This window comes from Staphylococcus sp. 11007852 (genome assembly GCF_011394325.1).
Classification (GTDB): domain Bacteria; phylum Bacillota; class Bacilli; order Staphylococcales; family Staphylococcaceae; genus Staphylococcus; species Staphylococcus agnetis.
In genome coordinates this window covers 115,343-173,013 of sequence record NZ_JAANBJ010000039.1, presented here as the reverse complement: position 1 = coordinate 173,013, position 57,671 = coordinate 115,343, and the positions used below count along the sequence as shown (strand labels likewise).

Sequence of the window (57,671 nt, the reverse complement as noted above, 5' to 3'; positions counted from 1 at the left end):
TTAGGGACGTCACCGATTGCACATGCTGCAGCTAAAACAGATCATCCTGTGCGTCAAGCGTTTTGGGCAGTAAGTGAGATTATTGTTGATACACTCATCATTTGTTCGACAACTGCATTTGTCGTCTTAATGTCTGGTGTTTATACAGCAAGTGATGCCAATAAGAAATCTGCTGCACTTACATCACGCGCTTATGAGGATACCTTTGGCCTTTTTGGTAGTGCAACCATTTCTATTTCCATGGTTTTCTTCGTATTTTCAACAATCATTGTTGTGATGTACTACGGTTCACGTATGGCAGAATTTTTATTTGGCATGTGGGCAGGCACACTGATGAAAATCATCTATACCGTTTCAATAATCATCGGTTCGATTGGTGTGAACGAAATTCTTTGGAATTTACTAGATTTATCTTTAGCAATTGTACTGATTCCAAATATCATCGCCGTCATTCTCCTTGCACCACAAGTTAAAAAACTAACAAACGATTTCTTTACAAACTATAAAGGGAAACGTGATTAACTTCATACAATAATCAAAGCTAGGAGTTAGCTCCTAGCTTTTTTGTTTTGTCATTCATTCCACTATTATATTGAGCGCATGAATTGATAAGTAATATCAAACCATTACAAAAATATATAGGTAAATTATTATTAAAATAAAATATAGGACTTGGGACCGGTTTCAATACAATCTATAAATTATATATTATTGTCAAGGAGGTAAAAAAATGAAAAAGTTACTATTAGGTATACCATTTATTTTGATTTTAATCATTTTGGCATATTTATTCGTAAGCATGTACGTCCTCAATAAAGAAGAAGTGTACTACGGTCAAGTAAGTAATGACAATGGTTTAGTTAAAACCTTAGTATCTAACGATAGTGATAATACCAAAGAAAACTTTCAATTAACTAAAGATGACAATTTAAATGTACAAAAAAACGATTTCGTCAAAATTGTATTCACGGATAATGGCGGTGTCATTAAAGAACAATCTAAAATCAAAAAATCTGAAGTTCCTAAAGATTTACTAAAACACTTTCAATAATCTAAGTGTATTAAAACTGTACTGAAAATAAATAACATTAATAAAATTATATATAAGGTGTTAATCAATATGAACAACTTAAATAAATTCATTCTTTCTGGTGTCGTGGTACTTGGATCAACTCTTGGTATGGGCCATATGGCAGACTTCAATACACACGCCGATGCACACGCTGCACAAAAACCATATTATACTTATAAAGGTTATACATCAGCGAGCAGTAAATTTGTCCTCGACAAACACTTCGTAAATAGCCTTAAATACGACAATTTAGTTATGAACGGTTATAAAATCACAAAGACAAAGCAAATCACTCAAAAAGAAATGAAGAAAGATGACCAAACTTTCTATAATGTAAGTAATAAAAAAGCAAACGCTGTGATGTTTGCGTTAAGTCCAAAGGCTGTTTCAACTAAAGCGTTAGTGAATGTTTATGGTCAGCCTAAACAAAAACCTGTTGAATCAGCACAAGGTTCAGTTTATAACTATCAAATTGGTAAGAAAACAATCGAATTTTTTGTAAAAGATGGTTATGTATACGCTGCACAAATCACAGCAATGAATTAATACGCATTATCAGAGGGCACAAATTTGAAAGCCCTCTTTTTTCATAAAATAAAATCATTTGGAGGTATTATGAATAAACATTTTGTAGTAACCGGCGGAACAAGTGGTCTTGGCTTGGAGATTGTTAGAAATTTATTACACAATAATGTAAAAGTAACCCTACTCGCTAGAGATATTAATAAATGTAAAACTTTATTTAATGAGGATGGACACTATAAAATATTTACAGAGAAACAATCAAGTAAATCTGGTGAACATAGCTCGATCTGTCTATAGATATTGAATTTATCAGAATATAAATTCTCTTTGACGCGGTGACGAAAGATTGTTTATAGCATAATTATTATGAAGTTATTAAAACTGTAAGTGATTAAATGACAAATGATTGCAATTGTTGACTACCAACCTTCCAATGATGAATGAAATAAATAGTAATCCTTTTTAGATTAATTTTGAAAGATTTAGTCATGCAAATTTTACAATGGATTTAGAACAAGAAAGAATTGAAAGCAATTTTTTCTATAAAAATGAGAATTTCTCATAGTGAATTAAAATATATAGCAGTAAGCTAAAAACTTATGAATGTGTATGTGATAATGAATAGTTTTTTCTGGCTTAGCAATAGAGCCCTTTATTTTAAATCGCTCTAATAAACATTTTAATAAACTCTTTATTTTTATATAATTTTTTAATTACGAGAACACATACCAAATTAATGTCGTTGTATGCTTTTGACTTTTTTAATATAATATTATACCATAATATTATAGATTCAGTAATGAAGTTGAAAGCTTACTTATTAAAGGGGACGTTTCTTGATGTTAAAGTTTAACAATGAGTTATTTAAACTCATAAAAAGATATGGGGAATGTAAAAACTTTAAACAAAATGAAATTGTTTATTTAAATAATGAAAAGAATTTTTTATATGCCTTTGAAAAAGGATTAACTTTTTTAAAGCACACAGACATCACAGGTAAAATCCTAATATCAAAAATATGTAAAAATGGAAGTATTTACATAGAAACGGTTGATGAGTACAGTCAATTTCAAATAAACTACCATCTATTTTTCAAAGAAAATACCACTTTATATCAAGTCTCAATTAATAAATTAAAGGAAAAAATTGATAACGATGACCTCAATACATTGATTTTAAAATATTCACATAATGAAATTAAAAAGAGAGAATTGATTTTGAGAGACTATACTTTTTACAATAAAAAGGGAATGATTCTTTCTAATCTAGTTCGATTAGCCAATTCTTTTGGAAAAATTCTCAACAATGGGACCATACTAATAGATATTAATTTAACACATGAAGATCTTTCGCAACTATGTGGTATGAGTAGAGAAAGAACAACCAAAACTTTATCTAAATTAAAAAGCGATAATGTTCTCGATTATGATAAAAAGAGCAAAAAGTTTATCCTATTAGATTTAGACTCAATTAAAAATCAAATTAACTGTGAAGAGTGCCCTTTAAATTTTTGTAATATTTGTTAATTTCCCTATAGACCTTAAGCGAATAGATAGATAAATTATGATTGAAAAAATTACTAAAAATAGTTGTTCCTCAACTGACAGTAAATACATAACAACCGCACTTATAATCAGTAATACTATATACCTAGTGAAGCGTTTGTTAATAATATTTTTAACAAAACTATAACTATAATAAAATGTACTTATAAAAGTGAATATATACAGTAAAACAATAAGCCTTAACGGAAGCTCAAATGAAAAGTGATTTGAAATTTTTAAGCCTATCCCTATTAATAAAATTATAGGGATGATACCTTTATAAATAAAATTCCCACTAGGAATTTCTACACTTTTTTTAAATTTCTCCATATCGAAATCTTTTTTGTTTTTTTCTTTCAAAAACTTCTCATTAATATGATTAATTTGCTTTATCCTACTATTAATATACATATAAAACGGAACGACTAAAAGTGTATTTATTACAGATATACATACAAATTCTGACCAGGAATTTTTAATAACAAAATACGTTAACCAATAATCAATATATTTGTTAACGCCAAAAACGTAATAACTCCCTAAAACTACCAATGCTACAATAAAAAATCGGTATTTTAATTTCATGATAACTCACCCTTAAGTTCATTTATTAAATCCATTAATTTTTCACTTTCGCATATATTTTGTATATTCGAGAAAAAATTATTATGCAAGTTCCAAAACTCTACAATATTTTTTATTCTAACAACTGCACTCATTTTATCTAAAATATCTTTATAAATGTTATTAGCCAATGTGTCATTTTTCTCAAATAGAGTAATGTTTTTCACTAATTGCTGCTTTTGACCGTAATATAAAAATCCACCATTATAATATATTAGTTTTTTTTCATTGGATATATTTAGAAAGATAATTTTCAAAAAAAGCACTTCTTCGGTCCCTTGTATTTCACACTCTCCATCCTGTGTAATAATCTTCTTTTTAGTTACAACATTTTGATAATTACTAAAATTGGTATCTTTATTGAATTTAATATCTCCAACGACATAAACACTCATATTATCTCTATCATAATATTTCTTTGATATTTCATGTAAATTATATAATGAAATTTGATTGATGTCTTTTTCATTACCTAGTATTCGGTCTCTTATGATATTAAGTTTAACGTCCTGAGATTGAATACTTTTATACCCTTTTATTTCGTTAATAACTACTTTCTTTTCATTTTCAAAAATCTTTTTTAAATAATCATGGTTGTTCAAATACTTTAAAAGTATATTTAAAGCATCCTCTGTCATACATGGAACACAGAAAAATGTAAAATAAGTACTCTTTCCACTAGTGGTAGCATTTAAGACAATACTTATATTTTTCATTTCTTCATAAAGATTATTTTCACCTATCCAAAATTTCATATGTTCCAAAAAGTGAGCATACCCTATTTTACTATCTATCCCTCCAAAATTAATTTTAACACTGATACAATTTATATATGAGTTTTTTATATGAAAACCTATACCGCTAAGTTCTCCAAATTGAATCTTCATAATATTGTTATCTAATTCATCTAGCATATGATCATCCTTCATCTAAAGTGATAAATTTCATATTTTTAACCATGCTATTAAATTCTAAATAGTTTAGTTTTTTTATGTCACAAAATGGGTGAGCAAACTTTTTATATTTTTGCCCTAACTTAAACAAATAGAAGTTATAACCATATTGTTTGTCTAATAAAAACCTTAATTCGGTGTCTAAAAAAGTTTTAATACTCTCAAATTCTTCAATACTTAACCACAAATTATTCATTATACTAATAACACAGTTTTTAATATCATTTTTTTCCTTAATATCAGAACTAAAGTGTATAAAAAACAGATTACATTCATTATCAAAATATGAACTAAAATGGTATAGTTGGTAAGCCTTTATTCTAAGTTCTTTAAATAATTTTGAATGCCCATAATGCGAAAGATATGCTTGTAATAAATTTCCGTAAAAACATATGTCCTCAATACAATTGGTTTTAATACTCCAACAGAGTGTGTAAAAAGGATGGTTATCTATTCCTACTTCTGAAATGTTATTTCTTAAGCTAAAGTTATTATTGAGATTATATTTCTTATGTATTACAGGATTATCTATTTTGATTAAATTGTTATAGTGAGTATACTTATATTCATAATTCTTCAAAAAGACATCATTGATATCTTTCTTTTGTAAATCTACTAAATAAAAATCTTCTGCTTTTCCATATCTATATCTTCCATATATATCCTCTAAACTAAGGATCTCTTTATATTCATTTCTATGAATGTTATGAGGACTTAATTGAAATTGATTTATCTTTTCTTTTAAACTCTTTTCTGCTTTTTCTTTAGCTGCATTTAAATCTTCATTTGTGAAATAACAATTATCATAATTATTATCTAAACTTAAAACATTGTGTAACCAGAAAAACTGATTATTATAACAAATTAGGTTAGTGTATCTTCTATATTTATAGGAATCTATTTTTCCAAATAGTTCATTAAACGTGTAGGATAACAATTGATAATAATTTAGTTTATTTAAGTCCATATCGGGTAAAATTTCTATTTCCATAGTGGAATTATATATAGAAGATTTAATGTTTTTAATATAGAAAGACAAAATAATCACTCCTATTAGACTTAACTTTACTTAATATAAAAATTACAATCACAAAAGGGAGTGTAATCCAAATACTATAAGTTAAGGCTAAATATACATATGGTATTAAAATGATTAGAGAAACATATTTTTTCGGATTTTTCCATATATCCTGTTTAGACGACCAATTTAAGATAGGAAACTTTTGATCAAATTTTAATCTAAAAAATGCACAAATAAACATGATTATATATATGTTTACAATTCTTGAATCTAGGTTGTGTTTAATTAACGATAAAATTACTAGACTTATTGTCAATATCGTCAACATTAAAAACATGCATATAAAAAATTTAATTAAAAATACCTTAATTTTATTTATAGGTAAATATACATATAGTCTTTGATAATTTTTGTCTGTTGAAAACAATAAGTAAACAGGACTCAATGCTAATATAATTATCATGATTAAAAAGTAATTAATATTTGGATCTATATTTTCAATAGAATTTATATTAAATGTTATTATGGCTATAAAAATAACTGCTATGAGACTATTAATCCAATTACTTTTATCTGAAATCCATTTTTCTATCTCAATTTTTAATAACGATACTTTTTCATTCTTTTTCAAAAATTTATTAACACTTTTGTTTTCAAGCAGTTTAATACCATCAAAATAAACATTTATTAAAACTATCATTATAATAATAAATATAAAGCTAAATAACATTGGGGACAATGACACTAATAATAAAAGGAATGTAAAAATTATTTTTTTCAACAAATCAGTTGTTTCAAAAAAAACAATTACGCAACTAAAAGTTAAAAGAATTGTCAATACGTATGAAACTATCAACATAATGGTGGTTGTCAAACTAATACCTAATTGTATATATAAAAATATGGGCAATATCCATAGAAAAATCATTCTCTTTAGACCCACCTCTAAAAAAATATATACAACCATTGATAGATACAATTTTTTTATATTTACTGGCAATGGTTTAAACATACTATGTACATTACTATTTCTAAAAGAACTCCAAAACGATAATGCTAAAACAAATGAGGTCAAAGAAATAATCAATTTAAAATGAGCATGTTTAATGATAGTAATTTCAATACCACTATTCAAAATTAAATACAACTCAAACATCAACAAAATCAATACACTTATTAGTAATTTACATATCGATTTCAAATTGTATTTGTTACTCTCAGCTAGAACTATATATTTTAGATATTTATGTAGTTTCATTCACACCCAAAACCTCTCTAATTTGACTAGCATTCTCAAATGTTAATTCTGTGGCTTTTCTATTATTAATAAGTACAATTTTATTAGTAAACCTTTCAATTACATCAAGAATATGAGTAGATAAGATTATTAAATACCCCTTATTTTTTAATAGTTGTATATCTTCTATAAACCTTTCAATGGCTTGAATATCTAATCCATTTAATGGTTCATCAAAAATCAAAATCCTAGTATTTATTAAATAAGAGCATATAATGTTTAGCTTCTTGAGATTTCCAAGTGAAAGATCATTAATTATCTTATTTTTATGATTTGAAAATTGGTATCTTTCCATATAATACTGTAATAGTTTATGATCTTTTTTCGTATTGTATACATCTAAAATTAAGTTTATATATTGCAAACAATTCATATATTTTATTCTTTCCGGATTATCTGCTATATAATACCTTTCCTTTTTACTACTTTGTATTGTTTTTGAATGGCTTTCTGCACTAAAGGAAGTATTGCCCATAACAATACTTCCTTTAAATGAGGATAAAACTCCACAAATTGTATTGATAAGTGTAGTCTTACCGCTTCCATTTTTACCAATCAAGGCATAAATTTCTCCACTCGAAAGTTGTAAATTTACATTTTCCAAAATAAATTCCTTGTCATACCAAACATATAAATCACTGATTTTTATCATTATATACACCTTGTATTAATCTTAATAAAAATACGATAAAGATAATTCCAAAAATACTGGCAAAAACCCAATCATTTTTCAATATGAACACTACCGTTGAAATCACAAAAATTATAACTATTATTAATCTCAAAAAATTTTTTGACATATTACCACTCCTAAATATTTTCCATCAAGGGTTCAAGTTTTTGTTCTATGACCCAGTCACAATTCTCTTTTCGATGATTTTTATTTGTATTTAATCCTTTCAAATAACATCCTGTACAGTAATCGCTGAATGGACATTCTTTTGAACATAAACTAGAACTTTGAGGAGACTGTAATTTCCATAATTTATTGACAATGTCACTAGAGAACACTTCTTCATAGCTAGAATCTTTTAAATTACCAATCTTAAATTCTTTCGGAAATAACGCACAAGGTCTTACATTACCGTTAGGATCCATAACTATTGATCGCCATCCAGCGCCGCAATTATTAGCTTTATTTTCATTAATCGGTATAAGTGGGATGATATCTTTATTTTCTTTTAAAACATTTACCTCGAATTCTTTGAAAGAAATATCATTTTGTTTATTTAATTTCACTTCATCAATTGATTTTCCTCGACCAAAATCATCAATCCAGTTGTAGGCAAATGCTTGTGCTCCTAATTCTCTAACTAACTTAGCCATCTCTTTTATTTCCCACATATTATCTTCGTAAATGGACATACCTACTCTTACAAAAATGCCTCTATCAACTAGTCTTTTAATATTTTTACAAGTTAACTGATGTGCTTTAGGATGTTGGCGGAATTCATTATGTACTTTTGGATCAACACTATCTAAAGATATACCAACTATAATCTTATCCTTATATTTTGTAAGCAAATCTAATACGTCTTCTCTTAAAATAGTAGCATTAGTTAATATACCTACTTTATGAAACTTATTTAATGCATACTCTATTATTTCTTTTGCATTTTGATGAACAAATGTTTCTCCTCCAGTAATTTCACATGTTAAAACACCTTTATTATACATTTCATCAGCTATTTTTTTAAATTCATTAAAACTTAGTGTATCTTTAACAGAAGGAGAGCTTTCTAAATAACAATGTTTACACTCTAAATTACATTTATGCGTTATTTCAAAAGTAGTATGCAGTGGTGTGATATACTCTTTAGAACCTGTTAAGTTAATCGGACCTGTATTATTATTTTGTGTGAGCTCAACTAATTTTTTACTGTACAAATCTTTAATTAAGTTACTGTACCAATTAATATGGTCCTTAAGTTCACAATCATATTTAATGCACATCTCTTGAATAATATCTATTATCTTTTTGCTACCATCAAAGTAGGTACATGCTTCAAACGCAGAAGAATTCAAATCTAAATATTCAAACTCTAATATATCAAATTTAGTATCTCTGAAGCTCATTTCTATTACTCCGCCTTCTGGGAGTTGATGTAATCTAACATTTTCATTAAACTTTATATACCTTTGCATATAGAGATCCCCTTTATAAATCGAGTGCAACGACAAGTCGTTACACCCATAGTAAATATTCAATTAAGAAGCTATACCGAATGTACCTGTGATACCCGCTACCTCAAAGTCAGGAATAGGACCATCAGCTAGACAAGCAGCACCAATCGCGCATGCCGAGCAACCTTTGTTGCTAACCATTACCCCTTGCTCCATAGCACTTCCTCCTCTCATGTATGACTTCCAATTCTAATTTTATACTATCTATTTATAATTTTATGTGACGTTAGTCACATAAAATTATTATTTTCCGAAATATCATAGCTCGAAATACTTTTTTAGATTTTAATACCATTGTATAGTAATGTATTTATTATCACTTATTACACCCTCATAGAAGTTCATTTATCATGGCATAATTAAACTTATTATAAGCGAATATAATAATTAGCAAGGGATATACAAATAGAATCACTTCCTCTAAGTAATCACTTTTTACGTAAAAATGTAGTGTGAAATCCTTGATCATATCACAACCACAGCAATACGTCTCTTAATTGTTACGCTATTTTACGTATTAGACTGAAAAGGTGATTATAAATCCATAAATCACTATATCCATACCAACAAACCCCTCACTAACGACATAGCGAGGGGTTTTGGTCGATAAACGCACCACATCTTTGAAAATTAAATTTTAATACTTAAGTGGGTAAGCATTTCAAAACCATTCCACCTTCTATTACTTCTCAACTTGAACACCTTGAGATTTCGGCACTAAAAATGCAACAAGTAAAAATGAAATGAATGCAAGGATGACGTTAAACCATAATCCAAACATCGCACCCACTTGCATGTTAAAAGCAGATGTTCCAATCGCAAAAATCGTTGTAGAAAGTGCAATACCGAATGCGTTACCAAGCGAAGATGACATTTTATATATTCCTGATGCCATGCCAATATGTTCTTCATCTGCATTAGCGATTGCAGTATCCATTGATGGTGTTGCGTATAATCCTAAACCTAAACCATAAATGAAATATCCAATCACGCAAGCGATGACATAAGCAGTCGTAGGTAAAAATGTTAATGAGATTAAAATGATACCGACCATATTAAGTATACTACCGATATACATTGGCTTTTGTGCACCAAGATGTTGTAAAATCTTTTCGCCTACACGAATGGTAATTAAGACCATCACTAAATAGGTAATTGAAAGGTATCCCGCTTGCGCTGACGTAAATCCTTTATCTTCTTGAACGAATGTATTACCAACAATTAATGTTCCAGCAACCGCATTCATTAAAAAATTTGACAATGTTGCGCCTGTATAGCCTTTGTCTTTAAATACTTCAAAATCTACTAATGGATTTTTACGTTTTTTCTCCATGATGACAAAAATCACAATTGAAATAATAAAAAGTGCGATTAAAGATAAAATGATAGGTGAACCTATACCATAATCTGAACTTTGCGTAATGATTAAATTTAAACTTAAAATAAAAATCAAAAACAGTACTAAACCTGCGAAATCAAATTTTTGACGTGCGACGCTTGCTTTACGTGGCACTTCAGGCGTCCCTTTAATTAAAATCATTGCTGCGATGGCAACCATAATTGAAAAAATAAAAATCCAGCGCCACCCTAAAAATGTATCAGTAATGCCTCCAAAAAATGAAGCCACACCACCGCCACCCCATGAGCCGATGGACCAATAACTGAGTGCTGCTTGACGATGACGTCCATGATAGTACCCTTTAATGATAGATAATGTTGCCGGCATGACAAATGCTGCTGACAACCCTTGAATACCACGCCCGATAATCATTGGCCAAATTTGTGGTGAAACGACAATAATGAGTGAGCCGATTACACTTAACAATAGCCCGACATAAGTCATTTTTACAGGGCCATATTTATCCGCAATGCCTCCAGCCCCGACTACAAACATACCTGAAAAGAGTGACGTCAGACTCACCGCCACATTAATTAAACCGAAATTTGCACCTAACTCCTTATGTAATGTCGGCACGACGTTGACTAAAGATAAGGCAAATAACCAAAACGTAATTACGCCTAGAACGATCCCTATAATAAGTCGTCCATTTCCTTCAAACTCCGTATTGTGTTCCATGATTTCATCATATCCCTTTAGTTAAGATTTGGAATGTGCCTAGAATAATCAACGCGTTATTCCAGTTCCATTCACTTCAACTACATAAATAAAATATACAAACTATATTAATCTACAAGCGCTATTTTTTCAATTTTATATACAAGCATCAGAGGCAATTCCGCACAATAGAAAGCGTTTACAAAAGCGCTAAATAGAAGAGGTGAACTTAAGTTAAAATATTAAAACTTAAGCTCCCCTTTTCACATTAAATCATCATCAATATTTTGAAAGATATGTTGTAAATAACGCGATATAATAATCGATGAAGTTTAAATAAGATGCTTTTTTCACACGTTCATCAACTTGATGTGCGCGCTCTCCAGGACCAAACATCATAAATGAGAAATGTTCATCTTTACCACGTAATAAGTTGGAAGCATCCGTAACACCAACCGTTGGCGATACGATAATATCATGCTCAAAATGTTGTTTTGCCGTTTCAACACCTAGACGTACAAGCGCATTATCTCCCGTTGTAATGACAGGATCTAAATCAAGATAGACATCTTGTTCAAGATTCGCCCCTTGTTGATTCATTAGCTCTATATAGTGGTTAAATAATGCTTTTACTTGTTCATTGTCATACTCAGGTACTGTGCGCACATTGAATTCTGCAGTCGCTCGTCCAGGTACAGAGTTAACTTGAGTGCCTCCATTAAATATTGTATTTGTAATAACTAAACCATAAAGGACGCGTGACACATCATCCATATCCATGTTTTCAGATAACATTGGTTTAATGTAATCCAAAAATGTTTCGAAATTTAAACGTTCGCAGTTCAACGCTTTCGAAATTTTATCAAATTCATCATCTATATGTTGCACAAATTGCATCAATGGTTTAATCGCATTTTGACCAATCACTGGCATCGAGCTGTGTGCAGCGCGACCTTTAGACGTGATACGGAAATCCATAGATCCTTTATGCGCATACACTAACATCTTTTCTGACGGTTCCGCAATAACAAGCGCATCGACATCATCCATTTCTCCATTTTCGTACAACTGCTTCGAACCAAGCTGTTCCATTTCTTCACCTGTTGTCGCCATAAATTTAATTCTACCGTGTTTTAAAGCACCACTTTCATGAATTTCAATCATTGCTATGGCTAAAGCGACAAGTCCAGATTTCATATCTCCAGCGCCACGTCCATATAAGTAACCATCCGCTTCCGTAAGTGTAAAAGGATCGTACGTCCATTCACTATGATTGCCTTCAGCTACAACATCCATATGACCAGATATACCAAGTACTGGGGAGCCTTCACCAATTTCAGCTATAAGGTTTGCGCGTTGCCCTTCAACCATATCAATACGCGCTGCAATACCGTGTTTTTGAAATAATGCTTTAAAATAGTGACATACCTTTAATTCATTATCATTAACCGTTTTAAAACCTACAACATCTTTTAAAATTTGAACCTTTTCTTCATTTGTAAAAACACCCATAACGTTCATCCTTTCAAAATTAGTCTTATGATTGTGATAACGAGCTTTGTTTTGTTTCACGGATAAAGAGTGATAAAACAAAGCCAATAACAATTAATACTGTCGTAAAAATAAATGCGGCATCGACTCCGCTAATCGTAGCTTCACGCATCATTTTAGCCGAATGACCATGTGCGTCCATAAAGTTTCGTGACACGATAGAAAGAACGGTAATGCTAATTGCAGTTCCCATCGCACCGGCAATAATACGAAGCGAATTCATAATCGCATTGCCATGTGACACTTCTTTATTTTCTAACGCATTTAACCCTGCCGTATTCAACGGCATCATTAATAGTGCCACAGAGAACATGCGAATCGCATAAATCATGACAACATACCAAAATGGCGTTTCTGCCGTTAAGAAAATATGCAATATTGTCATAATGATTAATAAAATAAAACCTGGAATCACAAGTACACGGACACCATAGCGATCATAAATTTTACCAGTATACGTCGACATACATGCGTTCACAACCGCACCTGGTAAAATGACCAATCCTGATAAAAATGCGGAAAGGCCAAGTCCAGTTTGAACATAAATTGGAATGAGTAAAGCGGGGCCCACGATACCGATATAAATCATCATTGACGCAAACGCAGATAGTGTAAATGTTTTATTTTTTAATACCGACATACTTAAAAGCGGTGCGTCGATACGACATTGACGTATCGTAAATATTGCCACAATACCAATCCCGACAATGAGACTGATGATAAATAATGGAGACAATGGACCAACATGACCTACAATACTGAACGCATAAAGGATCAATCCAAATCCAACTGTAGAATAAACAACTGACCGTTTATCTAATGAGGTCGGTTTAGATTGACCTAAATTTTCTACATAAAATACACCCGTGCCAAATGCAATGAGTGAAATGACAGCGACAACGATAAACGGCACATGCCAACTCGAAAAGTCAATGAGCACACCAGTTAACGTTGGGCCTATCGCTGGAGCTGACTGCGCGACAATACCTGTTAGCCCCATCGCGAATCCCCTCTTTTCAACAGGAAACACCATAAATACGATAAACTGCATTAGCGGTAATAAAATACCTGCACCGATAGCTTGAATGACACGCGCAATCATTAATACCGCGAAACTTGGTGCCATTGCCGCAATCACAGAGCCTAATAAAAACGCAGCCATCGAAAAAATATACAGCTGTCTCGTAGAATATTTATCAATTAAAAAAGCCGTCAATGGAATCATTATTCCATTCACTAGCATAAAACCGGTTATCAGCCATTGTGCAGTAGTTTCAGGTATCCCTAAATCAACAATCATCGCTGGTAACGCTGTATTTAAAATCGTTTGGTTCAACATCGCTACAAATGCACTTAATAGCATAATGGTAACAATTAAATTTCTTTTTGCTGTCGTCAAACCTTCTGACAAATCGCCAACCTCCATTCATTATTATTTTCACAAAATATATTTTAACGCTTTATAGTTAGCAAAGCAAACCATTTATATGTAAATCTAGTTCCACAGTATTTTATAAAAACTTTGGTAACTTTCTTCGCATAAGATTGACAACTTTTTAGTTTAAAATTACGCTAAATATACAACAACTCAGTCTATCTAAGGAGGAATTACTATGAAACAAATTGCGATTGCAGGCGCCGGTGCTATGGGTGGCCGTATAGGAAGTCAATTAAAAAAAGCAGGCTTTGATGTCACATTGATTGATTTTTGGGATGAACATATTAAAGCCATTAATGAACATGGGTTAGAAATTCAAACCGAAACTGATACCCATTACATGAAAATCGATGCATGTAAACCAGAACATACTGAAAAAGCGTATGATTTAATTGTTATTTTAACGAAAGCAATGCAATCTGAAACGATGGTTCAAACACTATTAGATCGCGGTGCTATTCATGAAAATACCGCTATTTTAACAATGATGAATGGACTTGGCCATGATGAACGTTTTGAAAAAATTGTTCCAAAATCTCAAATATTTTTAGCTGTAACCATGTGGACAGCAGGTTTACGCGGTCCAGGTCAAATTTTATTAGAAGGTACAGGGCGCATTGATTTACAACGTGCAGATGGTGAAGCTGACGCACGTACGCAAGTCATTGCAGATATGTTTAACCAAGCAAATTTAAATGCTTATGTAAGCGATAATGTACTACAAACTGTTTGGACGAAAGCAACGTTAAATAGTGTACTAAATCCTCTATGTACAATTTTAGACAAAACCATTTTTGAATTTGGCGAATATCCAGAAGCACGTCAACAAATCGAACCGATCATCGAAGAAATTGTAGCCGTTGCAAAAGCAAAAGGCATCGTATTAAATAAAGAAACACTCGTTCAAAAAATTGAAGGCGCTTATCCTAAAGAAACACAAGGTCTTCACTATCCATCTATGCACCAAGACTTATATCATGGGCGTTTAACAGAAGTCGATTATTTAAATGGCCAAATTAGTAAATATGGTCATGAGTTAGGCATACCAACTCCGAACAACGATATGTTAACGCATCTGATTCATCAATTAGAAATGACACATGTGAAATAACACGACTTTTGCATCTAATAATAAACATCCCCTACTACTTCAAAGTGTGAGGGGATGTTTGTTTATATATTTAGCGTTACTCTTTTTATGCGATACTTCTCAAGCTTACTTTTATGAGTTTATTTTTAATTCACACAGTGCTTACCATCATCCTCTAACACAAAGGCTCATGATCGCTGTACTTCATTCTGGAGGCACAGAATAATGCACTTTCATCTTAATTTTAGATATATGACACTTAATTTTTAAGAAAATTCCGTAAATTTATGTTGCTTTTTACACTAAAACTTCTTATAATATAGTTATAGAAAATATTTAGTGTTGCCACACTTAATTTATGACACAACATATATTTTCTTAGCATATGTTATCTCGTCCTAGCATGAGCAGTGTTACGTATAATTACAATGTAATTATGAGACCGGACGTACGCACACTTATACACAAGGACACACCTTGAAGGTAACTTAGCACTGCATGCGTTGTTAAAAATGTGGCGCCACGTTATCTTCTCACACATGACGCTAAGACCATTGACGCGACGCACCATTCATTTAATTTGAGAAGCTTAACCCATATGTTCGTCAATTTCTAAAGCGTGTATTTAAGGCCATCGTTCATACCTCGTTTAATGTATACAACTTATATTGACAGACCAACGTGCACCTTATCTCACCCAAAACGTTGTGCTGTCTCGTATGAAGAACACCTTATGTAAGATGACATCATGCCGAGTGACACACGAACGCCGAAACATCCTTTGTCTTAAAAACATCATGACTTATTTTATTCTCATTGCGCGCACTAGGTTAAGTCATCGATGATAGAAAGACACAGCGCTTTATGTACAAATGTTGAAGACCGTGTACCACTCGTTCCTCTAAACGTTGATGTGCCATACTTTTGATCACAGTATCACATTAACACATGCATATTGACCTTCACCCGTTAAGTCGCAAACTGCAGAATCACCACACCACACGTTTATTTTACACGCCTACGCTTATCAATCTAGTGAATTAAGCAATCCCAAGTTTAAAAAACTTAAAGCATCTGAAAATTACTCACCATAAGGTATTAAATGAAACATTAATATCCAATTCCTTGTAAAATCAACGTGAGATTCAACATCGTTTTGCTGCTTAACAGACCCCACCTCATTTGACGCAGTACTGTATGATAACAATATGCACCATAAAGTTGTATACGCCTGTATTATCTGACTACACATCATTTCTAACCCCCTTACTTGGCACATTGATTTGTGTCGAGAAGGGGGTTAAACAGTGGTATCAAATGGCATGTTTACACATATCCACTCATCCCTTGACGTAGGATTTTAAGTAGCCTTCAAAACACATGACAACATGCGTTTTGAAGGCTATTTTACAAAATTAAGATGTCATGTTTTACTCCAATTTATAAGTAATACGTATTTTAAATTTACTGAATCATACACGCTCTGCTGCATCACATTTATCTATAATTGATTCTACTGTAGATTGAATCACATGGATTGATGGTGCAACTATCTCTTTGGCGTTGAATAGAGTGACATCTGCATTGAGTCTTTGGCGTATGTATTGACTCCATGCAATGTTAATTTCTGTATTAAAGTTAATTTTGCTATGTCCTAGTAGGATTGCCTTTTTTAAATCCTCATCAGATAGTCCAGACGCCCCATGAAGCACAAGTGGGACAGCGACTTGTTCATTAATTTCAGTCATTTCTTTAAATCCTAGTTTAGGCTCACCTTGATAACGACCATGAACAGAACCCAATGCAGGAGCTAAGGCATCTAATTGCGTTTGTTGTACGAGTTGTTTACATTCGTCTAAATCCGCATATTGTACCTCATTGACTAAGCCATCTTCGTTACCCCCTATTCCTCCAATTTCACCTTCTACTAAAACATGATGTTGATGGGCATAATTGACGACTTTTTTCATATTTTCAATATTTTCTTCAAGAGGCAAGCGTGAGCCGTCATACATGACCGAATCATAGCCCGCATCAATGGCTTTGATACAACTTTCGACACTGTTACCATGATCTAAATGAATCACATACGGTATGGTGATGTTTAATGATTGAGCTTTTAAATGGATGAGTTTACATATAAATTCATAGCCTCCGAGATAATCAATAATTTTGTCGGTCGTACCTAGAATGATTGGGGCGCGCTTTTTTTCTGCTGCGCGAAGTATCCCTTCAATCCAAATTAAACCATTTACATTAATCTGAGGGATGGCATATTTTGCATCATGCGCTTGATGAAGTATGGGCTGCATATCGGCGCTCCTTTCTAAATTAGAATTTTACAGGTTGACCTGTTTCTAACGACGTTTTACACGCAACAGCAATTTGTTGCGCATTTAAACCATCTTCTATCGAACATCGTACATCTTGATTTTCAATAATTGCTTGAATAAAAGCTTCCATTTCATCTTTATAAGCTTGTTGATAACGTTCTAAAAAGAAATGCGGTGGATTGTCTTGTGCAATGTTTTCTGCAGATGCAATGGTTAACGTATTCGTGTTTTCATTTCCGACTGAAATCATCCCTTTGTCTCCTAAAACTTCTACACGTTGATCATAGCCATAGACGCTTCTACGACAGTTTTCAATCACACACATTGCTCCGTTTTCAAAAGTCAATGTGATCACTGCCGTATCAATATCTCCTACCGTTTTAATTTCAGGATTTACTAATGCCGCACCTTGGGCATACACTTCTGTCACTTCACATTGCATCAAATAACGTGCCATATCAAAATCATGAATGGACATATCCATAAATAAGCCACCTGAATGTTCAATATACGCTAATGGCGGTGGTTCTGGGTCACGTGACGTTATTCGTAACGATTGCACGGCTCCAAGACGATGTGCTTTTAAGTAGTTATGTACTTGCGCAAAGTTACGATCAAAACGTCTGTTAAAGCCCATTTGAAGTTTAACACCAGCCTTTTGCACTGCTTCCACTGCTTCTAATGAAGCTTCAAGCGTCAAACTAATCGGTTTTTCACAAAAAATGTGTTTCCCTTGTTCACACGCACTTTTAATGATATCGACGTGTGTGTCTGTAGGAGAACAAATGATTACAGCATCAACTTCAGAATCATTAATAATATCCATATGATTTTTCGTACTTTTTTCAATTCCACATTTTTGAATCCATCCCTGGAGTTTTTCACAATATAAATCAGAAATCCATTTGATATGAATGTTTGGATGGTGTCGTAAATTTTCAATATGTAGTTGTCCAATACGACCTGCACCGATTACACCTACTGTTAATTTCATATTAATTGCCTCCAATTGTAGCCAACACTAATGGTGAGAAGATGGCATATGTGAGCACGACGACTAAAATAATCAAACCGCCAACGAGATAACGATGTTTCCAAGGTGTGATATCCACTTTGGCGTAATTCACATTAAAGTCGAACACATTAGTGGGCTTGATTTTATTAAATGTTAAAACAATACATAAATCTATAAAGAAAAGCACACTCAAAATATATAAGAAATGAATGTCTGTTAAAAACACCTTTGAAAGCGCATACATCGCGATGTGAAAAATAAACATCACTTTCGCACCTTGATGTGATGTCTGTTTTGCAAAAAATCCAACTAAGATTAAAACTAATAACGGCATATTGTATACTCCATTAAATTCTTGTACAACGGCATATAACCCTTGCGGAAATAATGAAATCATCGGTGCTAATATCACCACAATGATGCCAACCACTATGGTCATGATGCGACCAACACGCGACACTTGACGATTCGATGCATTTTTATTGAGCACAGATTTGTAAAAATCAAGCGAAAATAATGTCGCTGTACTATTGAGTGAGCCGACAAATGAACTTAAAATGGCACCAAAAATAACCGCACCGAAAAACCCATATGCCCATTCTGGCAATACAGCATTCACTAACATAGGGTATGCGTTATCTGGATTTTCCACTTGTGAACCTAACATATTGAATGCTAAAATCCCTGGAAATACGAGAAATAACGCACCAAATATTTTAAACATGCCGACATACATCGCTCCTTTTTGAGCTTCTTTTAAACTGCGTCCTGCCAATGCTTTTTGGACAATCATTTGGTTTGTACACCAAAAGAATAAATTATTGAAAAACATACCGAAAAAGAGTGTCGGCCATGGCACGATTTTAGAATCTATCGCCCCAATCGCATTCAATTTTTCTGGAGTATGTTGCACGACTTTATCAAAGCCTCTTAAAAAACTTCCATCTCCGAATATCATCAGTCCTAAAATTGGAATTGCGAGTCCGCCTAATAATAGGCCCACACCATAGATGGAGTCACTATGTGCACTTAAAGATAAACCACCAATAAACAAGTATAGAATGCCCACAATTCCTATCACTGTAGAGATTAAAATGACTGCACTCATATGACTGATATTTAATAATGCACTCACGTTGAAAATTTTATCAAATACGAGCGCACCTGAATAAAGCACCACAGGTAAAAAAGAGACAACATACGTGAAAATAAAGAGTAATGACACTAATTTTTTAGTAAAAGGGTCATAGCGCATTTCAATAAAATCAGAAACTGTATCGATGCCATACCTGAAATAACGGGGTAAAAAGACCCAAGCTAAAATCACAATTGCGATTGCTGCTGTGACCTCCCAAGCCATGACTTCCATACCGGCCATAAAACTTTGACCATTTTGACCCACGATTTGTTCTGTAGAAAGGTTGGTCATAATAATTGTTGAGGCTATAGTAAATCCAGTTAAACTACGGCCACCCATAAAATAACCGTCCGTATTATGTGTATCAATTTTCCGACTCCGATAATAGGCATAAAATCCGACAACTGTAATGACAACAATAAAAGATATAATCGCAAAAATACCCATATAGTTCACCCCTATGAAGTTGAAACCACTTCATTCCTATTCTATTTTTATATTGCTTCCATATATGCTTTTGCTTTCTTTGCGTATAAAAATGGATTCGCAACTGCAGGGTCTTGTTCCGCTTCCACCACGATCCACCCTACATAGTCTGATTGATGAATCCGTTCTAATATCGGTTTAAAATCAATGTCCCCATCCCCAGGGACCGTAAAGACGCCCCGTTTCACACCATCTAAAAACGACAGGCCATGTACTTTCATATCATGCGCAATCGTTTCTCGTACATCTTTAAAATGAATATGATGAATCCGGTCTTGATACGTATCAAAAATGGCTAACATATCTTCGCCAGAAACATGTAGATGTCCAGTGTCATATAACAGTGACACGAGTTTCGGATCTGTCGCTTCCATCAAACGTTGAATTTCTGCAGTTGTTTGCACGCCCGTTCCCATATGATGGTGATAGACGATTTTCATGTTTTTTTCTTGTGCCAGACGGCCTAAACGATGCAATCCATAAATGAGACGTGTCCACTCTTCGTCTGTAAAATGCGGTTTATCATCAAATACGCTTTGATCAAGGCGGCCTTGTACACTGCGTCCTTGTTCAGAGACGACTATCACTTTCGCCCCCATGTCATGTAAAAAATCACGATGCTTAATAAATGCCGCTTCTGTCTCTTTATATGGCTTCGTTGTTAAAAACATGCTGAACCATGCGCTTGCGACTGAGAGGCCTCGTGGCTCTAAATAAGATTTTAAAACTGATGCTTCCTTTGGATATTTGTTTCCAATTTCTGTCCCTTCATAACCTGCAAGGGCCATTTCACTAATACATTGTTCAAACGTATTCTCACCACCTAGCTCTGGTAAATCGTCATTAGTCCAAGCAATTGGTGCACACGCATATTTAATAAATGTGGTCATTTCGTTCACCTCAAAGTTGAATGATTGATTTTGTTTCATACGCTTGTTGCATTGCGATGGCAACTTCAGTACTTTTCAAACCGTCAATACCTGTCACAGAAGCAGGTGCTTGGGTTTTAATCGCATCAATAAATGCACGTAACTCATTAACAAACGCGGCTTTGAAACGTTCTGGAAAATGTGTTGAGGTTGGACGTACGACGCCATTCGCATCGTATAATGTCACTAGATTTTTCTCTGGTGCATTACCAATACGAATCATTCCTTTCGTCCCAATGAGTTCTGTTTCAACATGATAGCCATGATGCGCATTCCGACCTGCAAGTAAATAGGCGATTACGCCATTGTTAAGTTCAGCAAGACACGCGCCAGTTTCCAATTCCTGACAAGCGTTTAATTCAGGTGCTGCGATGTTATGACCGAGGGCATAGACTGATTTAAATTCTGATTGGGTAAACCAGCGAATTAAATCAATGTCATGAATAGACATATCTAAAAAAATGCCCCCACTTGCCGCACCTTTCGCAAATTTGATAAAGGATGGTAAGCCTTCACTCGGATCAATGCCATAACAACGTATCGTCGTTAATGCACCTAATTCTCCTTGATCTACCAATTGTTTCGCATAACGGTAGGAATCATCGAAGCGCCGCATAAAACCGAGCTGAAACACTTGTTGTGGTGTTGCTTCAATTTTTTCAACCACTTTTTGAATGCTTGTCATCTCTAATCCCAACGGCTTTTCAGAAAAGACATGCAGCCCTTTATCTAATGCTTGCGTAATTTGAACAGTATGAAAACCACTCGGTGAGACGATGACAACTGCATCAAGCGCATCATTATTAATCATTTGCGAGTAAGACGTATACGTATAAGGCACCCCAAGCGTATGTTTAGCGTAATCCAGCTCTTCAGACACGACACTTGCCACTGCGTATAATTCCGCGTTTGGCAAATGATGCACAATATTCTCAGCATGTACCCTTCCTAAGCGTCCAAGTCCTACTTGTCCAATTTTTATAGTCATCCGCTCACCTTCAATCGATTAATATAATTTGGCGTTTTGCATTGCTTGTCTTTTTGTTTTCAATGCTTCTTGAATCGCGGCTTTGTCACTCACTTCTGACACCCCTACATTCCAAAATGATGCGTAGCCATCTGTCATAGTTTTAGGCAATGTTTTAATCTCGATGAGTGTAGAGGTCGTACATTTTTTGGCATCTTCAATCGCTTGTATTAATGCATCTTGTGTGTGAACTTTGTACGCTTTTGCGCCGTATCCTTCTGCCACTTTTTGATAATCAATATTTAAAATGCCACCTGAAGCCGTCGTAAATTCTGTACAAAAACTGTCGCTACCGTTCCCCATTTGAAGGTTATTAATACAACCGAAGCCACTATTATCAAATACAACGACATTGATTTTATGTTCATATTGCAATGCGGTAATCAATTCAGAATGCAACATTAAAAAGCTCCCATCACCGACTAAGGCATACACCTCTCGGTCAGGATGTGCGAGTTTTGCGCCTAATGCTGCCGCAATCTCGTAACCCATCGTCGAATACCCGTATTCCATATGATACGTATTGAATGCAGTCGTCTCCCAAAGCCGTTCTAAGTCACCTGGTAATGATCCAGCTGCTGCCACAATGATGGCATCATCCGCAACCGCTTCATTTAAGGCGATAAGGGCGTTGGTTTGAGGGAAAGAAGTCTTAAGTGCGTCCACATAATCCTGAAATTTTGACCGGCTAAAGTCATCTTGTATTTCTGGTTGGTAGTCATGCACTGTAGGATCAATGTGACTTAAACGTGTGCGTTCTTGTTGCCATTCTGCTTTCAGTTGATCCATACGCTGACGCCGTGTAGGTTGTAACGTTAATCGTTCTGATAATGCCGTTAATGTGGCTTTCGCATCGCCAACAAGGTCGATGCCATCAAGCTTTAACGCATCTGGACGGCGCACGTTAATATTGATAAACGTGGCATATTCAAAATCGAATGCGGTTTTAGAACTGGTTGTAAAATCCGAATATTTAGTGCCTATTCCAACAATGACATCCGCTGTTTGTGCATAAATATTCGCTGATGCAATACCTGTCACACCGATGCCACCTAAATTGTTAGGATGATTTGACAATAATGTAGATTTCCCTGCTTGCGTTTCGACAAAAGGAAGCTCATGCGTGGTGCTTATCGCATCGATGATATGCTGTGCTTCTGAATATTTCGCACCGCCACCGACAATCAATAACGGGCGTTCAGCTTTATTCAATGCCTCTGCAGCACATGTTAATGCACGGTCACTTGGCACAATGCGATCGACGTAATACACACGTTTTTTAAAAAATGAAGTTGGAAAGTCAAACGCTTCCCCTTGGACATCTTGACTTAGCGCAAGCGTCACTGGACCAGCCGTCGCAGGATTCGTCATCACTTCAAATGCACGTAAGAGTGCACTCATAATTTGTTCAGGTCGCGTAATACGATCAAAGTAGCGTGATACCGGCTTCAATGCATCATTTGTCGTTACACCACTGCTGTAATCGTGTTCAATTTGTTGTAAAACCGGATCAGGTTGACGCGTCGCAAAAGTATCTCCAGGAAGTAATAACACGGGAATATGATTGGCCAGTGCAGTCGCGGCCGCTGTAACTAAATTGGCAGAGCCAGGGCCAACTGATGATGTCACCGCAAATATTTTCTGACGCAATGATTGTTTCGCAAAACCTGTCGCCACATGCGTCATACCTTGTTCATTTTTACCTTGAATCACGGTAAGGTCGTCTTGATAGTGTGACAGTGCCTCACCTAGGCCAAGTACGTTTCCATGACCGAAGATATTCATGACACCTTCTACAAAACGGTGTTCTTCACCATCAATAGCAATATATTGTTGGGTCAAAAATTTCACGATGGCTTCACCTGTTGTCAGTTTGATTGTTTTAGACATCTTTTTCACTCCTGACTTTGTTCTTGAATAAGCGCTTCTATTTGATCCACTGTTGGCATGGCTTCACTCGAGCTATGACTACTAACGACTATCGCTGCTGAAGCTGCACCATATTCCAAGGCCTGTGCGACGTCACCTGTTTTCAGTAAGGCATATAAAAACGCGGCCGCATAAGAATCTCCTGCCCCAAACGTCTTCATTACATTGGCTTTAAACGCTTTACCTTTGTAACATGTACCATCTGAAGTAAAGGCATAGGAGCCTTGAACACCATGTTTAATCACAACAAGGTCACAGTGTTGTCCCGCAAAAATATTTTGACTGATGGCTTCGTCCGATAAATGTTTAAACGCATCCACCATATCGTATTCATCACGTGTACCGATGACCACGTCTGCTTGTTTACATACAAGGTCATAATAAATAGAAGTTTCTTCGGCATTTGTCCACGTATACGGGCGGTAATCCAACTCAAATACCACTTTAACCCCTGAAGCCTTTGCGATAGACAATGCTTTTAGGACCGCTTCCCTCGATGGTGATTGTGCCAACGCCACACCTGAAATCAATAACATTTCAGAATTTTCAATAAATTTAGGGCTGACGTGTTCTGGTCTTAAATATAAATCCGCAACTTCTTCTCGATACATTAAAATACTTGACGCTTCTGGACTTAAAATTTCAGTAAAAGTAAGTCCTGACTTATGACCTTCGTCATCGATATGAATGTACGAGTTATCCACACCGACCTCTTTAAAATAGTTAGTAATAAAACGGCCATGTTGATCATCAGACACATTTGCGATCATGCCTACATTTAATCCCAACTTCGCAGCGCCAATCATAATATTAGACGGCGAGCCACCGACGTATTTCGCGAACGTTTTCGTTTCTTCCATTGGTCGATTCATCTCTACCGCATTTAAATCAATCGCAGCACGTCCAATCGCAACGATATCTTTCTTGTCTTTCATACTGATGCCTCCTTAGTCACAGTGAATAATCCATTCATGGTCTTTCGCATTATGAAATTTCCAAATCTTTTTCGGTCCCGCCATCACATTCAAGTAATAACTATCATAGCCATCAGGGACACCGACAGGATGATAGCCTTTTGGAACGACGACCACATCTCGGTGCGATACCGTCATAGTTTCATCTAACGTGAGATCATCGGTATACACACGTTGGAATACAAATCCTTGTGAGGGATTCATTTCATGATAGTACGTTTCTTCTAACAACGACTCATGTGGGAGATTGTCTTGATCATGTTTATGCGGCGGATAGCTCGACCAGTTACCTTGATTCGTGTACACTTCAACGACCAATAAATTTTCACTTGCCTCATGGGAATCCGGCAAAATATTATGCACATGACGCTGATTCGCATATTTCCCACGATCTTCAACGGTATTGTCTTCCGCAGCAATCAATACGGTCGGACGTTGGGTTGCACATGGCGCAAAACATAAAATAACGGTCGCAGCTTGTTCAGCAACGATTTCTACATGATGGTCTCGTGAAATGTACACACTATCTGTAGGAATGCGGTCAAACGCACTTTCACGACGTCCAAGGTGGTCGAACGTCGCATCATCCGTCATCACTTGAATACGTCCCGTATGCACCACGACACATACTTCCAAATCTTCTGTTTGAAAGGCATACGCCGCGCCTGCTTTTAAATCAATGACACGAAAGGCGATATAACGTAAGCCTAAATCAGCCATTGAATAATCATGAATCGCATGCACCTCAGCTTGTGACTGAGATGCAGCTTTTTTAAGTAAATGTGACATAAACGCCCTCCTTACCATCTCGGATCGCCGTGACGCGCAGTAACGACTTTACGATGCGTATAAAACTCCACACTGTCTTTACCATTACAATGTAATGAGCCAAAGAATGATGATTTCCAACCTGAGAATGGGAAAATAGCCATCGGCGCCGGCACACCTAAATTAATGCCTAGCATCCCTGCATCAATATGTTCTCTGAAATAACGAATAGACGATGCACTATCAGTAAATAAACATGCCCCATTCGCAAATTCAGATTGATTCGCCAGTTGAATCCCTTCTTTTAAACTTGAAATTTTCACAAGCGACAACACCGGCGCAAAAATTTCGTCTTGCCAAATCGTCATATCCGTTGTGACATTTTCAAAAATACTTGGTTTCACGAAATAGCCGTCATCTTGATTACCTTCGCGTCCGTCTAAAACGAGAGTTGCTCCTTCTTCAATACCTTGATCCACATACGCGAGCGTTCGACGTTTATTTTCTTCACGAATGACTGGCCCTAAAAAGACGTTGTCTTCGATGCCATTTCCAATCACAATGTCTTTCGACGCTTGAACTAACTTTTCTTTAAATTGGTCATACACCCCGTCTTGAACAGCAACTACAGCTGCGGCCATACAACGCTCACCTGCTGAACCAAAAGCTGCTCCAATGACGTCTTTAACTGCCGCATCAATATCCGCATCATTTAACACAAGCGTATGATTTTTCGCACCTGTTAAACATTGCACACGCTTTAAATGCGCTGTCGCTTTTTTATACACAATTTCACCAACCGGTTTAGACCCTACAAACGACACCGCTTTAATCTGTTCATTTTCACAAATACCTGTCACGACATCATTCGCACCATGAACAACGTTAAAGACACCTTTAGGCAACCCTGCTTCTTCAAGTAAATCCACAAGTTTATTGACGAGTAATGGTGTTTTTTCAGAAGGTTTAATAATAAACGTATTCCCAACCGCAATCGCCATTGGAAACATCCAACACGGCACCATCATTGGGAAGTTAAATGGTGTAATCCCTCCAACAACACCTACTGGATAACGATAATTAGTGCCTTCGATATTGGTCGCAATGCTAGAAAGCGAATCACCCATCATTAACGACGGCGCACCACATGCAAATTCGACATTTTCAATCCCACGTTGCACTTCACCTAATGCTTCGGTCGTGTTTTTACCATTTTCCTTCGTAATAATCGCTGCTAATGCCTCTTTATTTTCAAGCAGTAATTGTTGAAACTTGAATAAAATACGGGCACGTTTCGGTACCGCAACCTCTTTCCAAGATTCGAACGCTTGATGCGCCACTTCCGCTGCATGATTTAACTCTTCACGCGTAGACACTGGCACTTTCGCTATCAACTCTTTCGTTGCAGGGTTAACCACATCAATGGTTTCAGTAGCTTGAGACGCCACCCATTGTCCACCAATATAATTCTTTAAAACTTCAACCATAATTTAACCTCCTATTATCGTAAGCGCTTTCAAATGGTCATAAAAAATATATGAGCATATTATGATTAACTTTTGGTCATATATTGGTTGTAATTTTATAATATACACAATTGTCTGTCAACTATTTATCATTTTGTAATACTTGACGTTGTTATTTGGTTTAATTTTGGGTATATTCATAGTAATGGAGGTATCGACATGAAAGCGAAACGCATTTTTGAAATAGAAGCCTATATTAATCAACAAAAAGCCGTCACATTAGAAGAATTATGTGCGCATTTTGACGTGTCACTGAATACCATACGCCGTGATATCAATGAATTAACAAAACTGAACCGCGTTAAGAAAGTGTATGGCGGTGTTGAAACCCTCGACCCTACACTGCCATCTGCGGTAGATTATACAGATCGTAATATTGAAAATGCGGCCAGTAAAAAAGCTATCGGACGTCTTGCCGCAAAACTTATACAACCGCATGACATTATCTATATTGATACCGGCACGACAACGATTCATATTTTAGATCACGTCGATAAAAATTTACCGTTTACCATTATTACGAACAGTTTGGACGTTATTAATAAAGCCAGTCACTTTAACCATGTCGAATTATTCATTATCGGCGAACAATACAAAAAAACAACACGGTCATTTATCGGACTAGAAACGAACGTATTGTTAAAAAAGTTTAATATCCAAAAAGCCTTTATGGCCGCCACAGGTGTGAATATTAATAACGGATTGAGTAATTCAGAAATCGAAGAAAATCATATAAAACAAATCATTATGAGTAAAACAGCAGAAGCCTACGTATGTGTCGATCATAGTAAAATGAACAAATCGACGTTATTGACCTATGCACCTTTAAACGCGATTCACACCATTATTACCAATCAAGCGCTACCACATAACTTACAACATTATGCATCCGAACATCATATCGATGTCGTCTATTAAACGACACAAACGCCTTCAATCGTCAACAATGTGACAGTTGAAGGCGTTATTTTGTGTTGAGATGTATGTGATTTCCAGTAAACGAATGCAATCATTGTAGTCGCTTCCCTCATGCAAATTAACGTGTTCTACTGAACATCATGAAACTCTCATCACATCAAATGGCCCACTATATCAATAAACCTATGAAAAATCAGTTATTAAATCCTAATAAAACGTCGCTAATCAAATAAAGAAATAAATAAAATAATTAAAGGGATAAACAAAATAAGGAAAGAGGTAAATATAGTGAGCCATCTCATGTGTCAGTAGAATGTGAATCGTAGTAGGATACACCTCAATATGTGATGTGATATCGCTTAAAATAACTATGCGTCCATTTGAGAAAGATGCGCATTGTTTTGATATTCATTGTAGAGCAGCAAAAACGTTTCAAGTGTAGGAACAGGAATACCTGTGTTAGAGGATAAATCACTTATAGACTGATGCTTAAGTAGGTCTAAAACTTCTTCTATTTCTTGAGGTGTAAAGCGGTAATGTCCAAATTGAACGAGCTGTTCATCAATAAAGTGACAGTATTGATAGTATTCATCGTTAAAATAACCAATCAAATCTTCAATGACATCGTCTGTTAAGGCTTCGGGAGAAAAATCGAAATTATGTTCGATCACTTTAAAATGAATATTACGACGTTGGAACATTCTTAAAAGCGATTCAAATAATTCGACAGAGTTACATAAAGATGTCAGTGATACTGTCACGACCGTATCGCCATTGTTTAACGGGTGTTTTAAAAAGTCCAAATCATCTAACGTCATGCCCTCAAAATAAGCATCACAATAGGATACATACACCGCTTCACATTGTTGCGCTTTTAATTTCTCTTGGTAATGTTTAACCATAGGTATTGAATGTCTAACAAAACTTGTTCCAATAATCATAGGAACACCTCCGAGGATGAATTTCAAGAATCGGTGTCCACTTAAGAGCACATCGATACGTCCCCTTATCATCGTATTATTTCTATTTCAACAACAAATGGATTCATAAAGTAAAAAGGAATGGAGTAGAATCACTAAAAAAGAGGAAAATCAGAAGTCTAAAAAGTAAAGGCTGTTCTTGATGAATTTAATATAACACACCTTTAAGATTTGTACAATACTATTTTAAATAATATAAAATTCGTTAAATTACTATAATTTATGAAAAAATGCGGGGGTTATCCCCTCAAAAATTGAAGAATTTTTCGAAAAACGTGAAAAATGAAGAGAAAACAAGGGCAAAAAATTTTTCTAGATAAAAAAAACATCCTAAACAAGCAATGCACTTGTTTAGGATGTATTGACTTATATTCAACAAAAGAGAGGTATAAATACTTTTTCACTCTACGATTCGGTCAAATTACACAAACATCTTTTGAAGTAAAGCTTGTTTGAGTTGTTTTAAATAATCTAGTTTAGTAGATTGAGTTTTGATTAAATTGTCTAATTTATCTAAGAATTCTCCAATTCTCTCCTGTTCCACAATACTAGGCAGCATTATATCAAATGTTAACAAAGTGTCTTCATGAATTCGTTTACTACCAGTACCCGATGAAAAAGATTTTTTTCTTATAGTAACTTTCCCTCGAGATGTAATTCATAAAGTAACTTTCAGAGATTTTATTTTTATCTAAATTTAAAGTTGGAACATCGCTAGAGCTATAAAATTGATTTAGTGAAAGGCCAAAAGCGAACCTATGAATAACAATAAGTAACCAACATATATGAATTTATTAGAATTTTGTTCAAGGCTACAGACGGGTAAAATTTTTGCTATCCATTCCAGTAAAAATATTCTATTCATTTTTCTACTTGCTTGATCACCTTTAAAACTTTGATTTTTAATCATATTAAAAATATTAATCACTTTATAAATCACTTTCTTTATGTTTCTCATTAACATATGTATTACCCTTTTTAAATATGCTATGTTACCTAATGTTATTAAAACGATGAGTAAAAATAAAAATATTAAAAACATAGTGTATACCACCATAGCCCTTCCCCCTTATGTATTTGTTAAATGCTTTTTTAATTTTATATCATTATCATTTTACGCAATCAAGACCACTAAACCCCCACTTTTCATTAATATGCATGTATAATAATGAAATTAATATCTATTTCTCTATATCATCCTTGATATGACTGGTGTTAAACGGCATCACAACGCCAATACTAAACTTGCATATTTATTGGAAAAATGCCATCTTTATTTAAAGTTATATTACATTTTGATTTCAGCACCTTTACATTTGTATAAATACTAAAAGTCATATATATTATTCATATGTTGCTATTATTAAGATATAATAATTTAGTAACTTAGAGGACGTATGTGCTTTTGGAAATGACGTACGACGGTTACCTCAACGCATCGACATACATAGTTTCATTAACGCTTTACGCGTCGATGCCTAATTTTTAATAAATTTAAGGATGTTATGAATGACCCAAACAGAATTAAAAAGAACGAAACCTGTTCATACGCAAAAATATCTCCCTGGTCTCGACGGTTTTAGAGCGATTGCCGTCATCGCAATTATAATCTTTCACTTGAATCCTCTATGGTTGCCAGGTGGATTTTTAGGTGTAGATACCTTCTTTGTCATTTCCGGTTTTTTAATTACATCTTTGTTAGTCGCTGAATACGACAAAACTGGAAAGATTGACTTGCCAGCATTCTGGTTACGCCGTGTGAAACGGTTGATCCCTGCAGTTATGTTTATGCTTGCAGTTGTGTTAACGTATGCCATTATTTTTGAACCAGATATTATACTTGCATTAAAGAAAGATGCGATTGCTGCTGTCTTTTATGTCTCAAACTGGTGGTATATCATACAGGATGTTGATTATTTTAATCAATTTTCGATCGCACCGTTAAAACATTTATGGTCATTAGCAATTGAAGAGCAATTTTATCTCTTCTTTCCTTTTATTCTATATATGATCTTTAAGCTACGAAAAAGACAATATACGTTTATCATATTTTTTGTCATCTCGTTAATCTCATTAGGATTGATGATGTATTTATCTACGGTGACAAGTAGTACAGCACGTGTGTACTTCGGTACAGATACACGTCTTCAAACGTTGTTGCTTGGGGCGATGTTAGCGTTAGTATGGCCACCATTTCGTTTGAAGAAACAAGTAGCGTTGAAACTCCGCACATCTGTTGATTTTGTCGGATTCATCAGTTTTGCGTTGCTGATCTATATCATTTTTAATGTTAGTGAGCATGACAAATGGATTTATCAAGGTGGCTTTTATTTAATCTCATTCGTGACGTTATTTACGATTGCGAGTGTGGTTCACCCATCTGGATGGTTTGCGAAACTGATTGGCAATCCATTATTTGTCGCGATTGGTAAACGTTCTTATAGTTTATATTTATGGCATTATCCGGTGATTGTATTACTACATCGCCATTTTGTGGCAGGACAAATTCCATATTACGTCTATATTATTGATGTCGTATTAATGGTGGCGCTTGCTGAGTTGTCATATCGCTTTATTGAAAATCCAATTCGTAAAAAAGGCTTTCGCGCATTTTCATTCAAACCACATCAAGCGTCTCGCTTTTTAAGATTGGCGCTGTTACTATTGTTAGCTGTTCCATCTATATTATTGATGAGTGGTCAATTTGATCAACTTGGAAAAGCTAATAGTACGCAAAAAGAAACATCATTTACGAATAAGACGCACAAACCGAAAACGAATCCTGCTGATACGAATGAACAAAAGAAAGTTGATCCGAAACAGTTAGCGCCGTTACTTATTGGTGACTCTGTGATGGTAGATATTGGTAATGTCTTCCAAAAACAAGTCCCAAATGCGACGATTGATGGTAAAGTCGGTCGTCAATTGAATGAAGCCAATGCCCTCATCTCTTCGCAATATCAAAGTTTTGCGAAACCTAATAAAGATGTCGTGATGCAACTGGGTACGAACGGTGCTTTTACTGAAGATCAAGTCAATGAAATTATTGATAATCTCGGAAAAGCACAAATTTATTTTGTGAATACACGTGTGCCACGTGACTATGAAAAAAATGTCAATGATACCTTGAAGACAGCTGCTGACAAACATAAAAACGTCCACCTCATCGATTGGCATAAAGCATCCGGTGGTCATCCTGAATATTTCGCATATGATGGTATTCATTTAGAATACGCTGGGCAAAAAGCATTAAGTCAGTTAATCGTTGATGGATTAAAACAACAGCACGCCAAACAAAATAAATCATCTTAACCTATTAAACAGGTGCCAGACTGTATACAGTACTGGCGCCTTTTTTGTCACTTTTAGTGATATGTGGTAGGATAAAATAAACTCAATACATTTTTTATATGATTCATTATAAAAATAGTCATTCATGGCACCTTATTGGAGGGATTCGTGTGAGAAGACAAGAACGTAATCGAGATTATCCGAGAATTGAAAAGATTTTAGATGATGGTACTATCATTGCTTATGACAAGTTTAACCAATTGAATACGGATTTAAATATCAACACCTTAACGGATCAACAACAACATGAAGTCTTTGGTGGTATTTTAATTCGCCCACAGCGCAATTCAAATGCATATAATGAAAGAGATTACCGTCGTGAACAACTTCAACAAGAAGAAATCGAATCGTCAAAACGGAAAAACAAATGGCTGATTTTATTACTATTCATCGTCGCTATTGCCTTAGTCGCTTTAATCGTTAAATCATGTACGGGCACGAATGATAAACAAGCGGCAAATGATCCCAACACATCTGACCCAACGAATCAAAACGATGCGCAATTGGTTCAACAAAAAAATGAACAACTCCAACAACAAGTGGAAGATGCGAAAAAAAGTATTGAAAATAACCAATCTGACACGCAAAGTAAAATTGATGCATTGAAACAAGAAATTGCATCATTGAAAAATAACACGGATACACAACAAGCAAATAAAGTGGCTGATGAATACAATAAAACTGCTGATAATTTACAAAACGCAGAAAATGAACGCCAAAATGGCAATAATGATGAAATGCAGCGTGAATTAGATAAAGTGAATTCTAAATTACAAGAAATTAAAGATAAAATAACCGAATTCTTTAAAAAAGATAAATAAAAATATGCATCTGGTGTAATCTAAAACATCGCCTCCATAATAGCTATGGAAGGCGATGTTTTTTTGTTCATTTAATTTTAAATATGCAATGCACGTATTTTCTTTTCTTCATAGAATGCGACAATACCCAATAAGATAATGCCTACGAATAGTGCAAAATAGAATACTATGAAGACGTCTGTCCAACCCGTGAGTGTATAGCCAAACACATGAAGCCCATCTGATTTAGGGTCTGCAATTTTCGCTAAACCGACTTTAGCCATTGAATCACCAAATAAATACGCAAATGAACCGGTCATACCATTGGCTACACTGATGGCACGTTTAGGCACGAATCCTGTTAATGACACCCCTATAAGTAATTGAGGTCCAAAAATGAGCGCACCTAAAGCGAATAATGAAATGTTAACCATGAGTACACTCGTAGCATTCGTATAGAACAACACGACAAATGTGATAAGGAACATACATCCAATCGCAACAATGGCACGTCGCCCTTTTAATATATCTGAGACATATCCCCATAATAAACTTGCGACAAGTGCACCAATTTCAAAATAAAAAATTGTGTTAATCGCATCTGATTTATTAAAGCCTAAATGTTCACTTACATACAGCGGGGCCCAATTATCGATACCGATTCTAACAATATACACAAATACATTTGAAATACATAATATCCAAATGACCGGATTTTTTAAAATGTATCTCTTGAATATTTCCCATTTTGTCATGCCATGGGAGTCGATATTTTCTTGATCCACAGGCTCTTCCCATATCTCTTCAGCACGGTTCCACCCGAGTTCTTCAGGATCGTCTTTACCAATAAATAAACCTACTACACCAATCAAGATCGCTATGACCGCTGGGAAGATAAACATCCCTACCACGCTACCGTTGAAAAAGACGTTCGCCCCCCATAATGCGAGACCACCCGCAATCCCACCACCGATATTATGTGACGCATTCCAAAATCCTAAATAACGGCCTCGCTTCGTTCGAGGTGCCCATCTAGAAATAGTAGAGTAACTTGCAGGACCTCCAACCGATTGGAAGACCCCATTTAGACCCCAAAGAACAATAAAAATACCTAAGACATTTCCGAAGAAACTTAATAATAATCCCATTAATAATACAGAAATTGACGATAAAATCAGTAACACAGAAATGATTTTTTTCGTGTTCTTACCATCAATAAAATAACCTAAAAGAGATTTTCCTAATCCATATGTAATACTAAATGCGAGTCCGATATAACCCAATTCCGTCGTCGTCAGCCCAATTTCATCTTTCAATAATGGGCCTGCTGCTTTAAAATTATTTCGAATTAAATACATCGCCATATATGTAAAGAAGACGACAAGAAAAGCTTGTAAGAAGTTCCTTAACCATAGTTTTCGTTGAACTGATAAAGGAATCCCTTTGTTTGGAAGTTTTTGAATCTCAAAAAATTGCATGTCCTCACCTCAAGTATAAAATCAACGTAACAATGCATTGTGGGCGAGCGCTTTAGTGTAAAGAAAGAAGGCTTCTCATCGCTGTCGGAATCAAATGATAAATCCAGAGACATTTAAAAGGCTATTTAAAGATATAATTTTTTACATGATACGCGAAATTTGAAGTTTCTTATTCTTTATTTATTAAAGCGTTCATTGTTGTGATTGTCATTATTATATAATGTTATTACGCTTTATTAGTATTATACCATTTATATTAATAATAAAAATTGTTGATTCTAAAAAAGTCTGTACATTTAATGACGATTTCTGTACAGACTTTTCAAATATTCACTATGATAATATAATATCCAACACTTTATGAATATAATCCTCTTGCGTGAATGCCTTTTTGTTTTTAGCATAAAAGTAAAAGTCACTAGAGAAACAATGTAATAAAATATGCGTGATAAAATAATCATCCGGTGGCGTATCAAATTGAGCATTAATGCGTACCGCAAGTTCATGATAAAACGGGATTTCCACCATTGATATCGTACGATTCATCGATTTTTCAATGAATGATAATGTCTGAAAATGTGACTCTTTTAAAGTGACATAAATACGCAGTAAACCTTCTAACCGTTCATAAGTCGAAGCGTCGTTATGCGCTTCTAGAAAAGTATCCATCTCTTTAAACATATCTTCAGCCTGCGCATCTAATAATGCGATACATAAAACGGCCTTGTTTTCATAATGACGATAAAGTGTGCCAACACCGACACCTGAAGCTTTTGCGATATCTGCCATTTTCATGTCTACAATATTAACGCCTTGTTGCGATAATGCCAACACGGTTTCTAAAATGAGTGCTTTATTTTCACGCGCGTCTCGACGTTTTTTATGTGTTTGAGCCATCGCTATCCTCCAAGCGTTGCACTTTTACATTTAGGTTGAAGTAATCTTTCAACATTTGGCGATAATTATCAGGTGTGACATCCATTTTACGTTTTTCACCGTTTTCAGTTAAGGTTAAATGATTTTGTGACATTGTAGCACGACCATTTTTTGTAGGCATCGTCACTACTAAGCGTTGCACAAAGATTGAATTGGGATGTGTTTGATTATAATCAATATTGTATTCAAACGAAGCTAACGTACGTGGCGTCATTTCTGCTTCATATTTCGTTTGCCATACATCATTTTCACATTTTTGAATTTCAAAATGAGAGGCATGTTCATCTTGAAAAACGGCTCTAAACATCCCCGTATGATCTTGGACTACAGGAATGTCACTCGTTTTACTTAAAGGAATCGCTTGAAGTGGCAAATCCCCAAACCCTACATCCGCGATATACTTCTTATCATCAATTTCTACAATCGTAGACATATGAGATCCAGGTAAACTGCGGCCGCCTCCAGGTGTATGAATAGTCGCAGACACATTATATGCAGTAAACCCTTTTTCTAAAAGATACGTTTTAAATAAAGTGTTCAATTCATAACAAAATCCCCCACGTTCATGGTTTACAACTTTGTCATAAATATCATCGACCGCCACCGAAATCCGAATTTGATTTTGAACATCAATATTTTCAAAAGGTACTTTTTTCATAAACTGTGCTACATAATGATTTAATGCCTCAATCGAGGGGCTTTCAAATTGTGTCACATCGATATTCAAATAAGTCTCCAAACCTTTTACGTTCACCTTCTACACTCCTTTATCTCTTCGATTTTAATACTTTAATGGTAATACGATATCTTTTCACTTTTCAAACGGAATGCATTCCAAATATTTTTTTCGGAACAGATTCCGTTTATGATAAATCACTATCCCTTTAATTGTCCTATACCGCATCATTTAAGGCTTTTGAACTCTCATTTATTAACGTAAACATGCGTGCAAATTCTTAGAAGTTTGTAAAAGTACAAGCTTATAATGAGGATATGAAAATGAAAAAAGGAGACTTATGTCATGATCAATTATACAAATACAGCTTTAATATTAATCGATTTACAAAATGGGATTCTATCTATGGATACTGCACCACATTCAACACAGACTGTTTTAAAAAATGCAGAACGTATGATTCAAAATTTCAGAGAAAATGATGGCTTTATCGCATTCGTCCGTGTTAATTTTCACGATGGAAAAGACGCATTGAAACCACAGCTTGCGGAACAACAACTTCCAGGTAAACCTGACAAGGATTTTGCCAAGTTTCCAGATCGGTTCAATGTGACTGAACAAGATTATATCGTTAATAAACGTGGTTTTAGTGCGTTCTTTGGGACAGATTTAGATTTACAACTTCGCCGTCGCGGTATTAAAAATATCATCATAGGTGGTATTTCTACACATATGGGTGTGGATACGACTGCACGCGATGCATATCAATATGGATACGAACAATATTTTGTGGAAGATATGATGGCGGCACCTCAAACAGAACTGCATCAATTTTCCGTACACTATTCATTCCCTCTCATGGGTACGATTACAACTACTGACGCACTCTTACGTTAGGAGGGTGTCTATGAAGAAGAAACCAAGTGTCACATTCATACTTGTCATGGCAGGACTTGCGGCGTTTGGCCCGCTTTCGATTGATATGTATCTCCCTGCTTTACCACAAGTAGCCTCAACATTACACACATCAACCACTCAGACGCAACTCACACTTACATTCTTTATGTTCGGACTTGCCTTAGGTAACATCATCTTCGGTGTCCTTTCAGACCAAACTGGACGTAAACGCCCACTCATTTTTAGTTTAATGATGTACATCGCCTTTTCATTGATTTGCGCACTCGCAACACATGTTGACGTCCTCATCATCGCCCGCTTCTTCCAAGGTATCGCCGGCGGTGCGGGAATCGTGCTATCACGCGCCATCGCGAGTGACCGCTATAAAGGTAATGACTTAACGAAATTTCTCGCCATGCTGATGCTTGTCAATGGTGCTGCACCCGTATTTGCGCCAATGATTGGAGGCATACTTACAAGCCATGTCAGTTATCATGTCATCTTTTATAGTTTAAGTGTCCTCAGTATACTCATGCTTATTGGCGTCTACTTTAAAGTCGATGAAAGTTTAGTCCTTCAACATAGAAGTTCTACAGGATTCAAACCCGTACTCGAGGACTTTAAACAGTTACTACATCGCAAAACATTTATACTGCCAATACTTATACAAAGTTTAACGTTTGCGTTATTTTTTAGCTATATGGCCGCATCACCATTTATCTTGCAGAATATATACGGCTTGAGTCCCCAAACATACAGTTATATATTTGCGATCACAGGACTTGGCCTCATAGGTACCGCACAACTTACCGCACGTTTGGTTGATCAAATCAATCCATTGGTGTTATTTAGAGGCTTTAGCATCATTCAACTTTTAGGGGCCATCATTGTCATCAGCGCACTGATCAATCATTGGACATTATCCATACTCATCCCTGGATTTTTCTTAATCGTAGCCTCAGTGTCCGGTGTGGCTACATTAGGATTTTCCATCGCCATGAATGGACAGAAAAAAGCCGTGGGCAGTGCATCTAGCCTGATTGGCTTACTTCAATATTTTGTAGGCGCAGCCACCACACCACTCGTTGGACTTATGGGCGATCACAACGCTATACCTTATATCATTGTACTTATCATTACTTTAATCCTTATCTTCACACTCCATGCGATACATTACAAACATTTAAAAAGTGTGCACACATAAAAAAGCACCCCATAAAGTTAGAGTTATCCGTCCAACTTTATAGGGTGTATCCTTTTTCTCATAGAAAGTCTAAGTTATTTAATTGTCTCAAGATCTTTTTTAATAGTTTCCATTTCTCTTTTTGCTGCATCTACCCAATCACCTTTGGCATAGGCTTCAAAGTCATTAAGAAATTGCATCTGACTCGAACTAATTTTATCAAGAAAACCATCTTCTTCTTTATTCAGCTTGTCCATTCGCTTATCTTTATGGTCCAATGCATTCGGTGCAGTTACAAAAGCTATAATTTGTTTAAATATCCAAATTTGTTCTGGAAACAATGCTATTTCTATTGTATTACGTATTTCTTCCAATTGATTTTTAATTTCTCCCAATTTATTACTCCCTCAGTTCTAGTTGTCTTATTTCTCGTTGATACGATTGTATCAAAGCATCTCTTTCGATGAATAATTGACGTTCAATATCCTTTAGCTTTTGTTCAAATTCACATGTTGCTTCATCCACAACACGTTCAAAAGCGTGTTGATAATGATGAAGATTAGCATCTCTTTGTTGAAGTTCATGAAAAATAGCATATTTCTTTTCATTATCTTTATGTAGTTGATGTTTATAGTTTTGTATCTCATCAAATTGTTTATCGAACTCTCTTAAAGCGTCACGCTGTTCATCTTCTATTTTTTCAATCTCTTTTTGTAGTTCATTCATGTTGAAAACATCCTTATTTGTTGCGCTAATACTTGATCATTTTGTAAAATTTCATCAATAGCCTTTTGAATTTTATTAATCAATTCATCATATTTCTTTCCAACATCTTTTAACTTGTCTTTCTTAGCATTTATAATTTCTTCATTATGTCTTACTATAGATTGTTCCGTTGCATTGCCATCGCTCAGTGCTGATAAAATTTCACCTTCTGATAGTTTACCTTGAGATAAATCATCTGCTTGAACTCTCGTATCACTCCATAATATATTTAAATCGCCAATCGCATTATCATACTCTTTTAACATCAAGTCTATTTCTGCATCTAATAATTGATTTAAACCTTGTATTAGAGTGAGCGCCGTTTGAGATTCAAGTAACTTTTTCTGGTTTGAAGAGAGACTACCACCATTAGCTGAAACTAAATTAGCACGTAAATCGTCTACTGAAGAAAGACGTTTCTTCACATCACGTTGGACATGTTGATGCGTTTCTTTCACAGATGTAGCATAAGGACGTTTATTTAGAATTTTTTTAATTTCTAATTGGCGGTCATAAGTCATCATAGAACTAAGTCCGTGTCCACCGCCTTTAAATACGAAATCCTTTCCATAATAACTACCGCCCATCAAGCTTAAACCAACCGAAACCAAGTCATTATTATTCCTAAAATGGATAATATTTCCTTTATACTTTTGAGCCTTAGCATGTAATAGTAAAAAATCTATAGAGTTTTTTTTGCTTAACTCTAACGGATTACTCGATGGTTTAAGCATCCAATCTCGACTAGTAGCATTATGATGTGATAATCCTTTCACATCTAACGAAGCAGAATTAAATATAACAATATCATCAACATTATGTTCAATCCCTAAAATCATTGCATCTCGGCCACCTTTTGAGTGGCCGGTAAAAGCTTCAATCTCATGCTTCTTTTTGATTTTATTAATGAACTTATTCGTCTCATTGAAATATGGGTCATTTGCATCAACCAAGCTTAAACCAATGTTAAAATCTGCACCTGTATCTTTTATCATGTCGATTGCATTCCCTGACCCCACATTCGTCCCTGCAAAGCCAATCGTCACTTTATTCGTATGGGTGTCTTTAAATGCAACGCCACTCATCCCCGTTTTCTTATCAAGAAAAGAATCAATATATTCAAGATTGGGTGGGAAAGTTTTTTTTCCTTTGCTAATGTAACTGAATATTTTAAATCCGCAAAGGAAGATTCACCGTTTAACCTTTTCGTTTCAATTTCATAAGATTGATATGATATTGCGCTATTTTTCTCAGTATAGGCATTAATAGGCGTTATTTGATTCATTAATTTTACCTCTTTTCGGTAAGTAACTTACCACTGAACTAAAGTATTTCCATGTCTTTCCTTTTAATTTATAATTAATCGTGTTTGAATCTATTGCATCACTTTTAAAATCTCCATCTCCATAAATATTAAGTTCTGGGCTTTCTCCTGCTTTAATTTCATAAAGATTCTGTATTTCCTTCAAATTATCGTTATTTTGATTTAAATGATAACGAATTGAATAGTTAGGAACCATGGAATTATAACTCGCATTTTTTTCCTTATATTTATCTAAATCACTCAAATTACCAAATTGGACAAAAAACTTAAAGTTCTTTACCTTTCGTTTGATATCTTCGTCTACATTATTGTCTTTAAGTATTAATTGATTATCTTTCATTATAAGAGGGTACTCTTTTCTGTAGTTGTTATGTTCAGCTTCACTTTCGTTACCGACAAAATAATACCCTTCACTTTTTTTGGTATTTCTGTCGATATATAACATTACGCCTTCTCTATATAAATCTCCCTCTTCATTCATTTTTGCCAATACAGTTAGTATTGACCAAATACCTTTATCATCTTTACTAAAGTTACTGTCTCTGTATCCTTCTTTATCATAAAAGTCTTCCAAGTTTTTTGTCGGATATACAGATAATGGTTCTTTTAAACCCGATTCTATTTTCTCTCTCGTTGACATCCCACAACTACTTAACAAACTCATGGATACCATCACCCCTAATATGATTAGTAAATGTTTAGTGAATTTCATGACGCCACCACTTTCTAATAGTGTTTTAAATAAATTATACAATATTCTGTCATTAACATATATACATTTTGCAATTAAATAAATGAAGTTCATATGATTAGTAAAAATTATTAAAATTTTAGATATACGTATTCTTCCTATACATTAAAAGAATCCTTTAGTGACCTATTTGACATTATGTAATTATAATTAATATCTCATACCATTGCATCTCGGTCACCTTTTGAGTGGCCGGTAAAAGCTTCAATCTCATGCTTCTTTTTGATTTTATTAATGAACTTATTCGTTTCATTGAAATATGGGTCATTTGCATCAACCAAGCTTAAACCAATGTTAAAATCTGCACCAACATCCTTTAGCATATCGCTTGGATTACCTGACCCTACATTCGTCCCGGCAAAGCCAATCGTCACCTTATTAGTATTAGTGTCTTTAAATGCAACGCCACTCATCCCCGTTTTCTTATCAAGGAAAGAATCATAATATTGGAGGTTGGGTGGAAAATATAGTTTTTTAGCATCATTATTCAACCGACGTTTAATATCCTTTTTAGAGACGTTATTAAGCATACTCGTCTCAACTTCATATGATTTATAAGAAATAGCACTGTTCTTTTCCGTGTATATATTAATAGGTGTTATGTTATTCATAATTTAGACTCCTTTTAGCCCTATAAGCAACTGAAGAACTTAAGTATCCTTCAGCATCGTCATCAAATGCATATTCTATAGTATTTGAATTAAAAGTATCACTTTTAAAATTACCGTCACCATAAATTTCAACTCTAGGCTTCTTGCCAATTTTCACACCAAAATATTTTTGAATCTGTTTTAAATTATCATCACTTGGATTTAAATGATAACTTATTGAGTAATTAGGTGCTTGAGAATTATATGTTTCATTCCTAGTTTCATTACGATTTAAATTATTTAAGTTTCCGAACTGAACAAAAAATTTAAATTTATTTACCTTTTTCTTGATATCTTCATTTACATTTTTATCTTTAAGTATTAATTCGTTATATTTCATAGTTATAAAATATTTCTTTTTGAAATTTTTACGTTTATCTTTACTCTCATTTTCTACATAATAATAGCCATCACTTGTTCTGGTATTTCTATCAATAAATAAAATAACTCCTTCACTTCTTAATTTCCCTTCATCATTTTGTCTTTCTATCGACGTAAATATTGACCACACACCTTTATCATCTTTACTGAAGTTACTATCTCTGTAACCTTCTTTATCATAAAAGTCTTCCAAATTCTTTGTTGGATACACTGATAACGGTTCTTCTAATCCCGACTCTATTTTTTCTCTTGTTGACATGCCACAACTAGTTAATAACCCAATCGATGTCATTAATACCGTGATGAATATAATTTTTCTCGCTAATTTCATGGTTTACCTCGCTCATATTTTATCGAAATTCACATAAATAGAAGATCAATCATTCATGAATTAACCCTCTTTTAGGTTTATAACTCACTATCGAATTATAGAATCTCCCTACCTTACCATTTAATTGGTAAGTAATCGTATTTGTATCAATTTCATCACTTTTGAAATCGCCATCTCCATAAATATTAAGTTCTGGATTTTCTCCTGCTTCGATACTGTATAATTTCTGTATTTCTTGCAAATTATCGTCATTTTGATTTAAATCATAACTAATTAAATAGTTAGGGGCTGAGGAATTATAACTCGCATCTTTTTCTTTATATCGATCTAAACCACTCAAATTACCAAATTGGACAAAAAACTTAAAGTCCTTTACTTTTCTTTGAATGTCTTCGTCTACATTTTTATCTTTGAGTATCAATTGATTATCTTTCATTTTAAGAGGATACTCTTTTCTATAGTTTTTACCTCCATCTTTACTAGAAATATCAACATAGTAATAGCCTTCACTTGTTCTGGTATTTCTATCGATATATAATTTTACGCCTTCCCTTTTTATTTTTCCCTCCTCGTTTCTTTTAGATAAAACTGATATCAACATCCATATCCCTTTATCATCTTTACTAAAATTACTGTCTCTGTATCCTTCTTTGTCATAGAAATCTTCCAAATTCTTTGTTGGATATACGGATAAAGGTTCTTTTAACCCTGATTCTATCTTTTGTCTTGTCGTAATATCACAACTGCTTAATATCCCAATCGACATCATCAATCCTATGATTAATACAATACTTCTCGCTATTTTCATGATGCACCTCACTCGTACACTAGTTCAGAAAAGCTATTTACCGGAGCTAGATTATTCATACGCCATACCCCTTTTAGGTTGGTAACTTACTGACGAGTTATAGAATCTTCCTACATCACCCTTTAATTTGTAATTGACCGTGTTTGTATCAATTACATCACTTTTGAAATCGCCATCTCCATAAATTTTAAGTACTGGATTTTCTCCTGCTTCAATACCATAAAGTCTCTGTATTCCCTTCAAATTAGCGTCATTTTGATTTAAATGATAACTAATTAAATAGTTAGAGGCTAAGGAATTATAACTCGCATCTTTTTCTTTATATTGATCTAAATCCTTCAAATTTCCAAATTGGACAAAAAACTTAAAGTCCTTTACTTTTCTTTTAATGTCTTCGTCTACATTTTTGTCTTTGAGTATTAATTGATTATCTTTCATTATAAGTGGATACTTTTTTTCACCATTTCTGTGTTCAACTTTACTTTCATTATCAACAAAGTAATAGCCTTCGCTTTTTTTGGTATTTCTGTCGATATATAACATTACGCCTTCCATCGTCATTTTTCCTTCTTCATTCCTCTTAGATATCGCTGATATCACTGACCACACACCTTTATCATCTTTACTAAAGTTACTGTCTCTAAAACCCTCTTTATCATAAAAATCTTCCAAATTCTTTGTTGGATATACGGATAAAGGTTCTTTTAACCCTGATTCTATTTTCTCTCTTGTCGATATACTACAACCGCTTGCCATTAAAGTTAATATGCATAGACATATGCTGATATAAAATTTGCTCACTGTTTAGAGTCCTCTCACTATTTACACACAATGTTTTAAATTTATTATACAGTTTTCTATACTTTAAAATCTATCTTTTTTATGATATTTCGCACTTAATCATATCAACAGATTAAACGCTTTCTTTATACATTATTATTCATGTTAAATTTGATGTTTGACTTTTATTATTTGAACGTCTATGACATTTTATGCATACTGTAGATGTACGATATTTTTTAAAGGAGTGAAATTATGAATCAACAACAACTAGATAAAATTAAAAATGGTAAAGGTTTTATTGCGGCTTTAGACCAAAGTGGCGGTAGTACTCCTAAAGCGTTACGTGGTTATGGTGTGAATGAAGATCAATATCATAATGATGATGAAATGTTCAACCTTGTTCACGATATGCGTACACGTATTGTCACATCACCATCTTTTACTTCTGATAAAATCATTGGTGCGATTCTTTTCGAACAAACAATGGATCGTGAAGTCGAAGGCCAACATACAGGTGATTATTTAGCGAATAAAGGGATTGTCCCATTTTTAAAAATAGATAAAGGGCTTGCCGAAGAAAAAGACGGTGTTCAGCTCATGAAACCAATACCTGAACTTGATGACTTATTAAATCGAGCTACAGAACATAAAATTTTTGGGACTAAAATGCGTTCAAATATTCTTGAATTCAATAAAGAAGGTATTGACCAAGTCATCGCACAACAATTTGAGGTAGCGAAACAAATTATTGCTAAAGGTTTAGTACCAATTATTGAGCCGGAAGTGAACATTGATGCTGAAGATAAAGCAGGTATCGAGGCTTATTTAACAGAAGTCATTCAATCTCATTTAGATCAATTAAAAGAAGATGAATTGGTGATGCTTAAATTAACGATTCCAACGCATAAAAATCAATACGAAACGTTAATTAACCATCCAAATGTCGTGCGTGTGGTTGCTTTATCCGGTGGGTATAGCCGCGAACATGCGAATGAAGTATTAAAAACGAATGATGGGCTCATCGCAAGTTTTTCTCGTGCGTTAATCAATGATTTACGTGTCAGTCAATCAGATGAAGCGTTTGATAAACTCCTAGGTGAAACCATCGATTCTATCTATGACGCTTCTGTAAACAAAGTACAATAACATTAAACGCCACATCCTCATTTTGCTGGATGTGGCGCCTTTTTTATTTATTCAATGCTTTTTCAATGTTTTTAATGTTTTCTTTCATTAAAGATTGATATGTTGCATCGTCACTTTGAGATTTTGAAACAGATTCCATATTGTTGAATTTCAATGGTTCTGCATCTGTTTCTTGACGAATGGTATCTGTGACTTTGTTCGATACGTTTTCTTCATATAAAATATATTTTGTTTTAGAAGATTTGATTGCTTTTACAATGTCTGTGAGTGCTTTTTGTGATGGGTCTTCAGCATTCATATTTTGAACACCTTGTTGTTTGAAACCGTAGTGGTTCGCAAGATAACCTAATGATTCATGAGATACATACACGGTTTCACCTTGGTGATCTTTAGTTGCTTTTTGCATGTCTTTATCAATGTCATCAAGTTCTTTTAATAACTTATCTGCATTTTTCTTATATTCTGCTTTATGATCAGGGTCTTTTTTACTTAATTCATCACGGATAGCTTTTACCATTGTTTCATTCATTTTTGGATCTAACCAAATGTGTGGGTCATACATACCGTGATGGTGCCCTTCGTGATCATGACCTTCATGATCGTGCTCATCTTCTTTGTGCTCGCCATCATGATCATGGTCGTGTTCTTTATGGTCTGCATCATGGTCATGTGCTTTATCTCCATGCTCATGGTCATGATCTTCGCCCTCATGATGGTGCGCATCTTTTAATAAGTCTTGTTTACTTAAATGTTTCTCTAATGACAATTTCTTTTGATCATCTTTAATCGCACCTGCGACTTTTTTCGCAACAGGATCTAAATTATCCCCTGTATAAATAAATAAATCCGCTTTACTTGCATCTAAAATATCTTTTTGTGACGGTTCATAACTATGTAAGTCTGTCCCTTTTGGATAAATGGATTCGACGTCAACATGATCGCCACCAATTTGTTTAACGAATGATTCTACTGGAAACACAGTTGTTTTCACTTGGAGTTTGTCATTTGAAGATGATTTTTTTCCAGAATCAGATTGTCCGCATGCGACAAGTAAAATACTCACGACTGCGATAGTTAAAAAAGCAAAAATACGTTTCTTCATTTTCGCACAATCTCCTTCTACTCAAATAGTAATTATTACGATTTAAAATTATACCCTACCTCCGACAAGCTTGCAATACTTTTTATATTCACTTTGCTTTTTAAACGGTACGTATCATAGTAAAATAACGATAGATTATGTACGTTCACATTATTATAAGATAATAATAAGTTTAATTTTTAAACAAGGAGGCATCATGATGAAACATCTTCAATCTTTGGGTAAAGTCGCTTTAGGCACGACGACAGCATTAACTGCATCGCTTTACACGTTGAATCAGCTTACACCCATGCCAGGTGTAATATTATCTAAAATTTTATTTAATCAGCCTTCTAAAAAGGCTTATATTAAAGATACTGTGCGTCAAGATGCACGTTTCAAACAAATCGCATCTCGCGTTACGTCTCTTTACGATGTGGTTTATGATTCAACTGAGAAAACGGGCCTTATGGATATTTATATGCCAAACGGAGATCAAGAAACGTACCCGACACTATTTTGGGTGCATGGCGGTGGCTATATGAGTGGTGATAAGTCAGATGTCACACCATACTTACAACTGCTTGCAAGTGAAGGATATACTGTCGTCAACCTTAATTATGCCCTAGTTCCTGAAGCACGCTATCCAGAGCCAATTTATAGTTTAGAAAAAGCCTATGTCGCTGTTCAAAAAAACGCTCAAGCGTATAAAGCGGACTTATCACATGTTGCTTTTGGCGGTGACTCTGCGGGAGGTCAAATTATCGGTCAGTTTATCAATATTCAAGTTAACGATGCCTATCGTGATACAACTGCATTTAAACAAACTGTACCACCTGAAACGATCAAAACCGCCATCTTTTATTCCTCACTTTTAAATACACAACGCATGGATAAAACTGATGACATGATGGCAAACAAACTTTTCAGTCGATTGGCATGGGCATATTTTGATGATAAACATTGGCGCGTAAGTCCTAAAACGATGGAAGCAAGTGTGACGCTAAACATGGATCACCATTTTCCACCAAGCTATATTACGGATGCGAAACATCGCTCTTTTGAGGATCAAGCACGTCAATTTGTCGCGACGTTGGAACATCACGATATCCCTGTAGAAGGCACATTTTACGATAGCCCATTGTATCATGAATATCAATTTGATATGTCGCTCTATGAATCAAAAGTCAATTACGAGCGTTTAGTTCACTTTCTCAAACAGCATTTAGCCAAATAAAAGAAGGATTCGCATTGCGTCAAGACGCATGCGAATCCTTTTGGCGTTCTCGTAATAAAATCATCACAGCAGCAACTAATCCGAGAGCCATCATAGCTGCTAAATATAAAAATTGCATCGACCACGCTGGTGTACGTTGCGCTAAACCTAACGTTAAAGGGGCAACTGCTGTACCAAAAAAGATGACAAATGTATTTAGCGTGATATAAAAACCTTTATGATGTTTGACGGATAATACGACTTTAGAAATAAGTGTCGGTAACGCAAAGCCAATGCCCCCGCCAAAAATCACACTTAATATAATATAACCTATAATACTTGTATTCAGTGCCATAAGTATGATTGAAAGTACAGTCACCGTTAATGCCCCAACAAGTACTTTTGTGACCGAATAGTGATTGGATAAACGGCCTGCCATCAAGGAAATGATAATCCCACCCACACCAAAAAACTTACTCACCGCGGCAACGGTTTGAATATGTTGGCCATGTTGAACGAGGACACTCTCTCCTAAAACCACATATACGTTAATAAAGGTCATTAACAACACAAAGCCAATTAAATAGCAAAGCATCAATATTGGATTTTGAAATATGGACGCAATATCTCGTCCAAAATCTTTAAAATGAAGTGCTGTTTCCTGTAATGGGGCTTGAGGTAATAACCAAAGATTTACAACAGCTAGTACAGCATAGCAATTCCCTAATATAAGGAAGACCATACGCCAATCATAGGCGTTCGCAATCATTTCACTAATCACTTGTCCGAAAATGCCCGCAAACAAAAAGCCCATTGTCATAAAACTTGTCGCTGTCACGCGTTTGTTTTCAGGAAATAAGTCTGAAATGTAAGCAATGATGATCGGCGCATAGGCGGCTGCGGCTAAACCTTGAGCGCCTCTGAATACCACAAGCATCATAAAGGACGTAGAAAAAACGGATAGCAACGTAAAAATAGTATGTGCAATTAAACCATATAACATGATTTGTTTGCGCCCAAATTTATCCGAAAGTATCCCATATATTAAACATCCTAGCGCAAATGTGAACGAAAATGCCATGCTGGCCAATGGTGTATTTGTGACTGGTACGGAAAAGTCTTGCGCAATTGATGAACCTATCGTTATCGTGCTGTATAAACTAAACATGACTAAGAGCCCTGTAATAAATAACACAAAGGTTATCCCATGATAATGGACCCGCTCCATAAATGTCACCCCTCAAAAATATAGCGTTAAGATTAAACAAAATATTATAGAATTAGATACTTTATTTCCCCATATTACCTCAGTCGAATGCCATTCGAAACCCTTTTTTGATTTACCGCAATATAAAAAGCAACATCATAAATAAACTATGACGTTGCTTTCAAATCCCTTAATTCATACAAGGAGGCAAACCATTATTTCGACGCTAATGCATCTTTAACCGCTTCAGCTACTTTCTTCGCCGACGCTGGATTTTGACCTGTAATCAGGTTGCCATCTACTTGGATAAAACCTTTCATAGGCACTTTAGATTTCGTATATTGCGCACCTTTAAGTTTCAATTCTGATTCGAGTTCAAAAGGTACTATTTTTTTGCGGTTCGCTAATACTTCTTCAGCGTTTGAAAATCCTGTTAATTTTTTCCCGTCGATAAGGAAATAATGATTCGGTCTCTTCACTTCGAGTAAGGCCGCTGCCCCATGACATACAGATGCCACGATGCCTCCCTTATCATAAATCGTGTTAATCGCTTGTTGTACATGCGCATTTCCTGGGAAATCATACATCACACCATGCCCGCCCGTAAAATAAATGACGTCATATGCGGATGGATCTGCAGTATCAATACTTGGCGTTAACTTTAATTGATCCATAAACAATTCATTTTCATAATAACTTTTTGTCAGCTTGTCTAATATACCTGGTGTTAAACTGACAGGATCTAAAGGTGTTTCGCCACCTTTAATGTTGTATAAATCGATTTGATAATCTTCATTACCATGAAAGACATCATAGAAATGGACTAATTCACTTAACCATAAGCCAGTGGGTTTATCTGTGCCGTCAAATTGTGTATGGCTCGTATTGACAATCATAATTTTTTTCATGTCGCATTCACCACTTTTTCAAAGATTTGTGTTCATTATAATGAAGTTTTGGGTTGATGACGAATGATTTGTTTATACTTTGTCTGTACCCTTATTAAAATTGGGTGCACACCCCACTTTTAATAAGATTCCTCTGTTTTCAACTTTAGTTGAATGGCTGCTTCATATTCTTTAATCTTCGCTTCTTTCATCATGTGCGCCGCTTTATTAATTGGCACATATGCTTGCCATTCTTCTTTTTTGGCTTTCAACGTTTCTAATGTTTGTTTTTGTATCGATGTCACACAGATCCCCCATTTATTTAATCGCAGCAAAACCTTTTGCCAAATCGTTTAAAATATCATCAATATGTTCAAGGCCAATAGATAAACGAATCGTCTCTGGCGCAATCCCTGCTGCCGCTTGTTCTTCAACGGTTAATTGTTGATGGGTCGTGGAAGCTGGATGGATGACTAATGATTTGGCATCTCCTACATTGGCAAGTAACGAAAATAACTCTAACGCTTCTATAAATTGTTTTCCTGCCTCATATCCACCTTTGACACCAAATGTAAATACAGCTCCAGCACCATGAGGCAAATACTTTGTTTTAAGGTCGTAATATGGACTCGTTTCAAGTCCCGCATATTTTACCCACGCCACTTTAGCATGTTTCGACAAATAATGCGCAACTTTTTCCGCATTTTCAACATGACGTTCCATACGCAACGACAATGTTTCTAACCCTTGTGTTAATTGAAATGCGTTAAAGGGTGACAATGCGGCACCTGTATCACGTAATAATGTCGTGCGAATTTTAAAGGCCACTGCAGCGTCACCAAACTTTTCGCTAAAGATGATGCCATGATACGATGGATCAGGTTCACTCAATCCAGGAAACTTACCATTATTCCAGTCGAAGTTTCCACCATCTACAATGACGCCACCCATTGATGTCCCATGGCCCCCGATAAATTTGGTCGCAGAATGAACAACGATATTTGCGCCGTATTCAATCGGTCTAAAGAGATACGGTGATGCAAACGTATTATCCACGATTAGAGGAATACCATGTGCTTTAGTGATTGCACTTAGTTTTTCAAAATCTTCTATGTTGCCTTCAGGGTTGCCAATGGTTTCAACAAATAGTGCCTTTGTATTCGCTTTAATGGCCGCAGTTACATTTTGTGGGTCTTTCGTATCGACAAGTGTTACCTCTATCCCAAATTTAGGTAACGTATGCGTCAATAAAGTGTGCGTGCCTCCGTATAACGTTTCACACGCGATAATATGGTCACCTGCATGTGCGACAGATTGAATCGCATACGTGATTGCTGCCATTCCCGAAGCAACCGCCACACTTGCAATCCCACCTTCAAGCTCAGCCACTCGTGTTTCAAATACAGCAGTAGTAGGATTCATGAGCCGGGTATAAATATTCCCCAACTCTTCCAATCCAAATAAATTGGCCGCGTGATCCGTGTCATTAAAATTAAATGAGGTCGTTTGATAAATCGGCACTGCGCGTGCATTCGTTGCTGCATCCACTTCTTGTCCTGCGTGCAATTGTCGCGTCTCAAATCGGTAATCGTGTGTCATCTTTATTCCCCCTAAAAATTAAAAAAGCCTACCTTGAAAGATAGACGTGACGTAATCAGACTCATCTCTCAGGTTTCACACCTGCAGGAATTAGCACCTAACTTAAAAGGTTGCCTGGCTTCGTAGGGCCTGTCCCTCCACCATTCTGGATAAGTGTTATGAAATTAAAACTAGTGTATTATACTCATTTATCGAAGTCAACAAAAAATTCAGATAACTCTGATAAAAACTGTGCATCTGCATCATTCGCTTTTGATAAAATGTAAATTTGACGCCTGTAACAAAAAAAGAAATTTGTAAACTTTATGAACAGCTTTGTGAAAGCGTTTACATTTCTGTGCCTATTTGTTAATCTAAACAAAAGTTTAATTTTCAAACTTTTGTTTATTAGGAGGTGCCATGTTGAACAAAAATGAAAAATTGATTCTTGAACGTATTCAAGACAATCCGTTCATCTCTCAACAGGAGTTAGCCAAAGCTGTTGGTCTCTCTCGCCCTGCCGTTGCCAACATTATCTCTGGCCTTATACGAAAAGAATATGTACTTGGTAAAGCGTATGTGCTCAATGATGATTTTCCTATCGTCTGTATAGGTGCGACAAATCTTGACCGTAAGTTTTATGTCAATCAAGCACTACAACAAGGAACTTCAAATCCGGTCACATCGACACGTTCCGTTGGAGGTGTCGCCCGAAACATTGCTGAAAACCTGGGGCGTTTAGGAGACAACGTCGCAATTCTTTCGGCCAGTGGCAACGACAGTGAATGGGACATGATCAAACATTTATCTAGCCCCTTTATGAGTCTTGACCACGTTCAACAAGTTGAAAACGCAAATACAGGATCGTATACGGCACTAATCGATAAGGATGGCAATATGGAGTATGGACTTGCAGATATGGAAGTGTATAAAGAAATCACGCCTGAGTTTTTAATTAAGCGTACACACTTACTGCGGAAAGCTAAATGTATCATTGTCGATCTTAATCTGCCCAAAGATTCACTTGATTTCTTATGTGCCTACAGTGAAAAACATCACATCAAACTCGTCGTCATACCAGTGTCGTCACCGAAAATGATAAACATGCCCGATTCTTTACATGCGATTGACTGGCTTATTATTAATCGTGATGAAACGGAAACATTTTTAAAGATGACCATTAATGATACTGAAGATTTAAAACGCGCTGCCAAACAATTAAATGATCTCGGCATTAGTCACGTGATTATTACGAATGGTACAAAAGCGCTCATCTATAGCAGTCCAACAGAAAGCATCATTAAAGACATTGTACCTTCAAAACAAGTTGAAGACGTGACGGGTGCTGGAGATGCGTTTACGAGTGCGGTCATTTTTAGTTGGTTAAAAGGATTCGATATTGAAGACACGTTAATTGCTGGCTTAGTAAATGCCCGTAAAACCATCGAAACAAAATACACTGTACGACAAAATTTAGATAAAAAACAGTTATTACGAGATATGGAGGAATATCAAAATGAAACAATACATTGAATTGTCTCAAGAAGTTGAAAATGCCAAATCAAATCACCAACCTATCGTAGCCCTAGAGTCGACGATTATCTCTCATGGGATGCCTTACCCACAAAATGTACAAATGGCGAAGAATGTAGAACAAATCATTCGTGACCATGGGGCTGTACCTGCAACAATCGCATTAATAGATGGCAAGATCAAAATCGGTTTAGAGGACAATGAGTTAGAATTACTCGCGAAAAGTGATAATGTCGCAAAAGTATCGCGTCGTGATTTAGCAGAAGTTATTGCACAAAAAAGAATCGGTGCGACAACAGTGGCTTCTACAATGATATGTGCAGCGCTCGCAGATATTAAGTTTTTTGTGACAGGTGGCATTGGAGGCGTACACCGTGGTTCTGAAGAAACGATGGATATTTCTGCTGATTTAGATGAACTTTCAAAAACAGATGTCACTGTTATTTGTGCTGGAGCCAAATCGATTTTAGATTTGCCCAAAACGATGGAGTATCTTGAAACAAAAGGTGTTCCTGTGATTGGCTATCAAACTGAAGAACTTCCAGCCTTTTTCACACGCAAAAGCGGTGTCAAATTAAATTCAACGGCAAATCATGTCGATGACATCGCTTCGATTTGTAAAGTGAAACATGATCTCCAACTTGAAGGTGGCATGGTAATCGCAAATCCTGTTCCTGAAGCTGATCAATTAGACAAAGCGTATATCGATACAATTATTAATGACGCTGTGAAAGAGGCCGAACAAAAAGGCATTCACGGTAAAGATTCTACACCGTTTTTATTAAGTAAAATTGTTGAAAAAACGGATGGTAAGTCCCTTGCAACAAATATTAAACTTGTCGAAAATAATGCAGTCGTTGGCGCCCAAATCGCAGTATCATATTCTAAATTGTAGGTGATGTTTATGTCCATACTATTTACGATGACAGGGGTGGTATTTGCATTATTTATCGCCTATATCGTCAGTTTTGATCGCAAACATATTGATTTTAAAAAGACGCTCATTATGCTTGTCATTCAAGTCTTACTGATTTTGTTTATGATGAACACGTCTATCGGTCTCAATATCTTAACAGCACTCGGTAAATTTTTTGAAGGGTTAATGAACATCAGTAAAGCAGGCATCGATTTTGTATTTGGTGATTTAGAAAATAAAGGCGGCTTTACATTTTTTATGCACGTCTTACTCCCTTTAGTTTTTATATCTGTATTAATAGGTATTTTAAATTACTTCAAAATCCTACCATTTATTATTAAATACGTTGGTTTGGTCATTAATAAAATCACGCGAATGGGTCGCTTAGAAAGTTATTTTGCCATCTCAACAAGTATGTTGGGACAACCAGAGGTCTTTTTAACGATTAAAGACCTTATACCGAAACTTTCCAAAGCCAAATTATACACAATTACCACTTCCGCAATGAGTGCTGTAAGCATGGCCATGTTAGGCTCGTATATGCAAATGATAGAACCAAAGTATGTCGTAACCGCAGTGATGTTAAACATTTTTAGTGCACTCATCATTGCGAGTGTCATTAATCCATATGAAGCGAACGATGCAGATGTGGAAATTGAAAACCTTACTGAAACACCTACAAAGCGCCAATCACGGACACCATTTTTCCAAATGATTGGCGACAGTGCGATAGATGGTTTTAAAATTGCGATTACAGTTGCCATTATGTTGTTAGCCTTCATTTCATTAATGGAAGCGATTAATGTCATTTTCAGCGCTGTAGGGCTAAACTTTAAACAGCTGATAGGATACATTTTTGCGCCTATCGCCTTCATTATAGGTGTCCCATGGAGTGAAGCTGTCCAAGCAGGGTCCGTTATGGCAACAAAATTAATCACAAATGAGTTTGTAGCGATGCTAGATTTTAAAGATATGGCGAAAGATTTAAGTGACCGTACGGTAGGGATTATTTCAGTGTACTTGGTCAGCTTTGCCAACTTTGGCACTGTAGGTATCATTGTAGGGGCTATCAAAGGCATCAGTGGTGAGCAAGGCAATAAAGTGGCAGCCTTCGCTTTAAAATTATTACTCGGTGCCACTCTAGCTTCTATCATTTCTGCTGCCATGGTAGGGTTAGTACTGTAGAAACCTCACGTCGTCATGCTATCATACACATCTTTATATAGACTTAATAATAGCCTTCAACATACATTTTATAATGCATATTGAAGGCTTTACTGTGTATACGTGTCCGCCACGATGTTAGAACGACGCAGCTATCAATTTAGAAATTTTATAGTTTAAAGTGCTTTATTACTACTTTTTTGCAAGAATATCGCGACTGCTGCAACGATGATGATCGCAATACCCACACCCACAACACCTAATGTTTTAACGATATTTCCAAAAACAATTCCTACCACTAAGAAGTCTGTATCTGAGAACGTCGTGGATGCTAAGCCTAAATCGCCTAAAAATGGCAAGAATAATAATGGTAAGAATGTAATCAACACACCATTCATCATCGCGCCAAAAACGGCACCTTTAATACCACCACGCGCATTCCCAAATACGCCTGAAGCTGCACCTAAGAAAAAGTGTGGCACAACGCCCGGAAGAATGACAACCCCACCAAGTAGAAACATCACAAACATGCCGAACACGCCTGTTAAAAAGCTAACGAAAAACCCAATTAACACTGCATTTTGCGCATAAGGGAAAACAATCGGACAGTCTAAGGCTGGCTTAGAGTTGGGAACCAATTTTTCAGAAATCCCTTTGAAAGCAGGTACAATTTCTGCCAGAATAAGGCGAACGCCTGTTAAAATAATAAAGACTCCTGCCGCAAATGTGACCCCTTGAATCAATGAAAAGACAATAAAGTTTTGGTCATGGCTTATCGTTTTATGGACATAGTCTACACCCGCAAAAAGAGACGCAATGAGGTACAACAGAACCATCGTAATCGAAATACTAATTGTACTTTCGCGTAAAAAACTTAAGCCTTTTGGAAACTGAATATCTTCCGTTGATTTAGATTTCCCTTTAAACAACTTACCAATTTCACCTGCAGCCCAATAACTCACTGTTCCAAAATGTCCAAGTGCTACTTGATCATTTCCCGTGATTTTACGCATCGTGGGTTGAGCGAGCGCTGGAAAGACAGACATGATTAAACCTAAAATCACCGCACCTATCACAATTGTTAGTGTGTTATTGACTTTACCTACCGTTAAAATAATCGCTAAAAAGGCAGCCATATAAAATGTGTGATGCCCAGTAAGGAAAATATATTTTAAATTCGTAAAACGTGCGATGAATATGTTCACTAACATGCCAAACACCATAATTAATGCGGCAGTTGTGCCATATTTTTCTAATGCGATTGAAATAATCGCTTCGTTATTTGGTACTACCCCTTGAACACCAAACGCATGTTGGAAAATTTTTCCAAAGGGTTCAAGTGATTGCACTACGACACCAGCACCTGCACTTAAAATTAAAAAACCTAATAGCGTTTTAATCGTTCCAGTCGTTACAACCGAAGCTGGTTTCTTTTGAACCATTAAACCTATAAACGCAATCAGTGCGACTAATATCGCTGGCTGGCTTAAAATATCAACGATGAAATCAAGAATGCTTTTCATATGAACACCCCAAACATTAAATTTTATTCATTTCTTTTAACTTTGCTGTCAATTTATCTTCAAGTTCTTGCTTGTCTAAAATATTATCTAGTATTAAAACATCCCCTAAACGCGCCGCATTTTCTTCCAAGTCACGTCCACATATAAATAAATCAGCCATTTCAGGACTTGCTGTCATAATATCGCTATGTTCTACATCAATGGTTGATTCAACGTTTAACGTCTTTAAAACCTCTTGAACATTCATTTCTACCATAAAACTACTTCCTAACCCGTGACCACATACAACTAAAATTTTCATATTAATCGTCTCCTTTAAAAATGGTAATCATTGATGCTTTATCCTGAGCACGCATTAACGCTTCGATATGTTGCGTGTCCCCTAACACTTGTGCCAATTGCTGTAAAATTGTTAAATGTGATGTATGATCAGTGGAACAGAAAACAAAAACTAAAGCCGCTTCATGCCCCTTTTCTGAAAAATTTATTGGGACACCAAGTTTTAATAAACTTATACCGACTTTGTTCACATGATTATCTGGCCGTGCGTGCGCAATCGCTACGTTAGGCGCAATCACAATATATGGACCTAACGTCTTGACACTATCAATCATGGCTTCCACATATCCTGGCTCAATATAATTCTGAGCCACCAATGGTTCAGCTGCGATGTGAATGGCTTCTTCCCAATCATTCACTTTCTCTCTAATCGTAATTTTGTCTTCAGTTAAGACATCTAAAGCCACGTTGCTTCTCCCTCCATTTGTGTTACATATTGTTGAAATTCCGTTAACTTACCGTCAATCAATTGTTGGCGCACATCGTTATCTGTTAATAATTCCGTGAGCTGTTTTAGCGCTTTTAAGTGCAACTTCGTGTTTTCCGTTGCTAAACATATCACCACATAGATAGGGTCATAGTGGGGATG

At 35.3% G+C, this 57,671-nt stretch carries 58 protein-coding genes, 1 pseudogene and 1 riboswitch (2 of these 60 running past the window's edge); of the genes and pseudogenes, 16 read left to right on the top strand and 43 right to left on the bottom strand.

All coding sequences use genetic code 11. The annotated features are described in order from the left end of the window. The 5 genes and pseudogenes from G8Y85_RS11800 to G8Y85_RS11780 form a co-directional block, all read left to right on the top strand. A protein-coding gene (locus G8Y85_RS11800) for an alanine/glycine:cation symporter family protein (protein WP_165805897.1) crosses the window boundary here: on the top strand, window positions 1-522 show its 3' end. It extends 837 nt beyond the left edge of the window; only the last 522 of its 1,359 coding nucleotides appear in the window; the start codon falls outside the window, past its left edge; its stop codon occupies window positions 520-522. A gap of 208 nt (window positions 523-730) precedes the next feature. Next, window positions 731-1,051, top strand: coding sequence for a DUF4889 domain-containing protein (locus tag G8Y85_RS11795; protein ID WP_103346489.1), 321 nt, complete (start codon window positions 731-733; stop codon window positions 1,049-1,051). Between the two features lie 69 nt (window positions 1,052-1,120). After that, the gene (gene isaB, locus G8Y85_RS11790; protein WP_209104183.1) at window positions 1,121-1,618 is read left to right on the top strand and encodes an immunodominant staphylococcal antigen IsaB family protein; all 498 of its coding nucleotides are present in this window, start codon (window positions 1,121-1,123) and stop codon (window positions 1,616-1,618) included. Window positions 1,619-1,687: 69 nt separating this feature from the next. Beyond that, window positions 1,688-1,825 (top strand): annotated as a pseudogene (locus tag G8Y85_RS11785) (SDR family NAD(P)-dependent oxidoreductase); the annotation flags it as partial. 611 nt (window positions 1,826-2,436) lie between these two features. Continuing rightward, complete coding sequence (locus G8Y85_RS11780) at window positions 2,437-3,123, top strand: Crp/Fnr family transcriptional regulator (RefSeq protein WP_165805896.1); 687 nt, start codon at window positions 2,437-2,439, stop codon at window positions 3,121-3,123. On the opposite strand, the gene G8Y85_RS11775 is transcribed toward G8Y85_RS11780, so the two are convergent. From G8Y85_RS11775 to G8Y85_RS11730, 10 genes are all read right to left on the bottom strand, one after another. Next, complete coding sequence (locus G8Y85_RS11775) at window positions 3,100-3,726, bottom strand: hypothetical protein (RefSeq protein WP_165805895.1); 627 nt, start codon at window positions 3,724-3,726, stop codon at window positions 3,100-3,102. The two genes, G8Y85_RS11780 and G8Y85_RS11775, sit on opposite strands and share 24 nt — an antisense overlap. Then, entirely contained in the window at window positions 3,723-4,679 is a 957-nt protein-coding gene (locus tag G8Y85_RS11770; RefSeq protein ID WP_158694778.1) for an insulinase family protein, read from the bottom strand. Before G8Y85_RS11770 ends, G8Y85_RS11775 begins: the two co-directional genes overlap by 4 nt. 4 nt (window positions 4,680-4,683) lie before the next feature. Beyond that, on the bottom strand, window positions 4,684-5,709 hold the full coding sequence (locus tag G8Y85_RS11765) for an insulinase family protein (RefSeq protein ID WP_157950729.1): 1,026 nt from the start codon (window positions 5,707-5,709) through the stop codon (window positions 4,684-4,686). A 31-nt stretch (window positions 5,710-5,740) separates the two neighbouring features. Beyond that, a complete protein-coding gene (locus G8Y85_RS11760; protein ID WP_246864166.1) occupies window positions 5,741-6,874 on the bottom strand; it encodes a hypothetical protein in 1,134 nt (377 codons plus the stop codon). Window positions 6,875-6,983: 109 nt separating this feature from the next. Beyond that, a complete protein-coding gene (locus G8Y85_RS11755; RefSeq protein WP_165805893.1) occupies window positions 6,984-7,688 on the bottom strand; it encodes an ATP-binding cassette domain-containing protein in 705 nt (234 codons plus the stop codon). A gap of 158 nt (window positions 7,689-7,846) precedes the next feature. Further along, entirely contained in the window at window positions 7,847-9,181 is a 1,335-nt protein-coding gene (locus G8Y85_RS11750) for a radical SAM/SPASM domain-containing protein (RefSeq protein WP_107371553.1), read from the bottom strand. 63 nt (window positions 9,182-9,244) lie between these two features. Beyond that, entirely contained in the window at window positions 9,245-9,376 is a 132-nt protein-coding gene (locus tag G8Y85_RS11745) for a subtilosin A family bacteriocin (protein ID WP_103346230.1), read from the bottom strand. A 526-nt stretch (window positions 9,377-9,902) separates the two neighbouring features. Next, window positions 9,903-11,297, bottom strand: coding sequence for an MFS transporter (locus G8Y85_RS11740; protein WP_165805892.1), 1,395 nt, complete (start codon window positions 11,295-11,297; stop codon window positions 9,903-9,905). Between the two features lie 258 nt (window positions 11,298-11,555). After that, the gene (locus tag G8Y85_RS11735) at window positions 11,556-12,788 is read right to left on the bottom strand and encodes an ArgE/DapE family deacylase (RefSeq protein WP_165805891.1); all 1,233 of its coding nucleotides are present in this window, start codon (window positions 12,786-12,788) and stop codon (window positions 11,556-11,558) included. A gap of 25 nt (window positions 12,789-12,813) precedes the next feature. Continuing rightward, complete coding sequence (locus G8Y85_RS11730) at window positions 12,814-14,190, bottom strand: MDR family MFS transporter (RefSeq protein WP_103346246.1); 1,377 nt, start codon at window positions 14,188-14,190, stop codon at window positions 12,814-12,816. A 250-nt stretch (window positions 14,191-14,440) separates the two neighbouring features. Between G8Y85_RS11730 and G8Y85_RS11725 the strand changes: the two genes are divergently transcribed. Continuing rightward, window positions 14,441-15,376 (top strand): ketopantoate reductase family protein, encoded by a 936-nt coding sequence (locus G8Y85_RS11725; protein WP_107371034.1) that lies wholly within the window; start codon window positions 14,441-14,443, stop codon window positions 15,374-15,376. Window positions 15,377-16,827: 1,451 nt separating this feature from the next. On the opposite strand, the gene G8Y85_RS11720 is transcribed toward G8Y85_RS11725, so the two are convergent. The 9 genes from G8Y85_RS11720 to G8Y85_RS11680 are packed head-to-tail and all read right to left on the bottom strand — an operon-like array spanning window position 16,828 to window position 27,441. Beyond that, window positions 16,828-17,667 (bottom strand): ketose-bisphosphate aldolase, encoded by an 840-nt coding sequence (locus G8Y85_RS11720; protein ID WP_105995319.1) that lies wholly within the window; start codon window positions 17,665-17,667, stop codon window positions 16,828-16,830. A gap of 19 nt (window positions 17,668-17,686) precedes the next feature. Next, window positions 17,687-18,682 carry an inositol 2-dehydrogenase gene (gene iolG, locus G8Y85_RS11715; RefSeq protein WP_103346235.1) on the bottom strand — a complete coding sequence of 332 codons (996 nt, stop codon included), beginning with the start codon at window positions 18,680-18,682 and terminating at the stop codon, window positions 17,687-17,689. A 1-nt stretch (window position 18,683) separates the two neighbouring features. After that, window positions 18,684-20,288 carry a solute:sodium symporter family transporter gene (locus tag G8Y85_RS11710; RefSeq protein WP_165805890.1) on the bottom strand — a complete coding sequence of 535 codons (1,605 nt, stop codon included), beginning with the start codon at window positions 20,286-20,288 and terminating at the stop codon, window positions 18,684-18,686. Window positions 20,289-20,335: 47 nt separating this feature from the next. Further along, window positions 20,336-21,217: a myo-inosose-2 dehydratase gene (iolE, locus tag G8Y85_RS11705; protein ID WP_060551911.1), complete on the bottom strand. Its 882-nt coding sequence runs from the start codon at window positions 21,215-21,217 to the stop codon at window positions 20,336-20,338. A gap of 10 nt (window positions 21,218-21,227) precedes the next feature. After that, window positions 21,228-22,244, bottom strand: coding sequence for a Gfo/Idh/MocA family protein (locus G8Y85_RS11700; RefSeq protein WP_103346238.1), 1,017 nt, complete (start codon window positions 22,242-22,244; stop codon window positions 21,228-21,230). An 18-nt stretch (window positions 22,245-22,262) separates the two neighbouring features. After that, a complete protein-coding gene (iolD, locus tag G8Y85_RS11695; RefSeq protein ID WP_165805889.1) occupies window positions 22,263-24,173 on the bottom strand; it encodes a 3D-(3,5/4)-trihydroxycyclohexane-1,2-dione acylhydrolase (decyclizing) in 1,911 nt (636 codons plus the stop codon). A 5-nt stretch (window positions 24,174-24,178) separates the two neighbouring features. Next, window positions 24,179-25,147: a 5-dehydro-2-deoxygluconokinase gene (iolC, locus tag G8Y85_RS11690; protein WP_165805888.1), complete on the bottom strand. Its 969-nt coding sequence runs from the start codon at window positions 25,145-25,147 to the stop codon at window positions 24,179-24,181. A gap of 12 nt (window positions 25,148-25,159) precedes the next feature. Continuing rightward, window positions 25,160-25,975 (bottom strand): 5-deoxy-glucuronate isomerase, encoded by an 816-nt coding sequence (gene iolB, locus G8Y85_RS11685; RefSeq protein WP_165805887.1) that lies wholly within the window; start codon window positions 25,973-25,975, stop codon window positions 25,160-25,162. Window positions 25,976-25,986: 11 nt separating this feature from the next. Next, a complete protein-coding gene (locus G8Y85_RS11680; RefSeq protein WP_165805886.1) occupies window positions 25,987-27,441 on the bottom strand; it encodes a CoA-acylating methylmalonate-semialdehyde dehydrogenase in 1,455 nt (484 codons plus the stop codon). 198 nt (window positions 27,442-27,639) lie between these two features. Between G8Y85_RS11680 and G8Y85_RS11675 the strand changes: the two genes are divergently transcribed. Continuing rightward, the gene (locus tag G8Y85_RS11675) at window positions 27,640-28,398 is read left to right on the top strand and encodes a DeoR/GlpR family DNA-binding transcription regulator (RefSeq protein ID WP_107368956.1); all 759 of its coding nucleotides are present in this window, start codon (window positions 27,640-27,642) and stop codon (window positions 28,396-28,398) included. A 368-nt stretch (window positions 28,399-28,766) separates the two neighbouring features. Here G8Y85_RS11675 and G8Y85_RS11670 read toward each other — a convergent pair whose 3' ends face one another. The 3 genes from G8Y85_RS11670 to G8Y85_RS11660 form a co-directional block, all read right to left on the bottom strand. Continuing rightward, window positions 28,767-29,339, bottom strand: a complete 573-nt coding sequence (locus tag G8Y85_RS11670) for a recombinase family protein (protein ID WP_165805885.1) — start codon at window positions 29,337-29,339, stop codon at window positions 28,767-28,769. A gap of 460 nt (window positions 29,340-29,799) precedes the next feature. Next, window positions 29,800-30,012: a restriction endonuclease subunit S gene (locus G8Y85_RS11665; protein ID WP_275087442.1), complete on the bottom strand. Its 213-nt coding sequence runs from the start codon at window positions 30,010-30,012 to the stop codon at window positions 29,800-29,802. A 99-nt stretch (window positions 30,013-30,111) separates the two neighbouring features. Continuing rightward, window positions 30,112-30,435 carry a hypothetical protein gene (locus G8Y85_RS11660; protein WP_165805884.1) on the bottom strand — a complete coding sequence of 108 codons (324 nt, stop codon included), beginning with the start codon at window positions 30,433-30,435 and terminating at the stop codon, window positions 30,112-30,114. A 452-nt stretch (window positions 30,436-30,887) separates the two neighbouring features. On the opposite strand from G8Y85_RS11660, the gene G8Y85_RS11655 reads away from it, so the two are divergent. Continuing rightward, on the top strand, window positions 30,888-32,690 hold the full coding sequence (locus tag G8Y85_RS11655) for an acyltransferase family protein (protein WP_103346451.1): 1,803 nt from the start codon (window positions 30,888-30,890) through the stop codon (window positions 32,688-32,690). A 149-nt stretch (window positions 32,691-32,839) separates the two neighbouring features. Beyond that, window positions 32,840-33,550, top strand: coding sequence for a hypothetical protein (locus G8Y85_RS11650; protein WP_103346450.1), 711 nt, complete (start codon window positions 32,840-32,842; stop codon window positions 33,548-33,550). Between the two features lie 77 nt (window positions 33,551-33,627). On the opposite strand, the gene uhpT is transcribed toward G8Y85_RS11650, so the two are convergent. The 3 genes from uhpT to G8Y85_RS11635 form a co-directional block, all read right to left on the bottom strand. Next, complete coding sequence (gene uhpT, locus G8Y85_RS11645) at window positions 33,628-35,007, bottom strand: hexose-6-phosphate:phosphate antiporter (RefSeq protein ID WP_165805883.1); 1,380 nt, start codon at window positions 35,005-35,007, stop codon at window positions 33,628-33,630. Between the two features lie 333 nt (window positions 35,008-35,340). Continuing rightward, on the bottom strand, window positions 35,341-35,904 hold the full coding sequence (locus G8Y85_RS11640; protein ID WP_060551924.1) for a TetR/AcrR family transcriptional regulator: 564 nt from the start codon (window positions 35,902-35,904) through the stop codon (window positions 35,341-35,343). Beyond that, a complete protein-coding gene (locus tag G8Y85_RS11635; RefSeq protein WP_165805882.1) occupies window positions 35,888-36,697 on the bottom strand; it encodes an arylamine N-acetyltransferase in 810 nt (269 codons plus the stop codon). The genes G8Y85_RS11640 and G8Y85_RS11635 overlap by 17 nt, the downstream gene beginning before the upstream one ends. A 267-nt stretch (window positions 36,698-36,964) precedes the next feature. Here G8Y85_RS11635 and G8Y85_RS11630 point away from each other — a divergent pair, with 267 nt between their 5' ends. Continuing rightward, entirely contained in the window at window positions 36,965-37,516 is a 552-nt protein-coding gene (locus tag G8Y85_RS11630) for an isochorismatase family protein (RefSeq protein WP_060551926.1), read from the top strand. 10 nt (window positions 37,517-37,526) lie between these two features. Further along, window positions 37,527-38,720: a putative multidrug effflux MFS transporter TcaB gene (locus G8Y85_RS11625; RefSeq protein ID WP_165805881.1), complete on the top strand. Its 1,194-nt coding sequence runs from the start codon at window positions 37,527-37,529 to the stop codon at window positions 38,718-38,720. Window positions 38,721-38,794: 74 nt separating this feature from the next. Here G8Y85_RS11625 and G8Y85_RS11620 read toward each other — a convergent pair whose 3' ends face one another. From G8Y85_RS11620 to G8Y85_RS11580, 9 genes are all read right to left on the bottom strand, one after another. Then, window positions 38,795-39,094: a hypothetical protein gene (locus tag G8Y85_RS11620; RefSeq protein WP_107371265.1), complete on the bottom strand. Its 300-nt coding sequence runs from the start codon at window positions 39,092-39,094 to the stop codon at window positions 38,795-38,797. 4 nt (window positions 39,095-39,098) lie between these two features. Further along, the gene (locus tag G8Y85_RS11615) at window positions 39,099-39,425 is read right to left on the bottom strand and encodes a hypothetical protein (RefSeq protein WP_060551929.1); all 327 of its coding nucleotides are present in this window, start codon (window positions 39,423-39,425) and stop codon (window positions 39,099-39,101) included. After that, the gene (locus tag G8Y85_RS11610; protein WP_165805880.1) at window positions 39,422-40,549 is read right to left on the bottom strand and encodes a hypothetical protein; all 1,128 of its coding nucleotides are present in this window, start codon (window positions 40,547-40,549) and stop codon (window positions 39,422-39,424) included. Before G8Y85_RS11610 ends, G8Y85_RS11615 begins: the two co-directional genes overlap by 4 nt. Then, a complete protein-coding gene (locus G8Y85_RS11605; protein WP_107376456.1) occupies window positions 40,546-40,749 on the bottom strand; it encodes a hypothetical protein in 204 nt (67 codons plus the stop codon). Before G8Y85_RS11605 ends, G8Y85_RS11610 begins: the two co-directional genes overlap by 4 nt. Beyond that, window positions 40,727-41,500 carry a tandem-type lipoprotein gene (locus tag G8Y85_RS11600; RefSeq protein ID WP_165805879.1) on the bottom strand — a complete coding sequence of 258 codons (774 nt, stop codon included), beginning with the start codon at window positions 41,498-41,500 and terminating at the stop codon, window positions 40,727-40,729. The genes G8Y85_RS11605 and G8Y85_RS11600 overlap by 23 nt, the downstream gene beginning before the upstream one ends. A 197-nt stretch (window positions 41,501-41,697) precedes the next feature. Next, complete coding sequence (locus tag G8Y85_RS11595) at window positions 41,698-42,150, bottom strand: hypothetical protein (protein WP_165805878.1); 453 nt, start codon at window positions 42,148-42,150, stop codon at window positions 41,698-41,700. Beyond that, window positions 42,143-42,901, bottom strand: a complete 759-nt coding sequence (locus G8Y85_RS11590; RefSeq protein WP_165805877.1) for a tandem-type lipoprotein — start codon at window positions 42,899-42,901, stop codon at window positions 42,143-42,145. The genes G8Y85_RS11595 and G8Y85_RS11590 overlap by 8 nt, the downstream gene beginning before the upstream one ends. A 49-nt stretch (window positions 42,902-42,950) precedes the next feature. Further along, window positions 42,951-43,709, bottom strand: coding sequence for a tandem-type lipoprotein (locus tag G8Y85_RS11585; protein ID WP_165805876.1), 759 nt, complete (start codon window positions 43,707-43,709; stop codon window positions 42,951-42,953). A 51-nt stretch (window positions 43,710-43,760) separates the two neighbouring features. Beyond that, window positions 43,761-44,510: a tandem-type lipoprotein gene (locus G8Y85_RS11580; RefSeq protein ID WP_165805875.1), complete on the bottom strand. Its 750-nt coding sequence runs from the start codon at window positions 44,508-44,510 to the stop codon at window positions 43,761-43,763. A gap of 234 nt (window positions 44,511-44,744) precedes the next feature. Here G8Y85_RS11580 and G8Y85_RS11575 point away from each other — a divergent pair, with 234 nt between their 5' ends. After that, window positions 44,745-45,638, top strand: a complete 894-nt coding sequence (locus G8Y85_RS11575; protein ID WP_165805874.1) for a fructose bisphosphate aldolase — start codon at window positions 44,745-44,747, stop codon at window positions 45,636-45,638. 43 nt (window positions 45,639-45,681) lie between these two features. Here G8Y85_RS11575 and G8Y85_RS11570 read toward each other — a convergent pair whose 3' ends face one another. After that, window positions 45,682-46,740, bottom strand: coding sequence for a metal ABC transporter solute-binding protein, Zn/Mn family (locus G8Y85_RS11570; protein WP_107368382.1), 1,059 nt, complete (start codon window positions 46,738-46,740; stop codon window positions 45,682-45,684). Window positions 46,741-46,936: 196 nt separating this feature from the next. On the opposite strand from G8Y85_RS11570, the gene G8Y85_RS11565 reads away from it, so the two are divergent. After that, a complete protein-coding gene (locus G8Y85_RS11565; RefSeq protein ID WP_145050928.1) occupies window positions 46,937-47,956 on the top strand; it encodes an alpha/beta hydrolase in 1,020 nt (339 codons plus the stop codon). Between the two features lie 19 nt (window positions 47,957-47,975). On the opposite strand, the gene G8Y85_RS11560 is transcribed toward G8Y85_RS11565, so the two are convergent. From G8Y85_RS11560 to G8Y85_RS11545, 4 genes are all read right to left on the bottom strand, one after another. After that, window positions 47,976-49,163, bottom strand: a complete 1,188-nt coding sequence (locus G8Y85_RS11560) for an MFS transporter (protein WP_165805873.1) — start codon at window positions 49,161-49,163, stop codon at window positions 47,976-47,978. Between the two features lie 194 nt (window positions 49,164-49,357). After that, the gene (locus tag G8Y85_RS11555; RefSeq protein WP_060551939.1) at window positions 49,358-50,050 is read right to left on the bottom strand and encodes a type 1 glutamine amidotransferase domain-containing protein; all 693 of its coding nucleotides are present in this window, start codon (window positions 50,048-50,050) and stop codon (window positions 49,358-49,360) included. A gap of 119 nt (window positions 50,051-50,169) precedes the next feature. Continuing rightward, window positions 50,170-50,334: a hypothetical protein gene (locus tag G8Y85_RS11550; RefSeq protein ID WP_156407415.1), complete on the bottom strand. Its 165-nt coding sequence runs from the start codon at window positions 50,332-50,334 to the stop codon at window positions 50,170-50,172. Between the two features lie 13 nt (window positions 50,335-50,347). Beyond that, complete coding sequence (locus tag G8Y85_RS11545) at window positions 50,348-51,628, bottom strand: O-acetylhomoserine aminocarboxypropyltransferase/cysteine synthase family protein (protein ID WP_165805872.1); 1,281 nt, start codon at window positions 51,626-51,628, stop codon at window positions 50,348-50,350. A 58-nt stretch (window positions 51,629-51,686) separates the two neighbouring features. Next, window positions 51,687-51,784: riboswitch (SAM riboswitch) on the bottom strand. Window positions 51,785-52,027: 243 nt separating this feature from the next. Between G8Y85_RS11545 and G8Y85_RS11540 the strand changes: the two genes are divergently transcribed. The 3 genes from G8Y85_RS11540 to G8Y85_RS11530 are packed head-to-tail and all read left to right on the top strand — an operon-like array spanning window position 52,028 to window position 55,241. After that, window positions 52,028-53,140 carry a carbohydrate kinase gene (locus G8Y85_RS11540; protein WP_415410171.1) on the top strand — a complete coding sequence of 371 codons (1,113 nt, stop codon included), beginning with the start codon at window positions 52,028-52,030 and terminating at the stop codon, window positions 53,138-53,140. After that, a complete protein-coding gene (locus G8Y85_RS11535) occupies window positions 53,124-54,035 on the top strand; it encodes a pseudouridine-5'-phosphate glycosidase (RefSeq protein WP_060551945.1) in 912 nt (303 codons plus the stop codon). Before G8Y85_RS11540 ends, G8Y85_RS11535 begins: the two co-directional genes overlap by 17 nt. A gap of 9 nt (window positions 54,036-54,044) precedes the next feature. Next, on the top strand, window positions 54,045-55,241 hold the full coding sequence (locus G8Y85_RS11530; protein ID WP_165805871.1) for a NupC/NupG family nucleoside CNT transporter: 1,197 nt from the start codon (window positions 54,045-54,047) through the stop codon (window positions 55,239-55,241). A 155-nt stretch (window positions 55,242-55,396) separates the two neighbouring features. On the opposite strand, the gene G8Y85_RS11525 is transcribed toward G8Y85_RS11530, so the two are convergent. The 4 genes in view from G8Y85_RS11525 to G8Y85_RS11510 are tightly spaced (at most 16 nt apart) and all read right to left on the bottom strand, a layout consistent with a single transcriptional unit that may run on beyond the window. Next, a complete protein-coding gene (locus G8Y85_RS11525) occupies window positions 55,397-56,743 on the bottom strand; it encodes a PTS ascorbate transporter subunit IIC (protein WP_165805870.1) in 1,347 nt (448 codons plus the stop codon). 16 nt (window positions 56,744-56,759) lie between these two features. After that, window positions 56,760-57,044, bottom strand: coding sequence for a PTS sugar transporter subunit IIB (locus G8Y85_RS11520; RefSeq protein WP_037565744.1), 285 nt, complete (start codon window positions 57,042-57,044; stop codon window positions 56,760-56,762). Window position 57,045: 1 nt separating this feature from the next. Continuing rightward, complete coding sequence (locus tag G8Y85_RS11515) at window positions 57,046-57,489, bottom strand: PTS sugar transporter subunit IIA (RefSeq protein WP_107401027.1); 444 nt, start codon at window positions 57,487-57,489, stop codon at window positions 57,046-57,048. Next, window positions 57,480-57,671, bottom strand: the 3' end of a protein-coding gene (locus G8Y85_RS11510) for a BglG family transcription antiterminator (protein ID WP_165805869.1). The gene runs 1,761 nt beyond the window's last position; the window shows 192 of its 1,953 coding nt (coding positions 1,762-1,953); its start codon lies off the right edge, out of view; it ends in the stop codon at window positions 57,480-57,482. The genes G8Y85_RS11515 and G8Y85_RS11510 overlap by 10 nt, the downstream gene beginning before the upstream one ends.

Coding starts and splice junctions, on each gene's coding strand:
- G8Y85_RS11535 (WP_060551945.1), top strand. CDS start 53,124: ATGAAACAATACATTGAATTGTCTCAAGAAGTTGAAAATGCCAAATCA.
- G8Y85_RS11720 (WP_105995319.1), bottom strand. CDS start 17,667: ATGCAGCCCATACTTCATCAAGCGCATGATGCAAAATATGCCATCCCT.
- G8Y85_RS11765 (WP_157950729.1), bottom strand. CDS start 5,709: ATGGAAATAGAAATTTTACCCGATATGGACTTAAATAAACTAAATTAT.
- G8Y85_RS11565 (WP_145050928.1), top strand. CDS start 46,937: ATGATGAAACATCTTCAATCTTTGGGTAAAGTCGCTTTAGGCACGACG.
- G8Y85_RS11555 (WP_060551939.1), bottom strand. CDS start 50,050: ATGAAAAAAATTATGATTGTCAATACGAGCCATACACAATTTGACGGC.
- G8Y85_RS11655 (WP_103346451.1), top strand. CDS start 30,888: ATGACCCAAACAGAATTAAAAAGAACGAAACCTGTTCATACGCAAAAA.
- G8Y85_RS11660 (WP_165805884.1), bottom strand. CDS start 30,435: ATGGTGGTATACACTATGTTTTTAATATTTTTATTTTTACTCATCGTT.
- G8Y85_RS11625 (WP_165805881.1), top strand. CDS start 37,527: ATGAAGAAGAAACCAAGTGTCACATTCATACTTGTCATGGCAGGACTT.
- G8Y85_RS11595 (WP_165805878.1), bottom strand. CDS start 42,150: ATGAATAACATAACACCTATTAATATATACACGGAAAAGAACAGTGCT.
- G8Y85_RS11540 (WP_415410171.1), top strand. CDS start 52,028: ATGTTGAACAAAAATGAAAAATTGATTCTTGAACGTATTCAAGACAAT.
- G8Y85_RS11740 (WP_165805892.1), bottom strand. CDS start 11,297: ATGGAACACAATACGGAGTTTGAAGGAAATGGACGACTTATTATAGGG.
- G8Y85_RS11640 (WP_060551924.1), bottom strand. CDS start 35,904: ATGGCTCAAACACATAAAAAACGTCGAGACGCGCGTGAAAATAAAGCA.
- G8Y85_RS11755 (WP_165805893.1), bottom strand. CDS start 7,688: ATGATAAAAATCAGTGATTTATATGTTTGGTATGACAAGGAATTTATT.
- G8Y85_RS11680 (WP_165805886.1), bottom strand. CDS start 27,441: ATGGTTGAAGTTTTAAAGAATTATATTGGTGGACAATGGGTGGCGTCT.
- G8Y85_RS11600 (WP_165805879.1), bottom strand. CDS start 41,500: ATGAAATTCACTAAACATTTACTAATCATATTAGGGGTGATGGTATCC.
- iolC (WP_165805888.1), bottom strand. CDS start 25,147: ATGAAAGACAAGAAAGATATCGTTGCGATTGGACGTGCTGCGATTGAT.
- isaB (WP_209104183.1), top strand. CDS start 1,121: ATGAACAACTTAAATAAATTCATTCTTTCTGGTGTCGTGGTACTTGGA.
- G8Y85_RS11590 (WP_165805877.1), bottom strand. CDS start 42,901: ATGAAATTAGCGAGAAAAATTATATTCATCACGGTATTAATGACATCG.
- G8Y85_RS11630 (WP_060551926.1), top strand. CDS start 36,965: ATGATCAATTATACAAATACAGCTTTAATATTAATCGATTTACAAAAT.
- uhpT (WP_165805883.1), bottom strand. CDS start 35,007: ATGCAATTTTTTGAGATTCAAAAACTTCCAAACAAAGGGATTCCTTTA.
- G8Y85_RS11730 (WP_103346246.1), bottom strand. CDS start 14,190: ATGCTATTAAGTGCATTTGTAGCGATGTTGAACCAAACGATTTTAAAT.
- G8Y85_RS11725 (WP_107371034.1), top strand. CDS start 14,441: ATGAAACAAATTGCGATTGCAGGCGCCGGTGCTATGGGTGGCCGTATA.
- G8Y85_RS11775 (WP_165805895.1), bottom strand. CDS start 3,726: ATGAAATTAAAATACCGATTTTTTATTGTAGCATTGGTAGTTTTAGGG.
- G8Y85_RS11675 (WP_107368956.1), top strand. CDS start 27,640: ATGAAAGCGAAACGCATTTTTGAAATAGAAGCCTATATTAATCAACAA.
- G8Y85_RS11710 (WP_165805890.1), bottom strand. CDS start 20,288: ATGGGTATTTTTGCGATTATATCTTTTATTGTTGTCATTACAGTTGTC.
- iolD (WP_165805889.1), bottom strand. CDS start 24,173: ATGTCTAAAACAATCAAACTGACAACAGGTGAAGCCATCGTGAAATTT.
- iolB (WP_165805887.1), bottom strand. CDS start 25,975: ATGTCACATTTACTTAAAAAAGCTGCATCTCAGTCACAAGCTGAGGTG.
- G8Y85_RS11575 (WP_165805874.1), top strand. CDS start 44,745: ATGAATCAACAACAACTAGATAAAATTAAAAATGGTAAAGGTTTTATT.
- G8Y85_RS11735 (WP_165805891.1), bottom strand. CDS start 12,788: ATGGGTGTTTTTACAAATGAAGAAAAGGTTCAAATTTTAAAAGATGTT.
- G8Y85_RS11750 (WP_107371553.1), bottom strand. CDS start 9,181: ATGCAAAGGTATATAAAGTTTAATGAAAATGTTAGATTACATCAACTC.
- G8Y85_RS11570 (WP_107368382.1), bottom strand. CDS start 46,740: ATGAAGAAACGTATTTTTGCTTTTTTAACTATCGCAGTCGTGAGTATT.
- iolE (WP_060551911.1), bottom strand. CDS start 21,217: ATGACCACATTTATTAAATATGCGTGTGCACCAATTGCTTGGACTAAT.
- G8Y85_RS11670 (WP_165805885.1), bottom strand. CDS start 29,339: ATGATTATTGGAACAAGTTTTGTTAGACATTCAATACCTATGGTTAAA.
- G8Y85_RS11795 (WP_103346489.1), top strand. CDS start 731: ATGAAAAAGTTACTATTAGGTATACCATTTATTTTGATTTTAATCATT.
- G8Y85_RS11605 (WP_107376456.1), bottom strand. CDS start 40,749: ATGAATCAAATAACGCCTATTAATGCCTATACTGAGAAAAATAGCGCA.
- G8Y85_RS11700 (WP_103346238.1), bottom strand. CDS start 22,244: ATGACTATAAAAATTGGACAAGTAGGACTTGGACGCTTAGGAAGGGTA.
- G8Y85_RS11525 (WP_165805870.1), bottom strand. CDS start 56,743: ATGAAAAGCATTCTTGATTTCATCGTTGATATTTTAAGCCAGCCAGCG.
- G8Y85_RS11610 (WP_165805880.1), bottom strand. CDS start 40,549: ATGAGTGGCGTTGCATTTAAAGACACCCATACGAATAAAGTGACGATT.
- G8Y85_RS11530 (WP_165805871.1), top strand. CDS start 54,045: ATGTCCATACTATTTACGATGACAGGGGTGGTATTTGCATTATTTATC.
- G8Y85_RS11520 (WP_037565744.1), bottom strand. CDS start 57,044: ATGAAAATTTTAGTTGTATGTGGTCACGGGTTAGGAAGTAGTTTTATG.
- G8Y85_RS11745 (WP_103346230.1), bottom strand. CDS start 9,376: ATGGAGCAAGGGGTAATGGTTAGCAACAAAGGTTGCTCGGCATGCGCG.
- G8Y85_RS11770 (WP_158694778.1), bottom strand. CDS start 4,679: ATGCTAGATGAATTAGATAACAATATTATGAAGATTCAATTTGGAGAA.
- iolG (WP_103346235.1), bottom strand. CDS start 18,682: ATGAAATTAACAGTAGGTGTAATCGGTGCAGGTCGTATTGGACAACTA.
- G8Y85_RS11585 (WP_165805876.1), bottom strand. CDS start 43,709: ATGAAAATAGCGAGAAGTATTGTATTAATCATAGGATTGATGATGTCG.
- G8Y85_RS11545 (WP_165805872.1), bottom strand. CDS start 51,628: ATGACACACGATTACCGATTTGAGACGCGACAATTGCACGCAGGACAA.
- G8Y85_RS11560 (WP_165805873.1), bottom strand. CDS start 49,163: ATGGAGCGGGTCCATTATCATGGGATAACCTTTGTGTTATTTATTACA.
- G8Y85_RS11615 (WP_060551929.1), bottom strand. CDS start 39,425: ATGAATGAACTACAAAAAGAGATTGAAAAAATAGAAGATGAACAGCGT.
- G8Y85_RS11780 (WP_165805896.1), top strand. CDS start 2,437: ATGTTAAAGTTTAACAATGAGTTATTTAAACTCATAAAAAGATATGGG.